Source organism: Flavicella sp. IMCC45668, from assembly GCF_057219105.1.
In genome coordinates this window covers 1902481-1960151 of sequence record NZ_CM170114.1, presented here as the reverse complement: position 1 = coordinate 1960151, position 57671 = coordinate 1902481, and the positions used below count along the sequence as shown (strand labels likewise).

32 protein-coding genes (2 of these 32 only partly in view) are annotated in these 57671 nt (G+C 34.5%); 30 read left to right on the top strand and 2 right to left on the bottom strand.

Going from position 1 to position 57671, the window contains the following annotated elements; all coding sequences use genetic code 11:
* From AC2DZ0_RS08205 to AC2DZ0_RS08185, 5 genes are all read left to right on the top strand, one after another.
* Positions 1-102, top strand: the 3' portion of a protein-coding gene (locus AC2DZ0_RS08205) for a carbon starvation CstA family protein (RefSeq protein WP_484641194.1). 1332 nt of this gene lie to the left of the window's left edge; the window shows 102 of its 1434 coding nt (coding positions 1333-1434); the start codon falls outside the window, past its left edge; its stop codon occupies positions 100-102.
* A gap of 163 nt (positions 103-265) precedes the next feature.
* Positions 266-1753, top strand: a complete 1488-nt coding sequence (locus AC2DZ0_RS08200; protein ID WP_484641193.1) for a sulfatase family protein — start codon at positions 266-268, stop codon at positions 1751-1753.
* 79 nt (positions 1754-1832) lie between these two features.
* Complete coding sequence (galB, locus tag AC2DZ0_RS08195) at positions 1833-4304, top strand: beta-galactosidase GalB (protein WP_484641192.1); 2472 nt, start codon at positions 1833-1835, stop codon at positions 4302-4304.
* Between the two features lie 22 nt (positions 4305-4326).
* Positions 4327-5838 carry a sulfatase gene (locus AC2DZ0_RS08190; protein WP_484641190.1) on the top strand — a complete coding sequence of 504 codons (1512 nt, stop codon included), beginning with the start codon at positions 4327-4329 and terminating at the stop codon, positions 5836-5838.
* 42 nt (positions 5839-5880) lie between these two features.
* Entirely contained in the window at positions 5881-7422 is a 1542-nt protein-coding gene (locus tag AC2DZ0_RS08185) for a sulfatase family protein (RefSeq protein ID WP_484641188.1), read from the top strand.
* A 43-nt stretch (positions 7423-7465) separates the two neighbouring features.
* Here AC2DZ0_RS08185 and AC2DZ0_RS08180 read toward each other — a convergent pair whose 3' ends face one another.
* Positions 7466-9061, bottom strand: coding sequence for a tetratricopeptide repeat protein (locus AC2DZ0_RS08180; RefSeq protein ID WP_484641187.1), 1596 nt, complete (start codon positions 9059-9061; stop codon positions 7466-7468).
* A gap of 472 nt (positions 9062-9533) precedes the next feature.
* On the opposite strand from AC2DZ0_RS08180, the gene AC2DZ0_RS08175 reads away from it, so the two are divergent.
* The 9 genes from AC2DZ0_RS08175 to AC2DZ0_RS08135 all read left to right on the top strand — a co-directional run bounded on the left by AC2DZ0_RS08175 (position 9534) and on the right by AC2DZ0_RS08135 (position 23494).
* Entirely contained in the window at positions 9534-11213 is a 1680-nt protein-coding gene (locus tag AC2DZ0_RS08175; protein ID WP_484641185.1) for an apiosidase-like domain-containing protein, read from the top strand.
* Positions 11214-11327: 114 nt separating this feature from the next.
* Positions 11328-12791, top strand: coding sequence for a sulfatase family protein (locus AC2DZ0_RS08170; protein ID WP_484644832.1), 1464 nt, complete (start codon positions 11328-11330; stop codon positions 12789-12791).
* 5 nt (positions 12792-12796) lie between these two features.
* Positions 12797-15151 (top strand): glycoside hydrolase family 3 N-terminal domain-containing protein, encoded by a 2355-nt coding sequence (locus AC2DZ0_RS08165; protein ID WP_484641183.1) that lies wholly within the window; start codon positions 12797-12799, stop codon positions 15149-15151.
* Positions 15152-15162: 11 nt separating this feature from the next.
* Positions 15163-15342 carry a hypothetical protein gene (locus AC2DZ0_RS08160; RefSeq protein ID WP_484641182.1) on the top strand — a complete coding sequence of 60 codons (180 nt, stop codon included), beginning with the start codon at positions 15163-15165 and terminating at the stop codon, positions 15340-15342.
* An 81-nt stretch (positions 15343-15423) separates the two neighbouring features.
* The gene (locus tag AC2DZ0_RS08155) at positions 15424-15612 is read left to right on the top strand and encodes a hypothetical protein (RefSeq protein WP_484641180.1); all 189 of its coding nucleotides are present in this window, start codon (positions 15424-15426) and stop codon (positions 15610-15612) included.
* 260 nt (positions 15613-15872) lie between these two features.
* Positions 15873-17708: a sulfatase-like hydrolase/transferase gene (locus AC2DZ0_RS08150; RefSeq protein WP_484641178.1), complete on the top strand. Its 1836-nt coding sequence runs from the start codon at positions 15873-15875 to the stop codon at positions 17706-17708.
* A 31-nt stretch (positions 17709-17739) separates the two neighbouring features.
* The gene (locus AC2DZ0_RS08145) at positions 17740-19512 is read left to right on the top strand and encodes a hypothetical protein (RefSeq protein ID WP_484641177.1); all 1773 of its coding nucleotides are present in this window, start codon (positions 17740-17742) and stop codon (positions 19510-19512) included.
* A 269-nt stretch (positions 19513-19781) separates the two neighbouring features.
* Positions 19782-21644: a sulfatase-like hydrolase/transferase gene (locus AC2DZ0_RS08140; RefSeq protein WP_484641175.1), complete on the top strand. Its 1863-nt coding sequence runs from the start codon at positions 19782-19784 to the stop codon at positions 21642-21644.
* A gap of 11 nt (positions 21645-21655) precedes the next feature.
* Positions 21656-23494, top strand: a complete 1839-nt coding sequence (locus tag AC2DZ0_RS08135) for a sulfatase-like hydrolase/transferase (protein ID WP_484641174.1) — start codon at positions 21656-21658, stop codon at positions 23492-23494.
* A gap of 63 nt (positions 23495-23557) precedes the next feature.
* On the opposite strand, the gene AC2DZ0_RS08130 is transcribed toward AC2DZ0_RS08135, so the two are convergent.
* On the bottom strand, positions 23558-24682 hold the full coding sequence (locus tag AC2DZ0_RS08130) for a LamG domain-containing protein (protein WP_484641172.1): 1125 nt from the start codon (positions 24680-24682) through the stop codon (positions 23558-23560).
* A gap of 585 nt (positions 24683-25267) precedes the next feature.
* Between AC2DZ0_RS08130 and AC2DZ0_RS08125 the strand changes: the two genes are divergently transcribed.
* The 16 genes from AC2DZ0_RS08125 to AC2DZ0_RS08050 all read left to right on the top strand — a co-directional run.
* On the top strand, positions 25268-28960 hold the full coding sequence (locus AC2DZ0_RS08125) for a VPS10 domain-containing protein (RefSeq protein ID WP_484641171.1): 3693 nt from the start codon (positions 25268-25270) through the stop codon (positions 28958-28960).
* Positions 28960-30588 carry a sulfatase-like hydrolase/transferase gene (locus AC2DZ0_RS08120; protein WP_484641169.1) on the top strand — a complete coding sequence of 543 codons (1629 nt, stop codon included), beginning with the start codon at positions 28960-28962 and terminating at the stop codon, positions 30586-30588. The genes AC2DZ0_RS08125 and AC2DZ0_RS08120 overlap by 1 nt, the downstream gene beginning before the upstream one ends.
* A gap of 4 nt (positions 30589-30592) precedes the next feature.
* The gene (locus AC2DZ0_RS08115) at positions 30593-31816 is read left to right on the top strand and encodes an SGNH/GDSL hydrolase family protein (protein ID WP_484641168.1); all 1224 of its coding nucleotides are present in this window, start codon (positions 30593-30595) and stop codon (positions 31814-31816) included.
* A gap of 7 nt (positions 31817-31823) precedes the next feature.
* Complete coding sequence (locus AC2DZ0_RS08110; RefSeq protein WP_484641166.1) at positions 31824-34433, top strand: WD40/YVTN/BNR-like repeat-containing protein; 2610 nt, start codon at positions 31824-31826, stop codon at positions 34431-34433.
* Positions 34415-37006 (top strand): VPS10 domain-containing protein, encoded by a 2592-nt coding sequence (locus AC2DZ0_RS08105; protein WP_484641165.1) that lies wholly within the window; start codon positions 34415-34417, stop codon positions 37004-37006. The genes AC2DZ0_RS08110 and AC2DZ0_RS08105 overlap by 19 nt, the downstream gene beginning before the upstream one ends.
* Before the next feature lie 72 nt (positions 37007-37078).
* Positions 37079-38446 carry a sialate O-acetylesterase gene (locus AC2DZ0_RS08100; RefSeq protein WP_484641164.1) on the top strand — a complete coding sequence of 456 codons (1368 nt, stop codon included), beginning with the start codon at positions 37079-37081 and terminating at the stop codon, positions 38444-38446.
* A 272-nt stretch (positions 38447-38718) separates the two neighbouring features.
* Complete coding sequence (locus AC2DZ0_RS08095) at positions 38719-40506, top strand: arylsulfatase (RefSeq protein WP_484641162.1); 1788 nt, start codon at positions 38719-38721, stop codon at positions 40504-40506.
* A gap of 18 nt (positions 40507-40524) precedes the next feature.
* Positions 40525-43038 (top strand): glycoside hydrolase family 2 TIM barrel-domain containing protein, encoded by a 2514-nt coding sequence (locus tag AC2DZ0_RS08090; protein ID WP_484641161.1) that lies wholly within the window; start codon positions 40525-40527, stop codon positions 43036-43038.
* Positions 43039-43439: 401 nt separating this feature from the next.
* On the top strand, positions 43440-47216 hold the full coding sequence (locus AC2DZ0_RS08085; RefSeq protein ID WP_484641160.1) for a T9SS type A sorting domain-containing protein: 3777 nt from the start codon (positions 43440-43442) through the stop codon (positions 47214-47216).
* Positions 47217-47346: 130 nt separating this feature from the next.
* Positions 47347-48198: a T9SS type A sorting domain-containing protein gene (locus tag AC2DZ0_RS08080; protein ID WP_484641159.1), complete on the top strand. Its 852-nt coding sequence runs from the start codon at positions 47347-47349 to the stop codon at positions 48196-48198.
* Between the two features lie 186 nt (positions 48199-48384).
* A complete protein-coding gene (locus tag AC2DZ0_RS08075; protein ID WP_484641157.1) occupies positions 48385-50193 on the top strand; it encodes an alpha-1,3-galactosidase-related protein in 1809 nt (602 codons plus the stop codon).
* Between the two features lie 15 nt (positions 50194-50208).
* Positions 50209-51771, top strand: coding sequence for a sulfatase-like hydrolase/transferase (locus tag AC2DZ0_RS08070; RefSeq protein ID WP_484641156.1), 1563 nt, complete (start codon positions 50209-50211; stop codon positions 51769-51771).
* Positions 51772-51974: 203 nt separating this feature from the next.
* Positions 51975-52688, top strand: coding sequence for a DUF2490 domain-containing protein (locus AC2DZ0_RS08065; RefSeq protein ID WP_484641154.1), 714 nt, complete (start codon positions 51975-51977; stop codon positions 52686-52688).
* 4 nt (positions 52689-52692) lie between these two features.
* Positions 52693-53133, top strand: coding sequence for a cupin domain-containing protein (locus tag AC2DZ0_RS08060; RefSeq protein ID WP_484641153.1), 441 nt, complete (start codon positions 52693-52695; stop codon positions 53131-53133).
* Positions 53134-53533: 400 nt separating this feature from the next.
* A complete protein-coding gene (locus AC2DZ0_RS08055; RefSeq protein WP_484641152.1) occupies positions 53534-55411 on the top strand; it encodes a right-handed parallel beta-helix repeat-containing protein in 1878 nt (625 codons plus the stop codon).
* A 121-nt stretch (positions 55412-55532) separates the two neighbouring features.
* Positions 55533-57671: the 5' portion of a SusC/RagA family TonB-linked outer membrane protein gene (locus tag AC2DZ0_RS08050; protein WP_484641150.1), read on the top strand. Its footprint extends 954 nt past the window's final position; only the first 2139 of its 3093 coding nucleotides appear in the window; its start codon is at positions 55533-55535; its stop codon lies beyond the right edge, outside the window.

The window sequence follows — 57671 nt, the reverse complement described above, 5'->3', positions numbered from 1 at the left end:
TATGGTGTATCTGTGGGTGTTGGAATATTGGTTGCTCTTGGCTTGTCGATGTGGACAATTCTATCCAAGAAAGATCAAAATAGACATAAAAAGGCAGCTTGATTTGCATTTATGAAATTTTTAAATGGTTTTGGTTTTTACTGAAACCATTTTTTTTGTCTTCTAAATAAGAGTTTACGTTTAAGTACATACTTTAGACGTATGAGGACACGTTTCCTTTTGTTTGTGATTATTTTTACGGGAAATAGACTTAAACTAAAGAATAATGAAAAGAATAATTGTTTGTGTTATAATCATGTTTTGTGTTTTAAATATGCAAGCTCAAAAGTTAATGAACAAGCCAAATATTGTTGTGTTGATGGCAGATGATATAGGATTAGGAGATATTAGTTTTTATCATAAACAAAGGTCAAAAACTGCTCCAGCTGTTATGACACCAAATATTGATAAACTTATTTCTGAGGGAATGCGCTTTAGCGATGCCCATTCACCTGCCTCACTTTGTGCACCCACTAGGTTCTCTATGATGACAGGGAATTATTCTTACAGGAATCAAAAACCTTATGGGGTTTGGACGGCAAATGCAGATGCTCTCATTGATGTCAACAATTTTACTACCGGGGCCAGGATAGCCAAAGCAGGTGGTTATAATACGGCCTTTTTTGGGAAATGGGGATTTGGTGGATCATGGGAAAAAGGAAAAAAAGTAGATTATAGAAAGGAAACTGGTGGCGCATTGAGTTATGGGTTTGATTATGCGGTAGAATTACCTGAAGGGATTCAAAATAAGCCTTTTGCTTTTTATGAAAACCGCGAATGGATGAAAATAAAACCAAATTCAGTTTTAAAGGAAGTTAATTCGATTCAAAATGGTTATAAATTTTCAAAAAAACATAATGATAGGTCTGGAATAGGGGATTCCAATTGGGACCCTACAGAAGTTGGTGGGATTTTGGTGAGTAAAACAGTGGATTATATCAATAAACAAAAAGAATCAAAACAGCCATTTTTTTTGTATTACTGTAGTCAAGCTGTACATATTCCGCACACTCCTCCTTCGATGTTAAATGGTCAAAAAGTGGCAGGAACCACACCTGGAGTTCATGGAGATATGATTTACGAATTGGATGTCCAAGTTGGAATGATGATCGAAGCTTTGAAAAAAACTGGAGCTTATGAAAATACGCTTTTCGTTTTTACTTCAGATAATGGAGGTTTGTCTTTTGATAAAAACATGAAAAAAGCGGGACATGATACTAGTAATGGATTAAATGGTAGCAAAGGGTCTATTTATGAGGGAGGTCATAGAGTTCCTTTTATAGCTGTTTGGCCTGGGGTTATCAAACCTAATTCTGTATCAAAAGAGCCTGTCGTTGGGCAAGATATGGTGGCTACTATTGCTGCATTGTCTGCTCAGAAACTGGATAAAACAAAAGTATTTGATTCAGCGAATCTACTGCCTTACTTTAAAGGGGAATCTCCTAAAAACCCTGCTCATATTTATTTGATGCATCAGTCCAAAGGAGGTCCAAGTTACGCGATAAGAGATGGGAAGTGGAAACTTATATTGAAGGGGGATAAACCAGGGATTTTAGAAAATTTAGTTCCTGTTGAGTTATATGATTTGGAAACTAATTTATTTGAAGATTCTTCAAGTAATTTAATTGAAGATCCAAAACAGAAAAACAGAATAGAAAAAATGATGAAAAGCTATATTGAGGTGAGAACCTCTAAGATAGCAACAGTTAATTAATAGCTATCAAAGGAATAAATTAGACTAGATGAAAGATAAGAATATTCAGTAATTTACTGTTTGAAAAGGGATATAGATTATGAAAAGAATACATAGATTATTTTTAGTAGGAGTTTTTTTACTCACTGTTTTTCAGGTGTTCAGTCAAACACGGGAAATCACATCATTTAATGAAAATTGGAAATTTGCTAGATTTGGAAACATGCCAGATGGGTCTAAAATTGAAGAACCTGCAGATATAGATGAGGTTGATTATGATGATGCTACCTGGAGAGAACTGAATTTACCTCATGATTGGGGAATTGAAGGTCCGTTTAGGGCAGATTTACCTAATCAAACGGGGAAATTGCCTTGGGCTGGAATAGGTTGGTACAGAAAAGAATTTTCAGTATCTGATGCAGATTTAAAGAAAAAAGTATTTGTAGAGTTTGACGGTGCCATGTCTAACACTAGCATTTGGGTGAACGGAGGATATGTAGGTGACTGGGCTTATGGATACTCTTCTTTTGGTTTTGAAATATCTAGGTATTTAAAAGCTGGGAAAAATACAATTGCAGTGAGATTAGATAATAAAGAAAATTCTTCTCGTTGGTATCCTGGGGGTGGGATTTATAGAAATGTGCGATTGGTAAAAACGCAGAGCATCCATGTAGCACAATGGGGAACTTTTGTAACAACTCCAAAAGTTTCATCTTCGGAAGCCTTGGTTAGAATTGAAACCGAAATTTCAGGGGATACCGAGGGGGTGGAAATACTGCATGAGATTTTTAGAAAAGGGGAAACATCTGTAAAAATTGGAGAAGCAAAAGTAGCCTATTATCAACCAAGTATAATAAAAGTTGCAAACCCAGCCTTGTGGGAATTAGAGAATCCAAATTTATATTCGGTTAAAACATCACTTCTTAAAAAAGGTAAAGTTGTAGATGTTTATACTACAGTTTTTGGAATTAGGTCTATAGAGTATAACAAAGATGGTTTTTTTCTTAATGGCAAAAAGGTTAGAATGAATGGTGTTTGTCAACATCATGACTTGGGACCTTTAGGGGCTGCGGTAAATGTTAGAGCCATTGAGAGACAAATAGAAATTTTGAAATCTTTTGGAGTAAATGCGATAAGAACTTCACATAATCCACCTGCTCCTGAGTTTTTGGACTTGTGTGATAAAATGGGAGTTTTAGTACAAGTAGAAGCTTTTGATGTATGGGGAAAGAAAAAAGTAGATAATGATTATGCTAGATTATTTGGTGCATGGCATGAAAGAGATTTGGTAACAATGGTAAAGAGAGATAGAAACCATCCTTCTGTTGTTATGTGGAGTACAGGAAATGAAATGATTGAATTAAGAGAGGCGAATGATGCTCCAATCGCATCAAAATTAGCAGATATTATTCGTTCAGTAGATACGACGCGTCCAACTACATTTGGAAATAGTAGACCAGAAGCTGCTACGAATGGTTTTGAAAAAACTGCAGATGTTTTTGGCTTTAATTATAAACCACATATGTATGAGCAGTTTAGAAAAGAAAATCCTAATCTTCCTTTGTATGGAAGTGAAACGGCTTCTACAATTAGCTCAAGAGGTGAGTACTTTTTTCCTGTGAATTTTGATAATAAAAAAAGTGGAAATGGTGGGTTTTTTCAAGTAAGTAGCTATGACTATTCTGCACCTAATTGGGCCTATAGGCCAGATTTGGAATTTGAGGCACAAGATAAATATCCCTGGGTGTTTGGTGAATTTGTTTGGACTGGTTTTGATTATATTGGAGAGCCAACCCCTTACAATAAGGATAAAACTAATTTGTTGAATTTTTCCGATCCTGCTGAAAAGGCAAGGATGAAAGCAGAATTGGCAAAAATGGGAAAACAAATTCCACCACGAAGCTCTTATTTCGGTATTGTTGACTTATGTGGATTCCCAAAAGATAGATATTATTTATATCAAGCTAAATGGAAACCTGAGTTACCCATGGCGCATATTTTGCCACATTGGAACTGGCCAGAGAGAAATGGAGAGGTTACACCAGTTTTTGTTTATACATCAGGAGATGAAGCTGAATTATTTTTAAATGGAAAATCCTTAGGTAGAAAAAAGAAGGGGGCTTTTGAATACAGGCTCATTTGGAAAGATGTTTTGTACGAAAAAGGTGCGTTAAAAGTGGTGGCATATAAAAACGGAAAAAAATGGGCTTCTGATGAGGTTAAAACAACAGGGAAGTCTAGTGAAATATTGTTAGAGGCAGATAGGGATGTGATTAATGCTGACGGACAGGATCTTTCTTTTATAACAGTAAAAATAGCCGATAGAAAAGGAGTCATGGTTCCAAGAACTCATAATTCGGTTAGTTATAGTATTTCGGGCCCAGGTGAAATTGTAGCTGTTGGTAATGGAGATCCAACAAATCACGAGTCTTTTCAAGCTACAAAAAGAAAAGTGTTTAATGGAATGGCTTTGGTGGTGATTAGATCAAAGAAAGGAGAAACGGGGAAAATAAAATTAACAGCAGTTTCTAAAGGTTTAAGATCACAAAAATTAATTATTTCTTCGAATTAATTGATTTGAAAAAAAATAAAAAATGAGAACGAGAAAATTTATAGTATTGTTTATAATGGCGTTTGCGGCGGTTGTAAATGCTCAAAAAAAACCAAATGTTTTATTTATTGCTATTGATGACATCAATGATTGGATTGGTCCTTTGGGAGGGAATCCGCAGGCGATTACCCCAAATATGGATCGGTTTTGCGAAAATGGCGCAATGATTTTTAAAAATGCGGTATGTACGGCTCCTATCTGTGGCCCCTCAAGATCCGCAATTTTATCTGGGTTTTTACCAAGCACGTCGGGAATTTATGGTAATGCTCATAATATGATATATTCTGAGGTGGTTCAAAAAAATGCAACACTTCCTGAATATTTTTCAAAAAATGGATATCATACTTTATCTAATGGAAAGATTTTTCACAAACATGGTACCTCCAATGGAAAAACAGATTTTGGGGCTTGGGCTTACGATGAATTTGCAAGAGGAAGAAGGTATAACAATGATAAAGCAGATCCTAAATTTTTAACGGCATCGAAATCAGGAGTAATAAATGGAGTAAAGAAACCTGAGTTCAAATCAAAACAAAGTAAATTAAGTTGGGGACCAACAAAAGATTCTTTTGATGAAACAGTTGATTACGCGGTTGCGGATTGGGCAGTGAATCAATTACAACGAGAATTTGACAAACCATTTTTTATGTCGGTTGGTTTTATCAAACCTCATTTGCCTTGGTTTGTGCCTCAGGAGTTTTTTGACATGTATGATTTAGATAAAATCAAAGCACCTATTGTGGATGAAACGGATTTGAATGACATTAAAACTCCGAAAGGAAAGCAAGCTTTTCAACCAACCGGTGAATACAAATGGGTGAAAAAAAATGGTTTAGAAAAAGAGGCAACAAGGGCTTATTTGGCAAGTATTTCTTTTGCAGATAGATGTCTTGGTTTGGTGATGGATGCACTTGAGAAAAGTGGCCATGCTGATAATACAATTGTGATGATTTGGGGAGATCATGGATGGCATTTGGGAGAGAAACAAAGGTATCTAAAAAACACACTTTGGGCCGAGGTTGTTCATACTCCTTTACTGGTAAAATTGCCAGGTATGAAAAAACCAATTTTAGCAGATCAAACGGTTTCATTAGTAGATATATATCCTACTTTAGTGAGTTTGTGTAATCTTCCTGAAAAGAAAAATATTGAAGGTCATGATTTTTCAAAAATTCTGAATGATGTTAACTCCAATTGGGAGCACCCAGGGATTACTATATCATCATCTGGTACTTCTGTATTAAGTTCAAAATATCATTATATCAATTATTTATCGGGGACTGAAGAATTGTATGATGTAAAAAAGGATCCATTAGAAAAAAGGAATCTTATTAAAGAAAAAAAGTATCGAAAAGAGGTTGAGAAGTTAAAAGTATATGTTCCTAAAAACAGAAAGTTGGCGTCGAAAAAACATGACCCTAAACCTAAAAATTATGTTGATGCTGACCAAGATGAAACCATCAAGCAAAGTAGAAATTTAAAGGAATTGGACTAGGGTTTGTAGTAATAATAACAATAATAATCAATAAATTATATAATGAATTATACATTTTTTAAATCAAGGTTTTCAATGGCAATGTTTGTTGTTGCTATTATTAATATAGGTTGTTTCTCTTCATCAACTTCTAAAAAGGGAGAAATTAAAAAACCTAATATTTTATGGATTATAGCGGAAGATTTATCGCCTTTTATGGGCTGTTATGGTGATTCTATAAATGCTGGCCATACCCCCGTTATAGATCAGCTAGCGGGAGATGGTGTTTTGTTTAAAAGGGCTTATGCTACGGCTCCTGTTTGTTCAGCTAGTAGGTCAGCAATGATTACAGGTATGATGCAGACTACAACAGGAACACATAATCATCGTTCAAGCAGATACACAAATGGAGAGCTTGTTCCGGAAGCGTTAAGGATTAAATTACCTAAAGGAATGAAGACCATTCCTGAATTGATGAAAGAAGCAGGGTATTTTACATTTAATAGTGGGAAGGATGATTATAATTTTCATTATGATAGAAGAGCTTTGTATAGCACAGGAACGGAAGAGAATTACGTTGCTGGGATGAACGGTTGGCAAGGTAATTTTGCCGTTGATTATATGTCTTATACAGTTGGTAATTGGTCTGATAGACAAGATAAGGATCAGCCTTGGTTTGGTCAAATGCAGTTGATGGGGGGTAAAAAAGATTCTAAATATGTTAGAAAAGGAGAAAGGTTAGCAACTAATGATGTTCCTTTACCACCTTATTTTCCAAATATTGAATCCCAAAGAAAATCTTGGACCGAACACTATAATGCAAATCGTGGTTCCGACGTGAAAGTAGAAGAATTATTAGCTCAATTAAAAGCCGATGGCGAATTAGAGAATACGATTATATTTTTCTTTTCTGATCATGGAAGTAATACTTCTTTAAGACACAAACAATTCTGTTATGAAGGTGGAATGTTAGTTCCATTGATGATCAAAGGGGATTTTCCAGGTTTAAAGGCTGGTCAGGTTAGAGAGGATTTGGTCTCTTTGTTGGATGTTTCTGCAACAACTTTAGCAATGGCTGGAGCTGAAATGCCTGCGTATTTGGATGGTAGAGATTTGTTCGCTGCTGATTTAGAAGAGGAGGATTATATCATTGGGGCAAGAGATAGATGTGATTATACAATTGATAGGATACGAACTGTAGTTTCTAAAGATTTTAGATATATAAAAAACTACTTTCCAGAAAGACCGATGATGCAAGCTGGTTATAGAGATAAAAAAGCAATTGTTAAAGACTTGAAGAAATTGCATGCTGAAGGGAAACTTACCCCTTATCAAGATGCACATTGGTTTGGTGTAAAACCTGTAGAAGAATTGTATGATTTAAAAAATGATGTTCATCAAATGAATAATTTGGCACAAGATCCAACTTATGCTGTAATATTAAAGGAGCACAGAAAGGTGTTAGAGGATTGGGAGCAGAAAACTGATGATCAAGGTCAATACCCTGAAGCATCTGTTCAATTGAAAGCAACTTTTGATTTTTGGAAAGACAGACCGAGATTTAAAAATGCAAAAATAAATCCTGAGTACGATCAGTTTAAATGATTAAAAAAATAAAAAACCTGAATCTTATGATTCAGGTTTTTTTTTAGATCGCTCCAATATATGTTTCTAGACTTGAATTAGAATCCAATCCTATTTTTTTTCGAATTCTATATCTTGATGTATGAACACTTTGGAGTGAAATATTTAAAAACTTAGACATTTCATGACTGTTGAAGTTTAACTTTATTAATGCACAATGTTTTAATTCAGTAGCTGATAAATTTGGATGCATTTTGCATAAGGATTCATAAAAGTGATTGTTCACTTCAGTGAATCTGAGGTTAAACTCTTCCCATGAATTATCAGTGCCCTTTGCATACTTGTTAGAAAGAGACCGATATTCTTTTGGATTTGATTTTTTTATAATATTTAAGAGTGTTTGAACAGCTTCTTCCTTCTCAATCATTTTTAATGCATGAGCCGTCAATTCTTTACTTTTTACTTCTAATACAGCATTCGTTTTGTCTTGATCATGTTGTCTGATAAGGGAAAGGTTTTTGATTTTTTCTTTTTGATAATAAAAAATATAGGCTCCAATCACTAAAAGGATGATAAAGATAAATACAGAAAAAGCCCTAATAAGCTTGGTTTTATTTTTCTTAAGGTTCTCTTCCTGCTTTTCAATTAATTTTTTGTTTTGCGCCAACTCAAGCGCGTATTTGTTTTTTATTTCGAAGAGTCTTTGATTGTTGTTGCTCGTAATGCTAAATAGTTTTTCTGAACTTTCTTTCGAGGCTTGCATGTAGCTTATGGCCTCTTTTAGATTCCCTTTTAAAATATAAATATCTGCCGTTTTCTGAAGAATTTCAGGTCTTTTCTCTTTATGGATGTGCAGCTTTTCTTGAAGTGCTAAACTTTTTTTGTAATAGAAAAGAGCTTTATCATATTCCTTATATAGTTTTTTAAGGTCACCTAAGAACATTAGATTTACGATTCGGTAGGGCGTTTCTTTTTGTTTATGAAGAGCTAGGGCTTTAGAAAGAAGTTCTTGAGCCTTATCTAACTTTCCTTGCTTCATGTAGCAATAACCTTTGTCTGTCATAACATAAGGCAAAGCTCTCTTTTTTTCTGCAACTATTTCACAAGAATCAATATATTTCAAACAAAGGTCATAATTGTCTCTTTGGCGATAAAAAGATGCCAAGCTAAAGTAAGAGGAAATCAATTCGTGTAATTTTCCTTTGTTTTTTTTGTTTACTATTTTAGAAATCTCAAGAGAAGTTTTTAAATGTTTTATCGCTAGAGAATCTTTATTATACAAATCATATAGATGTCCTAAATTTCTATGAACTAATAAAAGAGTAGAGTTGTGTCCAATTTTATCCGTAAGCAACATAGCGTCCCACAAGGCATCATATGCCAAATCGTATTGTCCAGTAAACGTGTACAGGTCACTTTTTTTATGAAGTAATCTTGCAATTAGTAAAGTGTCGTTCTTTTTTTTAGCAATGTTCATTTCCAATTCAACAGAATTCACTGTTGTCAAATGATTAAGATTGCTGTTGCTTGTTAAGTTTTTTCTAAGTCCTATTGTGAGTCCTTGACTAGTACCCTTATGATCGATCTCTGACTGTGAAAAAATCAGCGTTTTAAATAATAATAAAAAATAAAGTAGCGAAGTTTGTCTAAGCAGTGTCATATATTTCATCTTCCAAAGATAAGAAATATCAGATGTATTTAGGGTGGTTTTTAATTATGTAAGCGATTTTATGAGTGCTTAACTGTCAGATATTCTGTGTGTTCTGTTTGTTTCTGTTGAGTTGATTTCTAGGGGGTTTAATTTTTTTGAATAGTATTTGACTATTGCTTTTTGCGTTTTTTTTGATTAGAGAAATATTTTTTTTACGGGTTTTATTTTTTGAACTCGGTTTTTATGGAATTTTTCTTAGGTAGAAAAGTGTAGAAATAAGGCGAAAATTGGTGTTTAAAAATGCATGAAATTAAAAAACCTTAGAAACTGTTTTATTAAGGATGGATTGCGTTCAGTTTTTTATCAGTAGGAATGTGTGAATCATATGGTTTTATTAAGACTACGGAGGATTTATTATAGTTGATATACCAAATTGCTTATGTAACTTGTGACTGCTTATGAATAATTATAGAATTTGGTTATGAAATATCGTGCGATCAGGACAAGATTTACTTTAGTAGCATTTCTTGTTTTTTTTATTAATTATGGCTTTTCTCAAATTCATATTGTTGAGAATCCAAGGAGTTACAAAACTGTAAAAACGGTTCAGTGGGAGGTGAATGATCTTGTATTTCTTTGTAAAGAAGAATTTGAGAATCCTTTTGAGAAAAATGTAATCGCTATTGTTGAAGATGGAGTGAAAACGCAAAAAGTACCGCTGTTTTACAATGGTAAAAAATCATGGGTGTTAAGGTATTCAAGTGGAACAGTAGGTAAAAAAACATTTCGAATAGATTCCGAAATAAAAGAGCTTCATGGTAAACGAGGAAAGTTTGATGTACAGGAAAATATTAAAACTGACAGACATGGTGGTATTGTGAAAAACCATCAAGACCCGAGACATTTTTATTATGAGGATGGAACTCATTATTTTAATCTCGCTTTTGAGTGTGATTGGCTTTTTGCTTTAGATTATGGGAAAAAGGAAATTCCAAAAACCAGACATCTTTTAAACTTGATAAAACAAAATGGATTCAATCAAGTTGTGATGAATGTATATGCCTATGATCCTGATTTGGATTGGGTAAAAGATGAAAATCTTGCAGAACATCCAGAACATAATTATGGTGCAAGAGAAGATATTTTTCCCTTTTTAGGTTCTAATGCATCGCCAGATCATTCTTCTTTAAATGTTGATTTTTTCAAGCATTTTGATAAAGTTATTTCAGAATTACATCATAATGAAATTGTAAGTCATTTAATGATTTATGTTTGGAATAAACAAGTAGCTTGGCCAAAAGCAGGTTCAGACGCTGATAATAGATATTATGATTATGTAATTAAAAGATATCAAGCCTTTCCGAATGTTATCTGGGATGTATCGAAAGAGGCTGCCAATAAAATAGCTATCCAACAGAATAAAAATATTGTAGAACATATTGAAGAGCGTATTGATCGTACTAGAGATTTGGATGGTTTTAATAGACTAGTCTCGGTGCATGATTATGGGTTTTGTAAAAATCATAAGGATAAAGTTGATTTTATTTCTACCCAAGACTGGAAATTATCATTACATGAAAGTATGCTAAAAGTGTATAAGAATTTTCCTTTGAAGCCCGTTTTCAATATTGAACACGGGGGGTATGAGGCATCACCTTACAACGTTTTTCCCGGCGGGTTTTCAAATGCAGAAATTTGTTTACGTAGAAATTATCTGTGTCTGTTTGCGGGGGTATATACTACTTATTATTGGCAGGCAGCGGCATGGAGTGCTGTGATTCATAATCCGTATGAGCAGCCAGAAAATATAGTTAGGCCAAGGTTTGATTATTTTAAAAATATGAGATCTCTTTTTGATACGGTTCATTTTGAAAATTTTGAGCCCATAACAAAATACAATAGCAGGTCTTATGTATTGCTAAACCGAAAGGAAGGTGCAGTAATGCAATATATACCGAAAGAAGTTCACTCTGATGACATCAAGCGCTTGTTAAGTAATGAGTTCAATTACGAAAATGCCACCTGGCAATGGTTCAATACTATAACTGGTGAGTTTACAGAGGTAGTCTCCTTAGAATTTAAACATAAATATGGTTTTTGGGATGAACGTCCTTGGAGAAATGAGGCTGATGCTATCTTAATTATTAGAAATTTAAAATAAACATGAATAAAGTCAATACCCTCTTGGTATTGCATTCTAAATACGAATAAAATGAAATTTAAAATGTCCCTCGCGCTTACGTTTGTTGTAAGTTTATTATGTGTGCAATCTGTCATGTTTGCAAAAAAAACACCAAAACCTAATGTAGTAGTTATTTATTTAGACGATCTAGGTTATGGTGATCTAAGCGCCTATGGAGCAACAGAATTGCATACGCCAAATATGGATGTATTAGCGAATGAGGGTGTTAAATTCAGAAATGGTTATGCAACCTCTGCAACATGCACTCCAAGTAGATATGGATTGTTAACTGGAGTATATCCATGGAGAAACCCTAAAGCAAAAATATTACCAGGTTCTGCACCATTGATTATTACTACAAAACAAGAAACGTTGCCTAAAATGTTTAAAAAAGCTGGGTATCAAACCGCTATTGTAGGAAAATGGCATTTAGGATTAGGTGCTGGTGATGTAAACTGGAATGAACACATTACTCCTGGGCCTAATGAGGTTGGATTTGATGATGCCTATATTTTAGCGGCAACACAAGACAGAACACCAACGGTTTATATAAAAAATGGTAAAGTTGATGGTTTAGATCCAAAGGATCCTATTTCTGTAAGTTATAAGAAAAATTTCGAGGGAGAGCCAACAGGTAAAGACAATCCAGAACTAACCACTATGAAATGGCATCATGGGCATAATAATAGCATTGTAAATGGAATCCCAAGAATTGGATACATGAAAGGTGGTGAAGCGGCAAAATGGAGTGATGTAGATATGGCTGATCATTTCTTAGGTAAAGCTCAACAGTATGTCAGAAATCATAAAGAAAAACCATTCTTTTTATATTATGCATTGCAACAACCTCACGTGCCAAGAACACCGCATCCAAGATTTGTCGGTAAATCAGGAATGGGGCCTAGAGGGGATGTGATTTTAGAAGCCGATTTTATGATTGGTGAATTTATGAAAACATTGAAGGAAGAAGGTGTTCTGGAAAATACCCTCATAATTTTTTCAAGTGATAACGGTCCTGTTTTACAAGATGGATATTATGATGACGCCATTGAGAAATTAGGAAAACATACACCTGCTGGTGTGCTAAGAGGTGGAAAGTATAGTTTATTTGATGCTGGGACTAGAGTTCCGTTTATGGTTTATTGGAAAGGTACGATAAAACCAAAGGTTTCTGATGCATTGGTGTGTCAGATTGATTTATTAGGCTCCTTAGCGCATCTTGTTGAGGTTGAAGTTGAAGCTACAGATAGCCAGGATGTTTTATCCGCATTGGTGGGGAAAAGTAAAAAAGGAAGAAAAGACTTGGTTTTAGAGGCAGGATCCAAAACATCTTATAGAACCGGTGATTGGGTGATGATTCCTCCTTATAAAGGAGCCAAAATGAGTTGGCATTCATTTGTGGAAACGGGAGTGACAACGGAATATCAATTGTATAATTTAAAAAATGATCCAAGTCAGAAACATAATTTAGCGACTGAAAATCCTAAAAAATTAGCAGAGTTATTGAAAAAATTTGAAGCGATTCGAGGTACGGAATATTCTAATATTAAAAAGTAATTAAAATGAGACTGTATTTTTTTCTTTTGATGTTGTTTTCTTTTCAAAGCGTTATTGTTGCCCAGAAAAACACTTATAAACCTTTTAGTAATTCAAAAATAGAGACAGAAGTTGAGGCTTTAATGGCTAAAATGACCTTAGAGGAAAAAATTGCTCAAGTAACAGGTACTAGAATTCGTGAATTGATGGTAGATGGCAAAATTTCCTTAGAAAAATGTCGGGAACATATTCCATATGGAATTGGGCATTTTTGTCAGTTTTCTACAGGACAAGCTTTGGAGCCAGAAGCTTTAAGGGATTTAGTGCGTCAAGTTCAGCAGTATCTAGTCACTGAAACAGCAAATAAAATACCTGCTATTTTTCATGAAGAGGCCATTACGGGATTTGCAACTTTGGGTGCAACCACGTTTCCACAGCAAATAGGAATCGGATGTTCATGGAATCCTGAGTTAGTAGAAAGAAATACAAATTCTACCAGGATTAGTATGCGTGCTGCAGGGGCTACTTTTGCTTTATCTCCAATGTTGGATTTAAGTAGAACAGCTCACTGGAATAGGCATCAAGAGAGTTATGGAGAGGATGCTTATTTGACCGCCAGAATGGGTGTTGCTTTTGTACAGGGATTGCAAGGAGAAGATCTTTCTACAGGGGTAGCTGCAACCGTAAAACATTTTGCTGGATATGGTACCAAAAACAATGATGTTAAAACTTTATATGAAGAATATTTGATGCCACATGAAGCCTGTATAAAAGTGGCAGGTGCAAAAAGTGTAATGCCATCTTATGGAATCTATAAATCATTACCTATTTCGGTAAATCCAACAATGCTAGATCAGATGTTACGAAGGGAAATTGGTTTTGATGGATTGGTGGTGAGTGATTATGGTGCAATTACGATGGTGTATAAAAAATACAAACAAGCTCCAGACTTAATGACAGCTGGCGCAATGGCGATCAACGCCGGAACAGATATTGAATTGTCGTCGCCAACAACTTTCCCATTTTTATCGCAAGCAATAAAGAAAGGTTTGATCACTGAGGAAACCATTGATATAGCGGTTAAAAGATCATTGACTATGAAGTATAGGTTAGGTTTGTTAGAAAGAAATCCAAAAATTGGAACCGATGGCCCTTTAGATTTTGATCCGCCAGAAAACAGGATGCTAGCATATGAAGCGGCGTGTCAATCCATTGTTTTGTTGAAAAATAACGGTGTTTTACCCTTGAAAAAAAATCTTAAAAAAATTGCGTTGGTTGGACCAAATGCAGCAACTGTTCAGGGATTGTTGGGCGATTATACTTATCAAGCCATGCGAGCTTTTTGGAAAGGGGAGCAATTTGATGCCTTGAATCCGAAATTAGTGACCTTAAAAGAAGGTTTGGAGGATAGGATAGGTAACGATGTAGAAATTATGCATGAGCGTGGTTGTGATTGGAGTGCTAGTTTAGAAGCTAAAATTGACAAAGATGGATATGGAGATAGTCGTTTAGGTAAATTGAAATTATTGACAGTTCAAGGGCTTCCACAACCAAATTTAGAGTATGCTTTAAAGATTGCTAAGGAAAGCGATGTTATCATTGCTGCAGTTGGTGAAAATATATCTTTAAACGGTGAAGGAAGGAGTAGAAAGGGAATTGGATTACCAGGGGATCAGGAGGCTTTTGTAGAAAAACTTCTTGCTACAGGAAAACCGGTAATACTGGTTTTATTTGGAGGTAGACAACAAGTAATAGATAAAATAGAAGGAAGATGTGCTGCGATATTGAATGCCTGGTTTCCTGGAGAAGAAGGAGGAAATGCAATTGCTGATATATTGATAGGTGAAGTAAATCCTTCTGCAAAGTTATGTGTTACTTATCCTAATTCTCAAAACAGAGTGGAGGTGAATTACCAAAATGGGTATCAGTCAGGAAATACTCCATTGTATTCATTTGGGTATGGTTTGTCTTACACTAATTATGCATATGCAGACTTTAAAATTGAAGCTAAAGCAAATACAAATAGTGATCGTTTTTCAGTTTCTTTTACAGTTCAGAATACTGGAACCATGGATGGAGAAGAAATAGTTCAATTATATGTGTCACCGAAAGAGAAGAATACAACAATGAAACCAATCCAATTAAAAGGTTTTCAAAGAGTGTATTTAAAAGTAGGTGAAAAGAAAAAAGTAGTTTTTAAAGTTGCGCCACAACAGTTGGCTCAATATAAAAACAATAGATGGATTGTTGAGGAGGGAAGGTATACTTTTAAAGCGGGAGCATCCTCAACGGATTTAAAACTAAAAGGAGATATAAAATTAACAGGAGGTGATTTTGTTCTAGAAAAAGGAAGAGAAGTCTTTTTCTCTAAATCGAATTAATTAATCAAAATATGAGATTATTAAAAAGTATGTTACTTGTTTTTTTCGTAGTATTTGTGTTTTCATGTGTGCAACAGAGAAGGGATAATGATAAAAATAAGGAGCAGCATATACCAATAAAGGTAGAGGTAATTGTTCCAGAACATGGAATGGCAGATCCGCATGCTTGGGTACAAAATGATAGTGTGTAAATTATTTGCGGGCATGATAAGTCATGGAGCCCTAGATCGTCTTTTCCGAGGGATCGATGGGAAGTGTGGTCCACCGGTGATTTGATAAATTGGAAACAGCAAAAATGGATAACCATTGATATATCTGCTAATGATAACGAGTTTAAAACATATGAAATTGAACTTTCTGAATTTGGACAAATTAACAATAGGTTAATGCAAATTGCTCTGGAACCTTTTGTAGGAGTTGCAGAAGGAGAATGGGAGTTAGATGAAATAATTATTAATTAATTTAAAGTTTTAACTAGTGGTCTTTTATTATTGACTTTTTTGTTGATATAAAATCTAGTGAATTTGAAGTTTAGATCTAGAAAGCATAGCTTTTTTAGTTTTACAAATTTTTAAAAAAATAAAGCGTAAGTTTTAATCAAGTATCTTTTGGTGGTATACTCTTAATACGAAGAACATCTAGTCTAAGAAAAAATACATTTGGTTGTTTAAACTTCTTATATTGTATTTAATATTGTGAAATACAATTAAATAAGTTTTAGATGATTTTACAACGCACAACAACTATTGTTTTATTTCTTTTCCTGTTTTTAGGGAAGAAAGTGATTTCTCAAGAAGTTCAACCAAATATTTTATGGATTCTTACCGATGATCAACGTTATGATTCCGTAAAAACCTTTAATCAAGCAATTGACGGAAGAGAAATGAGTGAATTAGGGTATATTGAATCTCCTGAAGTGGATAAATTGGCAGCTAAAGGAACTACATTTGTGAATACCTATTGTCAAGCAACTGGCTGTGCACCTTCAAGAGCAGCTATGCATCAAGGAAGATATCCTTTTAGATCTGGAGTTTATGAATTCGAATATCATAATAATGTAGCCGAGCATATGAAACCTTCATTGCCTGAGCAGATGGTACAGTTAGGATACCAAACTTTTCATGTTGGGAAACTAGGCTATCGTTTAAAAGGTTTGAAAGAGAATGGAAAAACCAAGCCTCATAAAGTTTATCAAACGGATATCGATTTTAGAAATTTAGGAAAACAAGGATTGACAGATTACTGTAGCGGTGGTTGGTGGCCAGAAGTTGCGGGAGAAAAATTCGAAAAGCCTATAACAGATATCAGTTATTTTGTCAATGCAGATGGAGATTTTGAATTTGTATCAAAACAACTTAATGAAAGGTCTAAAAAGCATAGAAAAACGGCAAAAGAGGTTACTAAAAAGTACGATTTACTAAGGCATTACAAAAAAGGACAACAGGAGTCTATATACAAAGGTATGATTATCTCTGGGGTGAGTCCGCAACCAGCTGGTAAAACAAGAGATGGGTATTATGCTTACTTCTTGAATGAATACCTTGTGAATGAAAAAAAGACCTTTGAAGCTGGTGATTTAAAATTCAAAGGAGTAGATCCATCAAAACCAGTATTTGCACATATAGGATTTGATTTTCCTCACACACCAGTATTACCTCCTGCAGAGTTTAGAAAACGTTTTCAGAAACATACTTATAAAGTTCCTGATTTTAGTGAAGCCGAATTTGCTGAAATGGCGCAGCAAATGAAAAAGCAAGTGACGATCAAATCTTCTTACCATTTTACCAAAAAAGAAAAGCAAAAGATGATTCAAGATTATTATGCTTTTTGCGCATATGGAGATCAATTGGTTGGACAAGCGGCAGATGATTTTATTGAGTATAGTGAAAAACATAAACAACCTTGGATGATTATTTATGTTTGTGGTGATCATGGGTGGAAATTGAATGAACATGGTGGGATTTCAAAATTTACTCCTTGGGAATGGGATAGTCATAATCCAATGATTGTGGTCTCATCAGATAAAGAAAAATTTCCAGCAGGGAAAATTGTCAAAAACTTTACTGAATTTGTTGATATTGCTCCAACTGCTTTAAAAGCGGCTGGTGCAGATATTGCTTCGGATAAATTTAAATATTTGGATGGAATTGATCTTGCTGAAACAGCTGCTGAAACGGCTCCTATTAGAGATTATATTATTGGAGAAAGCCATGCTGTAACGGGTCCAAGAGCATACATAAGAACCAAGGATTATGTATTGTCTTTAAAAACGAGACCCTCTAAAAAAGAAGGAGTAAATATGAAATGGGCGCTATCAGCATCTTGGGAGGATTTAGATCCTGCCTTATATAGTTCTAAAGAAGATCCTAAAGAACTACATAATTTAGCTTTTGATAAAGAATACACAGCGGTAGCAGAAAAGATGAAAAATAAATTGTTAAATATTGTACTTGGTGATAATCGAGTTGAGATTAACTGGGAAAAATGGGGAACGGGTACCAAGGTGTTTCATAGTAATTTTGCCCCAGGAGCGCATGATTATAAACTAAAATTATAAGTCTTAAAAAAAATTAGATAAATTAAGTAATATGAAGAATTTCTTAAAAGTATTTTTGCTGATATGTGTTGTTTTTCCCATAAATGGACAAAATAAAAAGACTAATAAAAATGGGGTGTGTTTTGCTATGTATACGGTACATGAAAAAACACTAAAACTTACAGCGCAATTTTATCCGGTTAAATATTACAATCCATTTAGAGCATCCTTACAAATAAAACAAAATGGAAAATGGGAAACAGTTCAAGAGTCTGAAATTAACTATCCGGGCTATACCGCTCATTTTAGAATTGATGATTGGAATGATAAGAGGGAACACGCTTATCGAATTTTTTATAACAAACAGGCAAACTATCAAGGGATGATTCGTAAGAATCCTACGGATAAGCAAGAGATTGTGATGGCTGCATTTTCTTGTTGGTCAACCTACCAAAAACATGGGGGAGCTGGAGCTAAGGATATTACGGATAATTTAAAAAAGTTGAATCCAGATGTTTTGTTTTTTGCAGGTGATCAAGTTTATGATCATAGTAATCATTATGGGAATTGGTTGAAATTTGGAGAAGTATTTGGAGATATAATAAAAAATACACCAACCATTACAATTCCCGATGATCATGATGTTGGACAAGGAAACTTATGGGGAAATGGCGGAAAAAAAATCGACAGTAGAGACGGAGATCAAGGTGGATATTATATGCCGGTAGCTTACATAAAAGAAGTAGAAAGAGCACAGACAAGTCATTTGCCAGACCCCTATGATCCAACACCAATAGAACGTGGAATTGGAGTTTACTATACAGATTTTAACTGGGGAGGAGTTAGTTTTGCTATTTTGGAGGATAGAAAGTTTAAATCGGGTCCCAAACGAGTTTTAGAAAAAAAGAGATATAGTAATACACTGGAGATGGATGTAGATGGGGCAACTCTTTTGGGTGATAGACAGTTGAAATTTCTTGAAGATTGGACTACAGATTGGGAAAGTGCAGAAATGAAAGCGGTACTATCTCAAACAATTTTCACCAATTTAGCAACACATACACCTACAATTGATAAAAAGATGAAGTATAGCGTTGATTCTAATGGATGGCCACAGTCAGGAAGAAATAAGGCGCTCCAAGTAATAAGAAAAAGTTTTTCTTGTATGATTGCAGGAGACCAGCATCTTGGTTCTGTAGTACATCACGGGGTGGAAGAATGGAATAATGCAGGGTATTCTTTTGCTGTTCCGGCTGCCGCAAATTTTTGGATGAGATGGTGGAATCCGGAGAAACCTGGGAAAAATAAAAAAGCAAAGGCGCCAAATTATACGGGTGAGTATGAAGATGCATTTCATAATAAAATAACCGTTCATGCAGTAGCGAATCCTACACATAAAGATAATCAACCTCGTGAGGACCTCTTGGATGGTAGAGCAGCTGGTTATGGAATTATAAAATTTAATAAGGCTGAAAGAGAAGTTACATTTGAATGTTGGAAGAGAAATGTGGATATTACAAATCCAAATAGTAAACAGTATGACGGTTGGCCAGTTGTTTTTAATCAGCAGGATAATTTTCAGATTAAAGATGGATTTCAACTCCCTGTACTTAAAATTTCTAAAAAGAATCAAGTAGTTACCGTTAGGGATGCTTTTACAAAAGAAGTAATATTGTCTTTAAGAATAAAAGGTTCAGAATTTCAGCCTAAAGTGATGAGAAAAGGAAATTTTATGATCGAGGTTGGAGAAGGTGACGAGTTAAAGAAATTCTATAATATTCCTTCCGTTGAAAAAAACAAGAAAAGTATAAAGGTGAATTTTTGATATGCTGTAATCTGAAAATAGGTGAGAAGTTAAAATTTTAGAGTATACAAAGACTATACTTCGTGAATTTAAATATCATGTTTAGCCCCTTTCAAATATTGTGTTTACACAGTGTTTAAAAGGGGTTTCTTTTGTTTGATGATTTCTAGACTGTTGTGTTTTTTTGTATATTGAAGCAAAACATATCCTATAGCTTAAAAAACATTTGAGAAATGCAAGGCGTTTGAATAATCGTACTATTGAGTATTGAAATTTAAAATAAATTCACAATGTTATTAAATAGATTTTTCATTTGCTCATTAGTTCTAATGTTTTCGGTAAACAAATTTATAAGTGCCCAAAAGCAAAAACCAAATGTACTTTGGATTTTAACAGATGACCAACGATGGGACTCCATTGAAGTTTTTAATGAAATTATCAGTGGTACGAAGGAAAGTCAACTAGGATATGTAGAATCTCCGCAAGTGGATAAATTAGCTAAAAAAGGAACCACATTTATCAATACGTATTGCCAAGCACAGGGCTGTGCTCCTTCAAGGGCTTCAATGCACACCGGACGTTATCCATTTAGATCTGGAGTATACCAGTTTGAATATTTTAATAACAATACAGAGAATTCATATCCTTTGTTACCAAACTCAATGGAGCAATTAGGGTATCAAACAATGCATGTTGGTAAGTTGGGAGTTCGAATGAGAACTTTGAAAAATGGGAAAGCAGTGAAGACAGATATTTACCAGACGGATGTAGATTCTAAAACTTTTGAAAATGAGGGTTTGCCTGAGTGGGGAAAGCAAAGCATTTTAAAAGAGATAGATGGAGTGAAATTGAAAAAAAAAGTTCGTAATGTGGTTTATTTTAAAGATGCTGATGGTTCTATTTTATACAAGTCAGAACAACTAGAAAAAGAAAATCCACAGTTTGCGGGAATGGCGAAACAGGCAGTTGAAAAATATGATTTATTTTTTAAGTACAATAACAAAGAAAATCATCCCCAAAGTGAGTTTAATAGTGGAGTATTGTATGGGGTAAGTCCTAAGCCAGCAGGTAAAACACGTGATGGTAATTATACAAGTGCATTTATTGATTTTTTGCAAAACGAAAACGGTTCTTTTAAGGTTGGAAATACTAATTTTGAAGGCGTAAATACCTCAAAACCTTTGTTTGCACATATTGGTTATGATTTTCCACATACTCCTGTGTTACCACCTGCGGATTATCGAAAACGCTTCCAAGAACATGACTATAAAATTCCAAAACTGACAAAAAAAGAATTCAACAAAATGGCGAAAGCTTTTCAGAAAAGAGTTAGAAAGAGCTATTCTGATGATTTTACGGATTTAGAAAAACAAAAAATGGTACAAGATTATTATGCTTTTTGTGCCTATGGGGATGCATTGATTGGAGAGGCTGTGGAAGAATTTATCAATTACAGCAAAAAACAGAAGCAGCCATGGATGATTGTTTATGTATGTGGAGATCATGGTTGGAAGTTAAATGAGCATGGTTCAATTGCTAAAAATACACCTTGGGAAATAGACAGTCATAATCCGATAATTGTGGTTTCTTCTGATAAAAAGAAGTTTCCCGCAGGAAAGGTTGTTAAAGATTTTACCGAGTTCGTTGATATTGCACCAACCATTTTAACCGCTGCAGGTGCAAATTTAAAAGCTAGCAGTTTTGAATATTTGGATGGAGTTAATTTAGAAAAAGTAAGTTCAAAAGAAATCCCTGCACGTGATTACGTGATCGGAGAAAGTCATCATAGTATTGGGCCAAGAGCTTATATTAGAACCAAGGATTTTATGTTTTCGGTTAAAACAAGACCGAACTCTAAACGCGGAGTAAATATGAATTGGGCAATGACGGCTTCTTATAAAGAGTTAGATCCTGCATTGTATCATACTTCGAAGGATCCAAATGAACTAAATAACCTGGCTTTTGATTCAAATTATACCAAAGTTGCCATGCAAATGAAAAAGAAGTTATTGTCGATTGTTATTGGCGATGGTAGAGCTGAAGTGAATTGGGGTGGAGATAACTTTGGTAAAACTACAAAGGCTATTGGAACCGAGGTATATAAAAGTAATTTCGCTCCAGGTGCACATGATAATAAACTAAAATTAAACTAATACATAGTAACATGAGAATACATAATATAATTACAGTTGCTCTCTTTGCAATATTGAGTGTGGTGTCAAAAAATGTTTTGGCACAAAAGCAAAAGCCTAATGTACTTTGGATTTTAACAGATGATCAACGCTATGATGCTATTAGAGCTTTTAATAAAATGCTACATGGTAGGGAAATGAGTGAATTGGGCTATGTAGAGTCGCCTAACGTGGATAGATTAACTAAGATGGGAACTACTTTTATCAATACCTATTGTCAGGCATCTGGTTGCGCTCCTTCAAGAGCATCTATGCATTATGGACGATATCCATTTAGATCTGGGGTGTACGAATTTGAGTATCATAATAATTTAGCACCACATATGAGACCTAGTTTGCCTGAACAAATGGAGGCTTTGGGTTATGAAACAATTCATATAGGAAAACTTGGGGTTCGATTAAAAACTAAAAAAAATGGAAGAATGCAAGGAGCTGAAATGTATCAGCAGGATATTAGCTTTAAGCAATTAAGGAAAGATGGTTTAACAGATTGGGGTAAAGATTGGTTTTATACACTTGATGGTCAAAAATTAAGTACACCTATCAAAAGCATGGAGTTTTTTGTAACAGAGGAAGGGAAATTTGAGTATCGCTCTAAAGATTACGAAAAACAGTTTCCGGAAAGAGAAGGAGAAGCAAAAAAAATAATGGAGAAATACGATCTTTTTATGGAGTACAATAAAAAGAAAGGGCCCATGACTCCGTTTTCAGCTCCAATAATTAGTGGGGTTAGTCCAAGAAAAGCAGGTAAAACTAGAGATGGGTATTATGCTTCTATTTTTGATGATTATTTGAGAAATCAGAATAAAGAATTCAAAGCGGGTTCAAGAACTTTTAATGGAGTTGATACAGAGAAACCATTCTTTTGTCACATAGGTTTTGATTTTCCACATACACCAGTTTTACCACCGGCGAGTTATAGAGATCGATTTCAAAAGCATAGTTATAAAGTTCCTGCTTTTGATAAAAAAGAACTAGAGCGTATGCCAAAACAGTTTCAAAAGCAGGTAAAAGCATCGTATTCTGATCACTTTACTAAAGAACAAAAACAAAAAATGATTCAAGATTACTATGCGTTTTGTGCCTATGGTGATGCTTTGGTAGGACAAGCTACAGATGATTTTATTGAATATAGTGAGTCAAAAAATCAACCTTGGATGATTGTATATGTGTGTGGTGATCATGGTTGGAAATTGAATGATCATGGTTCAGTTTCTAAGTTTACGCCATGGGAAGTGGATAGTCATAATCCTATAGTCGTTGTTTCTTCTGATAAAAAAGCTTTCCCAGAGGGTAAAGTAGTTGAAGATTTTACAGAGTTTGTGGATATTGCTCCAACGATTTTAGCGGCCGCTGGTGCTTCTTTGAAAGAGAACAAGTATGATTATTTAGATGGATTTGATATGGCTGAAATTGTATCTGGTTCTGTTGAGTCAAGAGATTATGTTGTAGGTGAAAACCATGCTGTGACTGGTCCAAGAGCATTTATAAGAACCAAGGATTTTATGTTTTCGATTCAGTCTAGACCGTCTAAAAAAAGAGGAGAAAATATGGAATGGGCAAGAACAGCTACTTATAAAGAATTAGACCCTTGTTTATATCAAACTTCAAAAGACCCTCATGAATTAAATAATTTAGCATTTAATAAGAAATATAAAAATGTAGTTGAGGTTTTAAAAAAGAAATTGATTGATGTAGTTTTAGGTGATGGTAGAATAGAAGTAGGTTGGGGTAAAAAAGCAGATGGAACGACTGTTTATAAGAGTGAATTTGCTTTAGGTGCTCATGACCATAAATTAAAAATGAAATAAAATTTACAGAATTAAATAGATAAAAAAAGGAACAGATGACTGTTCCTTTTTTTGTGGTTTTTATTAATTACAACTCCTTTTGTTGAGGTTCCCAGAAGGGGAGTAAACACGAATCCAATCGATTCTCATTTTGGTGTCGTTACCTGTTTTTGTATCCGAACTATTCCAAAACCCATCGAATCCACCATATCTCCAAGCTTGTGAAGCTTGACTAATAATCATGTGCATTTCTCTAGTTAACCCATCTCCACAAGTAGTGTAGTTTTCAGGATCAATTCCTTCATCAGCTCTTAGTCCTTGAATAATTTTAACTCGTTTTCCATCAATAAAATAAATTAATTTTGAAGGACTTTCCCATTTTACACCAAAATAGTGATAGTTTTCACTCCAGACTACTTCGTTATCTCTACTGCATGAACTATTATCTTTTTTACGTGACATCCAAGTGTCTTTATGGGGCTGGTAATCTAAACGAACACCGTTTTCTTGTTTAAAAGTGTGGTGACTCAAGTGAATTCTATCTCCAAAATATGGGAAGTCACATTGGGTTCCATTTGCTCTTATTCTTGGTCCGTATGCTTCTAGGTTGTCTATTTCTTCCGTTGTCCCTGGATCGTCACTTAACATCCAAACCGCATTGGCTAATTGTGAATTACTTATTTTAACTCTAGCTTCTTGAAATAATGGGTAACTGCTTTTGGCTTTGGTGGAAAGCATTCCACATTTTAATCTTCTAGCTGTTCCGGTACCTGTTTGAATTGCTTTTAGAACTAAGTCTCTGTTAGTTCCATTGGTTGTTTCAAAAGTAACTTGATCCCCAGACCATACTGTTGGACTCGGACCTGTATAGTTGTTTACAAAGCCTAGTTTCCATTTATTAGTAAAATCAGGAGATGATTTTCCACCAGGGTAATTAAATTCATCTGATAGTTCATCAATCAACTTCCAGTTTCCCATTCCGTAATTGGATCTATTGACTTGTGATAAGTTATTGTTGACCGGGCTATCAAAAAGGACTAAATCTGTAAGGGGGCAATTATACATTTTTGCCAAAACATCTTCTTTGTTTTCGTGTAAAACAGAATTTTCTGCTTCTAGATTCATGTTTTCAATGGTTTCTGCTTCTTGACAACTTATCAAAACAGCGCAAAATGAAGCTGTTAAAAATAATGGTGCTAGTTTTCTCATAATATTGGTTAGTTTAATTGGTTTATGTTGTCATAAAGTTATTTTCTTTCTTCTAGAAATCGAGTAAAACTACAGGTGTGTTGAGTTTATGTACTGTTTTTTTTATTTGTGATTTTTTTAATAATTTTTATTATTTTATAGAATTACATAGACTAAAGCTTACGGTTTTCCAGTTGTTCTAATTGTTTGTTCTGATGTTGTTTTGAAAATTTAATCGGTTTTTTATCTGAGATTCAATAAAAACGTGCTTTTGTGCTTTCCGTAAATAGTCTATTTTTTTTCTAGTAAATCTTGTTTTTTTTAAAATGAGTGCAGTTTAAGAATAGTCTCTATTTTATAAAATAAACGATTATAGTAAGATTCGTTCATGGTAACAGCAGGCTCTTTATTTATTGTTGTTTAAGACTAGACTTAAAATAGTTAAAGGGTTTAAGTTGTTGTTTTAAAGTAAGTTATGTTCTTTGTGGTGCTTTGGTTGAATTTATTGATTTAAACATAACGAGCTAATAATTAACCATACATGATATTCAATTTCCTATAATTAATCTAATATAGCTTATTGAATATAAGTTAGATCTAAGTTTTATGAAGAGATTAAAAAACGTAATAAAGTTTTCAGTTCGAATTCTATTTCTATTGTTGATCAATTTTTATGGATTTGCTCAATATGCAGGAGGAGAAGGTACAGAAGTAGATCCGTATCAAATATCAGAAGGCAGTCAACTTGTTAATTTAAGTAATACAAGTGATGATTGGGATAAACATTTCATAATTACAACGGATATTGATATGTCTGGACTTGCTTTTACACCTATTGGAACCGCGGCTATTTCTTTTAGCGGTAGTTTGTTAGGTGGTAAACATACTATTTCTAATTTAACAATAACCCCACCGGTTGATTTACTTGATGGTACAGGCCTTTTTGGGTCTGTTAGTGGACGAGTGTCTGAATTGGCAATGAATAATATTTCCATTTCAGCGAATGGTTACAGTAGAGTAGCAGCCTTTATTGGTGTGCTTGAAGATGGAGGAAGTATTTCAAAATGTAGCACAACGAATGGAGATATTGATGTTGGTAACGGTGGTTGGGCCGGAGGAATTGTGGGAGTCATGTTTAATGGAGGAACTAAAACTGTTGAAGATTGTTACAGTACTTCTAATATTGATGGTAGTTGGGGTTGTGGTGGAATCGTGGGTGTAATCAGAGGAGAACACACCATTAATAGAGTTGCTTTTTATGGTACAGTATCGGGTGGAAATGCCATTGTTACTATACAGAATGATCCTGATAATTCTCAGAAAAATGGAATTCCCCCAACAAATTCATTTTATGCAATTAGTTCAGGAGCAAGTGATGAAAATGCTATTGGATTGAGTACAGGTGATCTTTTGATATCCTCAAACTACACAACTTTTGATTTTGAAGAAATTTGGAGAATAGAAGAAGATTTAGGCTATGCAGTTTTAGATTTTCCACTTCCAGAATTGCCGTTTTTTGAAAAAATTAGAACCCAAAAAGTACTTTCTGAAGAAGATGTTGAGTGGAAAATATTTGGTCCTGGTACTTCTGGTTATTGTGAGGAGTTTTGGTGCCACCCAACAGATCCGAATGTGATGTTTAGTGGTCCTGATATGCATGCTGCTTTTGGAACATGGGATAATGGAAAAACATGGCAAACTTTAAAGGATTGGGATGGTGTTGGTGTAGATTTGAGACGCGTAATTGATATTGAGTTCTCTTTGGTAGATCCTGATTATGGAATGTTATTCGATAATAATCAGACGGGACTGAATGATAGTGGAAAAATTTTCGAGACTACAGATAGAGGTAGGACTTGGACATATTTAGCTACTATGGGGAAGGCACATTCTAAGTTAGCTGTGCATCCAACAAATGACAATATTTGGTTTTTGGGGGCTGGTGATTTTTGGAACGTGAAAGAAAACCATAGAAGTGCTGCAAATCCGGAAGGACAAATAATCTCAAGAGCCGATTATGGTTATGTATGGAAAACGGTTGATAAAGGGAAAACATGGAAAAAAGTTGCAACAGATATCTCTGCTAATTTAGATGTTGGGAAAATTGTGTTCAACCCAAAAGATCCTAATATAATGATTATGGCAACAAGCCAAGGAATGTTTCGTAGCACAGATATAGGTGAAACCTGGATATCGAGCGGAACAGGACTACCACATGATATTCCAAGAGATTTAACATCTTATTATAATGAAAACACTGAAGAATTTGTTTTATATACGATGGAGCAAACTCAATACGAGCCTAATGGAACGGAAATCGTTACTTCCGGTGGGATTTATAAAAGTACTGATATAGGTTTGACCTGGCAGAATATAACAGGTAATTTAGGATTGGATTTACAGGAAATATCGGATTATAATGTTAGGGATCGATACCATCGTTCTGTAGCATATTGGTTGGGGATTAGCAAATCAGAATCTAAGGAACTATATACAACTTATCCTACATGGACCATTCCTGTTTATAATAGAATTCAAGTGAATCCTTTAGACAAGAACGAAATTTATTTGGTTCATAATAAAAAGCATGATAAAGGTTTTGGACCTGGAGATTTATGGAAAACAGAGGATGGTGGAATTACTTGGTTTGCCTGTGCTAGAAATGGAAGTTATTGGATCAATGAAACGGATAAAAGCTATTGGGAATCAAAAAACAATCCATTAGGTGCGAATGTAGATTTTGCACATTTACAGGTTGCCATGGATAATAAAACGGAAAGTTCAGGGAATAGAATGTTGGCAATAAATTCTGAAGGACATGTTTTTACTGGGATTGACCAACAGTTATTGAGATCCGAAGATCATGGTGATACATGGTCACAAATTGACGATGATGAAACAGCCGAAGGGAGTAATAAATGGATTGGTAGAGGGAATACGAATCTGCCAGGAAGATTTTTATTGTTAGAAACAGGTATTGAAGGAAGAAAGTTGCTATGCAGTGGAGAGCATGGTTTATGGCAAACTACAGATTTAGGGGATTGGCCTGATAAAGACGCGGTAGCGGTTGAGCAAATAGAAGGACAAGTACACGATCATAGTGGAAATCATGGAGCACATTCCATTTCTACAGTGGCTGTGCATCCAAATGATCCGAATATTATCTACTTCTTAAGTTGGAGGCAGGAACATCGTGGTAAGGTTAGAAAATCTACAGATGGAGGAGCAACATGGACAAATATTGCGACCCTATTTGATGCCGATAATGGTTCATGGGAGTCTGTAGCGACGCAGTATTCTTTATTGATAGATCCGGTGAATCCGGATAATATGTATTTCACTTCTATATATAAGCCGTTAACAGAAGTAGGTGGAGGTGCTGGAGTAGATTTAACTTTAGGAGAGTATGGTGTTTATAGATCTAATGATGGTGGTTATAATTGGTCTGTGAGTAATGGCGATTTTCCGGAAGGATCTAGTATCCACAGAATAGCAATGCACCCAGATAATCCTCAGGTAATTTTTGCTGCAATGAATCAATGGGGGACCAATGATTCAGGGGGATTATATAAATCAATAGATGGAGCCGTGAATTTTTCCGAAATGACGCTTCCAAGTGCAATCAAATCAGTAAACAATATTTTTATTGATAGAAACACAAAAGATATGTTTATCTGTACAGGGTCACGCTCAGGAACAATTGAAGGTGGAGGTGTTTGGAAAAGTACTGATGAGGGAGAAAATTGGGAACGAATATTTGAAGCACCTTATGTTTGGCAGGCAGAGGTATCCCCTGTAAATTCCGATATTATTACAATTTCTGTTGCAGCTCAAATACCTACGATGACTGGTGAGTTTTTAAATCCAGGAGTGTATTTGTCACAGGACGCCGGTGTTACATGGAAAAAAATAAATAGAGGTTTAGCTCATTCTGATCGAGTTGTAGATTTGAAACCAGATCCAGTTGATGAAAATATTCTTTGGTGTGCAGGTTGGGGAAGTGCTTGGTATAAAGCAATATTACCTTCTGATAATTTGTCTATAAATGAGGTTTATTCCGCAGATACTACCAAAACATATGTTTATCCAAATCCCATAAGAAATGGTAAGTTATACTTGCATAATCTAGATGCTAAAGATGCGGAGTATAGTATTGTAAACACAACCGGTAAGATTTTTAGAAGAGGGGTTTTAAACCAAAAATTTATCGATGTATCCTCTCTAGATAAGGGAACTTATATAATAACGTTACGCAGTAATTCGAAACTAGTATTAAGACAAATAATTATAATGAACTGATGAAAAATAGAAACAAAATAGTTGGACTTTTTGTCCTTGCTTTGATTTTAACTGTCGTAATTGGAAAGGCGCAAAAGAAACCGAATATAATTTTGTTGTTTGCTGATGATATTAGTGCGAGAGAATTGCCAATTTATGGTAGTGATACTTGGAGTTTACCTAAAGGAGAGGAGTTAAAAGGAGGAGATACGCAAGATGAAAAGTATCGGGCAAAAACACCAAATTTAAACCGATTAGCAAAAGAGGGTGTTTATATTGAAACGGCCTGGGCAGCAACAGTTTGTGGTCCAAGTAGAGCTATGATGATGACGGGAAGATATGCACACAAGCATAAATGGTGGCATAATAAGGACAAAGGTAAGTCGCCTAGTGGAAAAGGAACATGGGATTTGTTTGATAGTTCACCTCATACCATTGCACATGTAGCAAAAAAAGGTGGATATGTTACCTTTTGGGGAGGTAAAACTCAGATGAATATCTCCGGTTTTCCTTTTGATGAAGGTTGTTTTACTCCTGGAGAGGGCTCTTACAACAAAGCCATCCATACAACCGATTTTAGATTAGAAACAAGAAAAGTAAATGGAAAGAAGAAAATATATAATGCAGACACAAACAAACCTTTGACTCAAAAAAGTTATGTTCAATCTGGCTGGTATTGGAAGCCTCATGTGCAGTTAATGAATCATCCTGACGCTAAAAAAGAATTAGAATGGTGGCCAAATGACAAAAAATCTAAAAAGAATTTTGGCTTGAGTACGTTTGGTCCAGATATAGAACTGGAATATATTTTTGATTTTATGGAAAGAAAAGAAAAGTCAAAAGAGCCTTTCTTTGTATATCATACGAGTCATTTAGGGCATGATGCATTTGATTTTTTGCACCCAGAATCTGGCAACAAATGGCCTGGTACCCCAAAAATTTCTTGGGATGGTAAAAAGTATACTAGAGTAACACCTCATGTTACAGGTGATGATGGTAGGTATAATACTCATGGAACTATCACCGAAGATGGTATTCATACCCATATTAATTATTTAGATTATCAAGTATGGTTATATATGAATAAATTGAAAGAGCTAGGGATAGAGAATAATACCATATTTATATTCTGTGCTGATAATGGTACTAGTGGCTATGGAAAATCTACGCAAGTATCGCAGAAAGGAACGCATGTTCCTTTGATTATTTATGCTCCCGGGATGAATATGACTAAAAAGGGAAAACAAGATGTTTTGGTAAATATTTCTGATATGTTATCAACCATAGCAGATTTGGGAGGAGTTGAAATTCCTGAAAGTTATGAGATCAATGGAGAAAGTTTGATTCCTTTTTTAACAACCACTCAAAAAAAACATAGAGAATGGATCTATGGTTATCATAAAGGTACTCAAATTGTGAGAGGAGATTTAGTGATGAAAGATGGTAATAATGTATGGTATGATGTAAGTGTAAATCCTTCTGATTTGATAAGTTTTCCTGTCATTAAAGACTGGTCAAAAGTTTCAAAGGAACACAGAGATCAAAGGGATAAATTAAAGAAAGTTATTGTGGATTTTGATTTACATGAAACTGAACATGATGCTCCTAAGAATGGTTATGGTAAAGTAGATAAGTTGGTTTTAAAATAAGGGAATGAGATATTCTATTGTATGGATCATTACTTGCTTTTTTTGCATTCAAACGAATTCCTATAGTCAAGAAAACTCAAACAGAACAGAAGAGTTACGGATTAGAGGAGGTTTGCCCAACTTTTTTTCTAAATTGAAAAAGGGAAAAACAGTTAAAATAGCTTACTTGGGTGGAAGTATCACCCATCAAGAAGGTTGGAGACCAAAATCTTTTTCTTGGTTTCAGAAGCAATATCCTAAAACCTCTTTTGAAATGATCAATGCCGCGGTTCCTGGCACGGGAGCTGATTTTGCAAATTGTAGGTTAAAGGAAGATCTGTTGAACTTAAATCCAGATTTGGTGTTTATCGAGTTTCGTGTCAACGGTTCTTCGGGGTTTGGGCTAAGAGCCCATGAAGGGTTGGTAAGACAAATTTGGGAATTTGATCCAAAAATAGATATCTGTTTTGTGTATACTGTTGGAAAAAATATGATTACCAATCTTAGAGAAGGATTACAACATGGTGAAGGTAAAAAGATTGAAAAAACGGCTATTCATTATAATATCCCATCTATTGATTTTGGTATTGAGGTGGTAAAGCAGTTAGATAATGGAAACTTTGTTTTTAATAAAAACTCGGTAAAGAAGGGACAAAAAGTGTTTTGTAGGGACAATGTGCACCCAACTCAAGATGGCTATGAAATTTATAAAGATGTAATTGCTAAATCTATTATTGAATTAGAGGAGGAAGGAAGTGTTGCTGAACACAAATTACCAAAGCCTTTAGTAGAAAATTATTTTAGAAATGCTGAATTAGTATCTGTTGAAAATGCAAATAGAAGCACGGGGTGGAGTTTGGTTCAGTTAAAAAAAGATCCCGTCTATAGAGATGATAAATATAGAACTTCAAAAATATTAGGCACTGCAATTAAATGTGATAAAGTTGGAGAAAAAATAACTATAAAGTGGACGGGGACAAATATTGCTTTTACAACTATTCCGATAGGGGAAGGTTTTGAAGTTGAGGTTCAGATAGACGGTGGAACTTCTAAAAAATACAGTTTTAGTCAAAAGAAATCAAAAAATAAGAATCGTCCGTCTCCCAAGTTTTCACGGTATTTCTATGGTGAGGAACAAGAATACGCTGCGCATACAGCTACATTAACTGTCATAAAATTAGCAAAAGGAACTTCCTTTTATTGTGGTCAATTTTGGGTTGTTGGTGCGTCCGATAAAATAATAAAATAATATCATTATGAATAAAATAAAAATAACACTAGTAGCTGTACTTTTCTGTTTCATTGGAAATGCTCAGAAGTCTAAAAATTCAAATAGTTTTTTTAAAAAAATAAAAAATGAAAGAGTTGTTTCGGATCAAAATATTATTTGGAAACAATTTGGACCTGGAATGGCAGGTTATAATGAAGAATTTTGGTGTCATCCTACAGATTCTAATACCATGTTTATGGGACCAGATATGCATGTGAGCTATGGAAGTTGGGATAATGGAAAATCTTGGCAAACTCTTAAAGATACAGATGGAGATGGTAGGGATATGGAGCGTGTTCTGGATATTGTGTTTTCTAAGCAAAATCCAGATTTTGGCGTAGCTTTGGAAAGAGCTGGAGGTGTTTATACTTCTTATAATAGGGGAAGGAATTGGAAAGAAATTTATAAAATTAAAAGAGAGAAAAAAGGAAGTAAATACACCAATGCTCATACTAAAATGGCAATCAACCCAAAGAATGATGATGAATGGATGATTGGAGCTGGTGATTTTTGGAATGTGAAAAATAATCACAGGAGTTTGAAAAATATCCATGGAAAATATAGCAGTCGATCGAGTTATGGATATATTCTAAAAACGACTAACGGAGGGAAATCTTTTACAAAAATTGCAACTAATATCTCTGAAAATTTAGATGTAGCAAGAATTGTTTATCATCCTAAAGACACAAAGGTCGTTTTTATAGCTACTAATTATGGTGTTTATAAAACAACGGATGGCGGTAAAAAATGGAAGTCTATAAATAAAGGGTTACCGAATGATTTACCACGAGATTTTACTTCTTTTTATAATGAGAAAACAGGTGCTTTTGAGCTGTATTTGGTAGAGCAAACGGTTTATCAAAAATCAGGGAATACTACTACGGCAAAGGGTGGTGTTTACAAAAGTACAAATGAAGGGAAATCTTGGGAGGATATTACAGGGAACTTATATTTTGATATGAATAAAATTTCCTTCTCTCCAGAAAAGGATAGGTATTATAATACTATTGCCAATTGGTTTGGGATTTCTAAAAAGGAAATAAAAAAGAGTTTGAGAAAACTGCCTACTAAAACACTGTCTGTTTATAATAGAATGGTAATCAATCCTACAAATAGTAATGAGATATATTTAGCTTTTAATAAAAAACATGATAAAACATTTGGTCCTGGAGATTTAGTGAAAACTGAGGATGGAGGGAAAACATGGACGATTTGCGCTAGACAAGGGATGTATTGGCGTGGAGGAAAAGATGATGCTTATTGGAAAAGTAGAGGGAATTCGGTAGGTACAAATGTTGAGTTTGCACATTTACAAACCTATATGAACAATCAGCCTGCAAGATCAGGAAATAGAATGTTAGCGATTAATTCCAAAGGAGACGTTTTTATAGGCATTGATCAGCAAACGTTAAGATCAGATAATAATGGAAAGTCATGGAGTCAAATAGATGATTATGAAACTTCTCCTGGGAGTAATAAATGGATTGGTAGAGGTGCCAGTGATTTACCAGGAAGATTTATGTTGCATGAGACAGGAATTAAGTCTAGAAGGCTGTTGTGTAGTGGAGAACATGGATTATGGCAAACAACTGATTTAGATGGTTGGCCAGACCAACAAGCGGTTGCAGTTGAGCAAATAGAAGGTCAGGTACATGATCATCATAAAAATCATGGTTTACACTCGGCATCAACAGTTGCAGTACATCCAAATGATCCAAATACATTGTACTTATTGGCTTGGAGACAAGAACATAGAGGGAAACTAAGAAGAAGTACAGATGGAGGGAAAACTTGGGAGAATATTTCCACAATCTTAGAAGGGAGTAATCCATCTTATCAAGGGTTGGTACCACAATATTCCTTGACTATTGATCCAAAGAATCCTAAAAATATGTATTTCTGTACTATTAAAAAGCCAATTGCGGAAGTAGGAAATGGTATCGCAAAATTAACAAAAGGAGGTCTTGGGTTTTATCGTTCGTTTGATGGTGGATACTCTTGGGAAATGAGTAATGAAGGTTTCCATAGTGGGGCGAGTGTGAGAAGAATAAAATTGGACCCAAAGAATCCAAATGTTATTTACGCGGCAACCAATGACAATAAAGGTGGGTTATATAAATCTACCAACAAAGGAGATTCTTGGAAGAAAGTTAAAATTCCTTCTATGATAAAAGCTGTAAATAATGTTTTTATTGATAGAAATAATAAAAATATTTTTATCGCCACAGGAAGAAAAAACGGGACTTATGAAGAAGGTGGAGTTTGGAGGAGTAAAAACAATGGAAAAAAATGGGAACAAATTTTTAAAGCCCCTTTTGTATGGCAAGTGGAATCATCTCCAGTAGATGAGGATTTAATTGTAATCAGCGTAGCGGGGCATTATGCTACTAAATTTAAGAATCCTGGGGTATACCTTACAACAGATGGAGCAAAAAGTTGGTCTAAAATAAATAATGGATTGGGACAACCAAATAAAATAGTAGATGTAAAACCAGATCCATATAATAAAAATGTTTTGTGGTGTGCATCTTGGGGTAGCGCTTGGTCTATTGCTTATTTAAACGGAAGTAAAGAAGGATGGTTACAAGAAAAATAAGGAATCAATTGATAAAGCAAGCAGTAACGCTATTTGTGTTTTTTTTGCTGGGTTCATTTATGAGTCATGCGCAATTAGATAAAAAATATTTTAAAAAACTGCACTCAAAAGAAGTAGACTCTGAAGATTTGGTGCAATGGAGGCAAGTTGGTCCAGGGATGTCGGGTTATTGTGAAGAATTTTGGTGTCATCCAACGGATAAAAATGTAATTATGATGTCTCCGGATATGTATAATACCTATGGTTCTTGGGATGGAGGAAAAAGTTGGAAAACGGTTAAAGATCCAAATGGCACGGGAAAAGACTTGGCAAGGATGCGTAATTTTGCCTTTTCTTATCAGGATGCTGATTTTGGATTGTCAATTTCCGGCGGAGGAAAACTTTATAAAACCTTAGATAGAGGTAGAAGTTGGAAGGAAATAGAAACTTTTAAAGGTCGTCATTCAGTGGTTGTTGTTGACCCTTCTAATGATAGAAATTGGTATGTCGGTCCTGGTGATTTTTGGAATGTGAAAAAGAATTGGCGTCATCAAAATGGCCAAGCTGGAAAAACGAATAAAAATTCAATTTATCGCAGTAGAGACAAGGGACGTACTTGGGAGAAGTTTAAGGTAGGCAATTCACCTAAAATTGATGTTGGAAGAATTGTAGTAGATCCTAACGATTCTGATGTTCTTATAGCAGCAACAAATGAAGGCTTGTTTAGGAGTATTGATCAAGGAGTTACTTGGGAGATGAGCGCAAAAGGATTGCCTGTAAATAGACCTAGGGATTTGGATTTTTATTATGATAAAAAATCAAAGGAATTCGTTTTGTATTTGGTTGAACAAACGGCTTTTATTGGAAGTGGAAGTACTGTGAAAACTCAAGGAGGAGTTTTTAAAAGTTTAGATAGCGGAAAATCATGGCAGAATATTACCGGAGATTTGGCAGTAGATATGAGTCAAATATCAAGTAAAACTTTGCAGAATAAATATTGGAATTCTGTTGCATATTGGTTTCAAACGAATACAAAGTCTATTCGATCAAAACATCCTAAGTATCCAACAAAGGTTTTGGATGTTTGGCATCGGATTCAGGTAAACCCAAAAGATAAAAATGAAATCTATCTTTCTCACAATAGCAAACACGATAAGGCCTTTTTGCCTGGTGGTGTTTGGAAATCTGAAGATGGTGGGCGTACATGGAAAGCTGCTGTACGAGAAGGAAAATATTGGATTGACGGAAAAGATAAAGCTTATTGGAAATCTAGAGGCAATGATGTGAATATGAATACAACTTTTGCTCATATGCAACCTGAAATGGATAGGAAAGAAGAATCGTGGGGTAATAGGTTTTTAGAATTAAGTGTAGATGGAACTCCGTATATATGTTTAGACCAACAAATATTGGCATCAAACGATGGCGGGAATACTTGGAAACAGATTGATGATGATGAAAGCAAACCAGGTAGTAAAAACTGGATTGGTAGAGGTGGTAGTAATTTACCCGGGAGAACTATGTTGTTAGAGACAGGAATAAAAGATAGATATTTATTTTGTAGTGGAGAGCATGGTCTTTGGCAAACGGCACCTTTGGGGGATCATGCTGATAAAATGGATGTTGCTGTGACACAAATAGAAGGCCAAATTCATCATGGAGGTTCTCACTCTGCAGGTACGGTAGCAGTGCATCCTCAGGATCCAAATATTATCTTTTTTATCTCATATCGACAAAATAATAGAGGGAAGGTTAGAAAGTCTACTGATGGTGGTAAAACTTGGGAAAATATTGCCACTATTTTTGATGCAGATGTACCGACTCATATGAGGTTGGTTTTTGTTAACTCTTTAACAATAGACCCGGTAAACCCAAATAACATGTATTTTTGCGCAACCAGAAAACCAATTTCTCAGGTGTCTGGACCTTATGCAACGGAATTGACTAAAGGGGATTATGGGTTTTATCGATCTTCTGATGGTGGTTATCATTGGGAATTAATCAATAACGGATTTCCTGAAGCTTATAGTGTTAGAAGATTAGTACTTGATCCAGATAATTCTGAAACCCTATATACCGCTGTAAATAGTGAGAATGGAGGATTGTTTAAATCTACCAATAAAGGTGGTTTATGGATTGAAGTTTCGATACCCGATGAAATTGAATTTGTGAATAATGTGTTTATCGATAGAAATACGAAATATCTATTTATTTCATGTGGAAATGAAGCTGCAACCGACAAAGGCGGCGGTGTATGGAGAAGTAAAAATCATGGAAAGTCATGGGAAAAAATATTTGACATGCCTTATGTTTGGCAATGTGAAACATCACCCGTAAATTCTAAAATTATGACTGTTTCGGCTCCTCTGCCACCAAAAACGAAAAACTCAAAATCTAAATTAAATCCAGGCGCTTACCTATCTTTAGATGGAGGTGTCTCTTGGACCAAAGTAAATAATGGTTTGGGGCAACATGATAGAATTGTGGATATAAAGCCGGATCCCTATAGAGAGGATGTTTTTTGGTGTTCTCAAAAAGGTAGTGGTTGGGCAATTGGTTATTTAAAAGGGACAGATAAAGGCTGGTCTGAATAGTCGTTTCTTAATTAGTTTATGATGATAAAAAACGTGTTGAGTTATGTGTTGGTGTTTGTTGGGTGTCTAAACATGTCATCACAAACAAAGATTGCTTCGGTATTTCAAGATCACATGGTGTTGCAGCGGAATACCGAAGTGAATATTTGGGGAGTTGATAAACCTAATAAATTAATTTCCATTTCTAGTAGTTGGGGAGAAGCCGCTAAGACCAAAACTGATTCTAAAGGAGTTTGGAATACAATCATAAAAACAGGAAAAGCAGGTGGTCCATATACACTGCTGGTAGAAGGATCTAAGAAAATTCTATTAGATGATATTCTTTTGGGTGAGGTTTGGCTATGCGGAGGGCAGTCTAATATGGCAATGAAGCTTAAAGGAGGACCAGGTCAACATATTGAAGGAAGCAACGAAGCAATATTAAAAAGTACAAATGCTCAATTGCGATTTTTTAATGTTAAAAAAGCAGTGAGCAATATACCTTTAAATGAATGTGGAGGTCAATGGGATGTTGCTAACCCTAAAACTGCAGCTGAATTTAGTGCTGTAGCTTATTTTTTCGGAAATATGATTCAAGAATCTTTAGGTGTACCTGTAGGATTAATTTCTAGTAATGTTGGGGGAACTCCTGTACAAGCTTGGACTTCAAAAGATATTTTAGATAGTGAATTTCCAGAGTTTAAAAATGCTTCTACTCAAAAAGTAAATACTAAATCCCCGGCCGTTTTATTTAATGGAATGATCAATCCTTTAATACCTTTTACCATAAAAGGTTCAATTTGGTATCAAGGAGAAGGAAATAGATGGAATCCGGAACAATATTCAAGATTATTTCCTGCAATGATTAAAAATTGGAGAACTCAATGGAAACAAGGAGATTATCCTTTTTATTTTGTGCAATTAGCCCCCTATGGTTCTGGTGGTAATGGATGGGTCGGAATTCAACAGGCACAACTAAAAACAAGGTCAACAGTTCCAAAAACAGGAATGGCTGTGATTAACGATGTTGGATATAAAACGAGAATTCATCCTCCTAAAAAAAAGGAAGTAGGAGAACGCTTGGCTCTTTTAGCATTATATAACGATTATGGAATTAAGGGAATTACTTGTAATGGACCTGTTTACAAATCAAAAATGATAAAAGGAAATAAGGTGACCGTATTTTTTGATGAAACCGGAAACGGACTTACAAGTCTGGGCAAACCTTTGAAAGATTTTGAATTAGCTGGCGTGGACGGTATATTTTATCCGGCAACGGCTAAAATAACTAAGAAGGGAGCTTGCTTAGAAGTGGTTTCAGAGCAGGTACCAAAACCATTACATGTACGTTATGCTTGGAGTTCTTATGTTGAAGGTTCTTTATTTAATACTGCTGGATTGCCTGCATCCTGTTTTAGTAGTCAATCATGGAAGGATATTTTTACTGGCATCGACTATTAAAATAGTATACGACTTTTATGCAGTGATGGTTGTAAAGACAAAAAACAGTCACTTTTTCATCTAGTTTTTTAGAAACATTGAAATTAAAATTTTCATAGAACTCTGGACGTTTTGAACGTTCAGAGTTTCTTGTTTTTGGGGAGATATATAAATGTTTAGTTTTTGTCTAGGGAAAACTGTGTTGTATAAAGAAAATCTTCTGTTTTTTGAGTGATTTGTTCTAATGCTAATAGATTGAATTAAGTAGTTTTATCCAACTAAACTCTAATCCTATGAAAGTGTCTAAAATTATTCTTTGTTGCTTGATGATTTCATTTATGTATCACGCAATAAATGCAACCACAAAAAATAATCCTCCCAATGTAATCTTGATTTTAACAGACGATCTTGGAATTGGAGATTTAGGATGTATGGGGAATCCTTGGTTAAAGACACCAAATATTGATGCTTTTTACGAAGAGGCAATTAGACTTACAGATTTTCACGTTAGCCCATTATGTACACCAACACGTGCTGCAATAGTTACCGGTAAGTATCCAATTAATAATGGGGCTTGGGCTACCTTTAAAGGAAGAGATATGTTAACTGAAAATACCTTTAACATAGCAGAGGCATTTAAAAGTAATGGGTATAAAACGGGGTTGTTTGGTAAATGGCATCTAGGAGATAATTATCCGTTAAGACCCACAGATATGGGGTTCGATACGGCCGTACATCATCTGGCTGGTGGTGTAGGTGAATTATCTGATTATTGGGGCAACAGTTATTTCAATGATGTGTATTATAGAAATAATAAACCGGAACAGTTTGAAGGATATTGTACAGATGTGTGGTTTAAGGAAACCATAGATTTTATTGAAGAAAATAAAGAAAGCCCGTTTTTTGTTTATTTACCAACAAATGCACCGCATGATCCTCTGATTGTTGATGAAAAATATGCGAAACCTTATAGAGCGTTAGAAGGTGAAAAAATTATTAGTGCCAATCTGTATGGAATGATTGCGAACATTGATGAGAATTTTGGAAAGTTTTATCAATATTTGGCGGATAAAAAATTGTTAGATAATACCATCTTGATATTCATGAGTGATAACGGAACTAGGTTCGGTTACAGTAATGATGGTACTTTAGGATATAATAAAGGGTATAGAGGAATTAAAGGAAGCAAACAAGAAGGTGGACATCGTGTTCCTTTTTTTATACGTTGGCCTGGGGGAGGCATTTCTGGAGGTAAAGATGTAGAGACATTGACTGCACATGTTGATTTGATTCCAACCTTAGCTAATTTATGCGATTTAGAAGTTCCAAGTGAGGTCTCGTTTGACGGTATAGATTTTTCGAATGTATTAACAAACCAAAAGGATAAAGATGCATCAAGAATTGCTTTTGTTCATCACCGTCAGGATTGGCGACAGCCCAAGGATGTTGATCAGACATGTATCATGAAAAACGAATGGAGATTGATAAGTGGAGAAAAGTTATACAATATTGAAAAGGATCCGAAACAAACTAATAACCTAGCGGACAATTATCCAGAACTGATGGATGAGATGTTGACAGAAAATGTCCGTTTTCTTAATAAAACGAAACAGAATTCTGAGTACAGCGAATTACCAACTCAAGTAATAGGCAATGACAAACAAGCGCAAATTAAATTAACAATTCAGCATGCAATTGGTGAAGATGGAGGAATTTGGAAATGTGAGCAAGTTGCGGCAGGAGTTAAAAATAAGAACAATACTCATGCATTAAGGGTAGAAAGAGAAGGTTTGTATGAGATTCAGTTAAGAAGATGGCCTCTAGAATGTAGGGGACCAATTTGGGGGATTCCAAACGTGAATCCAAAAGGCTTGTTTGAATATGAAACAATACACCCAGAAAAGGCAATCCTTAAGATTCAGAATCAAATACATGAAAAGAAGATTCACAATACTGATGAAGCTGTCACTTTTAAAGTGCGCTTGTCAATAGGAAAAACATTTCTTGTGAATGATTTTATTGAAGAAAAAAATAAGTATGGTGTTTACTATACGTATGTCAAATATTTAGGAAAAAAGTAATTAATTAAAATAAAAAAAATGAGAATTAAATTATGCTTGTCGTTATTGTGTTTCACAATCTTCACGTTACAGGTTTCGAAAGGTCAAGAAAGAGAAAGTGATTTTAACTTTGATTGGAAGTTTAATCTGGTAGAAGAAACAAAACTACCTACAGAGCTACCTTTAAATGATGAAAAATGGAGAGCTATAAGACTCCCTCATGACTGGAGTGTAGAGGCTTCTTTTAGTGAAAAACTTGAAGGGTGTACAGGGTATTTACCCGGAGGAGTTGGTTTGTACCAAAAACATTTTAAAACTCCTGGAGATGTAAAAAAACAATCGTTTTATGTTTTATTTGATGGTGTTTATAACAATGCTACTTTTTGGTTGAATGGAAAGTTGTTAGGAGAGAATCCTTATGGTTATTCTCCTTCTTATTTTGAGTTGACTAAATATTTAAAGACAGACGGATCCGACAATGTTTTAACGGTACATGTAGATCATTCTAGATACGCTGACAGCCGTTGGTATTCTGGAAGTGGTATTTATAGAAATGTAAAATTAGTTTCTGTAGATAAATTGCATATCCCAATATGGGGTGGTTTCGTAACAACACCTGTTGTGAACCAAAACAGAGCGGAGGTTCATATTGCTTTAGAAGTTGAAAATCAAAATAAGGCATCCAAGTCTTTTGTGCTAAAAACTAAAATACTGAACCCTGAAGGGAAAGTTGTAGGTGTAGTTTCAAAAAAACAACGAGTAAGAGGAAGAAATAAGTCTGAGTTTAGTCAAGTAATAAATGTTGAAAGTCCTCAGTTGTGGAATACAGTTTCTCCTCATTTATATAAAGCGGAAACGTCAATATTATTGAATGGAGAAGAGGTTGATACGTTTACAACTACTTTTGGGATTAGAAAATTTATTCATAATAAGGAAAAAGGGTTAACCTTAAATGGTGAGAATATTTTTGTGAAAGGAGTTTGTATTCATCATGATGGTGGATTGGTTGGAGCAGCTGTTCCAAAGGGAGTGTGGAGAAGACGTTTAGAAAAATTGCAAGCGGCTGGTGTCAATGCGATTAGAACTTCTCACAATCCTTTTTCTCAAGAGTTTTTAGATTTATGTGATGAAATGGGAATGTTAGTCCAAGCTGAAATTTTTGACGAATTTGATAATCCAAAGGATAAACGTTGGAATATGATTGAAAGAGAAAGTGATTATATTACAACAGGTTACACGGAGCATTTTCAGAAATGGGGAGAAAGTGATTTGAAAAGAGCTATGTTGAGGGACAGAAACCACCCTGCAATTTTTGAGTGGAGTATAGGAAATGAAATAGAATGGACTTATAAAGATTACAAACATGTTAGTGGTTTATGGGATCCAGGTACTGGTGGTTATTGGAATAGAATACCTCAATTAACAGCCAAAGAAATGAAGGATAGATATAATGCGCTACCTGATAGAAAATATAAATTGGCTGAGACAGCAAAACGTTTGTCTACTTGGGCAAAAGAAGTAGATACTACAAGACCGATTACAGCGAATTTAATTATACCTGTGGCTAGTTTAGCAAGTGGGTATGCAGCAGCATTAGATATTGTTGGATTTAGTTATCAAATAAACCAATACGACTGGAGTAAGAAAAATTATCCAGAAATGCATTTTACAGGAAATGAAAATTCAGGTACTTGGGAGGAATGGAATTCAATTATTGAGGACCCAATGGTTTACAGTATGTATATGTGGACAGGGATAGATTATATGGGAGAAGCTCATGAAAAATGGCCGCAAAAAGGTTGGGATGGAGATATCCTTGATTTTGCAGGCTTTGAAAAAATAGGTTGGGATCATTTTAAAAGTATTTGGGTTGATGAACCACATGTTGCCATCGGAACCTATACATTGACGGATTCTACATTTTATGATGCGTTAAGTGGAAAATTAAATATTCCAACAAAAAAATTAAAGTGGAATAACCATAAAGCTCAGAAAAAATGGAATTATAAAGAAGGAGAACTTGTGGTGGTTGAAGTTCCTTGCAATATGCCAAAAGCAGAGTTGTTTTTAAATGGAAAATCTTTAGGATTTAGGTCATTAAGCGGAAGCCCCGATAGAATTTTACGTTGGGTAGTGCCTTTTCAACCAGGTGTGTTGTCTGTGAAAGCCGTAAACAATGGTGAAGGGGTTTCTTCTACTTTAAAAACAACATCTAAACCCGTTAGAATTAAACTAACTATCGATAATCCAACCTTGAAAAGTGATGGGTATGATGTTGCGCATGTTGTAGCGCAATTAATTGATAAAGACGGAAATGAGGTTTCTGCAGAAGAAGCTAAAATTACTTTTACGGTAGATGGTAAATTGACCTCGTTAGGAGTAGATAATGGTTCTGTGAAAAATATCCAGGATTTTAAATCTAAATCTTTGGAGACTTCCAATGGGAAAGCTTTATTGTTAGTTCAGTCTAAACGAAATGTTAGTGGGGTTAATTTAATATCTGCGAAGGCAGATGGTTTGAAAAGTAACACCTTGTTAATAGAAGTAAAATAGACATTCGAAATTGTCCTAGACTAAAGCATCTTTTAATTTTAAAAGATGCTTTTTTTGTGCAATAGTATATCTTTGGGTAATTTGAATTCTGTAATAATGAAATGAAAAGAAGAATAATTCCTGTGCTGGAGTGTTTAGGGAAAAAGTATTTAACGTTAAAAAAAATATGGAGTGCGAGTATTCCTGAAAGTTCTTTTGAATGATATAAACTAAGCGCCTTTAAAAGCTGATAAAAAACAACATTGACTATAGTTTAAATTACCTCACTGTATATATCTTAACTATATAGTGGTTTCGTTTTTTATTCTTTTCACAAAACATTTGTTAGGGCCTATCAAACATATGAAATAATAAATCTAGAAATTTAAGCTCATCTTTGTAGGTAACGAAAATAAATTTTTATGAATTTGAAATGTACGTTTAAAATATTTTTGCTGATTCCTTTTTTTACATTTTCTCAAGAGGTGCTTTTCTTTAGTGGCTTTGAAAATAATTTATTAGAAGATTGGCAAGAATTCAATGCAAGTCTTCCGATTTATGAAATCAATACGGTTTCGAAACATACTGATTTGTATGGGTTTCAAATGAAGTTTAATGGAGCTGATCAGAAAGGTAACCTTACAACAAAGCCTGTTATTACTTGGGAGCAAGGTGAAGTCTATAAAATTTCGTTCAAGTATAAAGCGATATCTCCTAGTGATAATAATGAGTCGAATATAAAAATATTTAGTTCTGATGGTACAAAAATAGGACATATAAATTTTTCATTGACTAATTCTGATTGGTCGGATTATAGTACTGAATTTTCCCCTACTGTCAGCGATTCAAATGGTTACGTTTTATTTTCATTAAGACCAAATGACAATGTTGCTAGTGGTGGCGAATATTATTTTGATGATTTTAAAATAGAAAAGGTAATACCAGGTTTTTTTGATAAAATAAAAACGACTGATTTAGAATCAGATGAAACAGTCCAATGGGTTCAGTTTGGACCTGGTATGAGTGGTAATAACCGTTGTTTTTATACACATCCAACAGATCCGGATATACATTTTACAAGTCCAAATATGGGGAATTCTTATCGATCTACTGATAGAGGATTTACTTATGAAACCATAATGAATGAAGATGCAAGGTCTTTTAGTTCAGGTTATAGAGGTCCGTTAGAAATGTATTCTTTGGACTTTTCTAGACAAGATGCGGATTATGGAATCTCTACAGGAAAAGCAAAAGGAGATATATATCGATCCACTGATAGAGGGAAAACTTGGGAGTTGATAGAAACAGCACAGACTGCCGTAGGTGCTAATTATTTATCAGTAGCAGCAGTAGATCCAACAGATGATAATATTTGGTATTTAGGAGCAGGTAGAATGAGAGATTATGGTCGTATTTTATATCCAGAATCGGATCCTAAAGGAACACATGTTGACCCTAATGCAAATGGAAGACTTTGGAAAAGTATAGATAAAGGAGAAACTTGGACGTTATCGAATACAGGGATAGATACACAGGCAGAATTTGAAACTATTTTGGTAGATCCCGTAGATAATTCTATTGTATATGCAGGTTCAAATTATGGGTTTTATAAAAGTACCGATGCTGGCGCAACTTGGACTTTAAAATCTGATGGTATAGATCATGATATGATTAGGTCAATGTCGATGCATCATGATAAAAATACGGACCAAATTACTATTTACGCCTTAAGTAATGTTACTTGGAAAGAAAAAAGCACTGCTTCTGGGCTTTCAGTAGAAAATGATCAAGGTGGAATTTTTAAAAGTACAGATAGGGGGGAGACCTGGTCAAATGTGACTAGCAATTTACCTATTGATCTTAATGTGTTTAGTGGAAATGCAGATGTTGTTAAAGATTATTATCAATCTATAGCTCACTATTTTGGATTAGAATCATGGGAAGTAGCACAAACCACCTATCCTGTATTACCTGCAAGTATCACCACAAGGTATAATATGATTACAGTGGATCCGAATGATGTAAACAATGTATATCTAATAAATGATTATTCTAATGCATCGGAAAACAATTTTAGACCAGGACAGATATGGAGAACTTCAAATGGCGGAACGGATTGGTTTGTAACTTTTAGAAATGGAAAAAAATGGAGTAATGGAGATGATGATCATTATTGGGTAGATATCAGAAACAACCCAATGTCTTCCAATGTAACTTTTAAATACAAAAGTGATTGGTTTGAACGTGATGATTACGAAAGAAAAGGGTGTAATTTTGCTAGGTTTAATGCAGATGGAACGGTGTTATACACGCAATTGGCAAAAATAGGTTTTGTATCATATGATAAAGGAAATACCTGGCTGGATATTGATGATGAAGAGGCAAAAGAATCAGAATTTGATTTAGAGGGATGGGTTGGAGCCGGAAATAGTAATGTTCCCGGGCATGGCTTTTATCAATCTGAATTATGGCCTAATAGGGTGTTTTGTCCTTCCGGAGAAAATAGTTTATGGATTACAAATGAAGAAGGTCCAACAGTTAGAAGTAACGCCCAAGGAGGCTCTGTGATGCAGTTGGTCTTTAATAGTAGTGGCGTAAAACAAGAACATTCAGTAAGTTCCGTTGCGGTGCATCCTACAGAAAAAAATACTTGGTTTGCTACATTTTTCAGACAATCAGGAAGAGGTAAAATTTATAAAACGACAGATGCTGGTGCAAATTGGGCCCCGATAGGAACTCCTATTCCTGAGCCTTGGGCTCCCGCACCTCCGGGAAGTGGTGATCAAGCAGTGCATCAAATTGGATTAATGATAGATAAAAATAATCCGGATTATATGTACTTCTGTGTTCCTAAGTCTAGTTTGAAGCTAGAGTGGGTTGGTGATAGTTCTCAAAGCTGGGGAGTTCATCGGTCTTCTGATGGAGGAGTAACATGGTCTGAAGTTAATACAGGTTTGCCTGCATCAAGAGATGTTGCGAGAATAGCTTTTGATCCTAATGATACCAATATTCTTTACGCGGCTGTTATAAATGATGATGGAGGTTTGTATAAAAGTTTAGACAGAGGGGATTCATGGCAAGAAGTAGCAAGTACGAATTCTTTGAGAGCTGGATCCGGAGTTAACGATATTCATTTTGCTTCTGACGGGAAGGCATATATTACCACTGGTTTTAAGAATGAGGAGACGGGTGGAATGTTTGTAAGTGATGACGATATGGAAACTTGGGTGAAAAAATTTGATTATCCTTGGGTTAATAGAATTGAAGTGGCAAAATACAATCCGAATATTATCTTATTATCTACCTTACCAAACTCTAAGGTTGATTTAAGAAATGGAGGTGCTTATGTATCTAAAGATGGAGGGGATACATGGAGAAAAATAAATAAAGGCAATGGTCAAGCTGACAGAATTAATGATATTGCTATAGATTTTAATGTGCCTGGAAAATTTTATACCTCCACAAGAGGAAGTGGTTGGTATACAGCAAAGGATCCATCCATTACAGAAGACGATGTTCTTAGTGTAGTAACAGTTGGAGCAACCTGTTTTGGAGAAAAAAATGGCTCTGTTAATGTTGTAAGTAAGCAGTCAAAGAGCTATAGTGCAACGATTATAGGATCAGGTATAAATGAGACGGTTGAGTTTTCTGGGAATGTGGTTTTTGAAAATTTAGGTAAAGGAGATTATCAATTGACTATAGTTGAACCTGGGAATGACGCAACAACAAAACAATATGACTTAGTGATAAGAGAGCCTGAAGTATTGCAAGTTGCTTCAAAGGTGGATGAAAATTCGAAAAAAATAGAACTACATATGGAAGGTGGTAGTTTGTATTCAGTTACTTTAAATGATGAGAAATTTGTAACCCAAAAAGATGATATTCGACTTCAATTGAAACAGGGGATTAATACATTAGAAGTTAAAACTAATAAGGACTGTCAAGGGGTATATTCAGAAGATGTTGTTTTGAAATATTCCGTTTTTACTTATCCAAATCCTGTACAAAATGTTTTATATGTTAGTAATTTAGAGGGTAGTTCTAGTATCGAGGTCGTATCTGTTCAAGGTAAAGTTATGTTATCTGTTGCCGAAGTAACAGATTCAGGAATCAATGTAGCTCATCTTAGTCCAGGAGTCTATTTTTATAAAATCAGTAGTGATAAAGCAGTAATATCAGGAACGTTTGTAAAAGACTAATTGCTCAATTATAAAGCTTATTTTATTTTTTCGGATGTTTTTACCTGTAAAGACATCCTTTTTATTCCTTGATACAATTTGATTTTGTGATTTAAGTTGTTTTGTACTATAAAATAATAAAATTTAAATTATGATTACAAAATTACTTAAAATGAGTCTTGCGACTCTAATGATTACAGGAATGGGCTTAAATGCACAAGTTACAGGTTATGATTTCGATGCCTTTGGTTTTGAATCTCAAAATGTAGTTTGGACTACGGCTACAAATATTTATGATTCTCCTGGAAATATTGTTGAAGCTTGGTCTCAAGTTATCGGATTCGAGCAATCAAACGAACAAGCATACGGAGGAAGTAGTTATAGCCTGAAGGTTGATTTTACAACGCCGATAGATACTCCTAAACTTCAAACTTATAGATCAAATACAAATAAAGAAGGGAATTTTGAGATTGGGTCAACAGGTAATTATATTGTCTCCGTTTGGGTATATTTAACAAACTTGTCAAGTGGAACATTAAAGTCTACAGTGCAAGAATCTTCAGCTGGTACCTATAATGCTAATTTTGACTTGTCTGAGGTAACCCAAGCTGGAACTTGGACTCAGTTGCAGGATGAGATAAATATTACCTCTATTGGTACTAATTCAACAAAGTTTTGGTCTACGGTGAATTTTACATCAATTCCAAGTGCTACTATTGTTTACGTAGATGATTTATTGGTAACCAAAGGGTCTTTATCAGAAAAAGGAGAAGTGCTAGAAAATGTTTCAGTATACCCAAACCCCGTAAATGATATTTTAAATATTTCTGCACCTTTAAACAGCGAAATTACGATTACAAATATTGCTGGTGTGGCGGTTAAATCATTTACAACTAATTCTGAAAAGACAGGAGTATCAGTGAAAGGTTTAATTTCTGGAATTTATATTGTAAAAGTGATTTCTGAAGGGAAAAATTTTGTTACAAAAGTAGTGATTCAGTAGTTATTAAGTTCAATTATTTATAAAGGCTTCATGGAAACATGAGGCCTTTTTCTTTTCTATAAAAGACGGTTTTGGATGTATGCATACATAAATTAAACGCTTAAAGACATGAAAAGTATGTTGTCAGGGTATTTTTGATATGAATACTGAATCAATCTCTCTAAAAGGGGAGTTAAATATGAATGAATGAAGAAAATTATTTTAACAGGGTTACTTTTAATATCGAGTGTTACTTCCTTTGCGCAAATGATCAATGTAGCGGACCATGGAATAAAACCAGGAAAGGATGTAACTTTTGAGGTAAACCAATTGATAGATAGTTTAAATGGTAAGGAGGGAGTCACATTGTTTTTTCCAAAAGGACAATATGAGTTTTATCCTGAAAACGCCATAGAACAATATAGAGCTGTAACGAATCATGACAATAGTTTGAAAAGATTGGCTTTTCCTCTTTTTGATTTTAACAATTTTACTTTAGATGGAAATGGATCTACATTTATGTTTCATGGGAAAATTTGCCCCATAACGGTAGAGGGGTGTACCAATACAGTTCTTAAAAATTTTACGATTGATTGGGAACATTCTTTTGTAAATGAATTAATTGTACTAGAAAATAATACCAATGATAATTCATTCATTGCAGAAGTAAATAAAGGGCAATTTGAGTTTGATGTAAAAGAGAATCAAATTCTTTTCCATCATTATGACTGGTGGGATGTAATTGGTCAAAATATTGCCTATGATGGAGAGAAAAAGGCGGCCATGTGGCATACTAAGGATTATTTTTTAAAATATAATTCCAAAACGAAAGTTTCAAAACTAACCAATAAGACAGTTAAGTTTACAAATATTACTAAGAAAACTCCACCCGTAGGAACTGTTTTTGCTACCTATGGACCTAGTCCAGGTGGAAATAGATTTGCCCAGGCGATTCATTTATCTAGTTCTAAAGATAATTTTATAAACAATGTTACTGTCTATGCTGCAGGTGGAATGGGTTTGATTGCAGAAAGATGTGAAAACATTAGCTTGGATACCTTTAAAGTGACTCCAAGGTCTGATAGATATATGTCTACGAGAGCAGATGCAACTCATTTTCTAGGTTGTAAGGGATTGATAAAGATTGAAAATTGTTTGTTAGAGAAAATGATGGATGATGGGATCAATGTGCATGGAGCATATATAAAAGTAGTTGAATATCAAGGGGAGAATACTTTTTTATGTGAAATTAGCCATAAACAGCAATGGGGACTCGTTTTTGCGGAGCCAGGAGATAAAATTATGCTAACATCACGAGAAACGGTTTTGCCAATTCAAGAAATGACCGTTACAAAAACTAAAATTTTAAATGACAAACGTGTTTTGATTACTGTTGCTGAGTTACCTAGTAAAACCAAAGGACTTCTTTCTTTTGAAAATATTACATGGAATCCTGATTTATATGTCAATAATAATATAATTCGTAAGAATCGTGCAAGGTCTGCTTTGATTACTACAAAGGGGAATGTGTTGGTAGAGAATAATTATTTTTCATCTCAGATGCATGGCATTTTAATAGAAGGAGATAATAAATCCTGGTATGAATCGGGAGGTGTAAGGAATGTTGTAATTAAGAATAATGTATTTGAAAATATAGGCTATGGAAATGGCGAGTCTTACCCATTATTTGCTTCTCCTATGTTGACTTCGGAGCAATACTTAGGAGATGAAAAATATCATTTTAATATAACTTTTTCTAACAATATAATTAAAAGTTTTAATGGTCATTTGGTGTATGCGAAATCTGTCAAAGGTTTGAAAATAGAAGGAAATTCTATTGAATTATCAACGTATTATCCAGTTGGAAGTGAATTGCCTGCATTTGACTTTAATTATTGTGAAGAAACGGTGCTATCGAAAAATAAATTTAAGGGTTTTAAATGGCCTATATCCATTAAGAAAATCAATAGTGATCTTAATTTTAAGCTAAGTAAGAATAAAGGGATTTCTAAATAAATTATATACAGAGAAATGAATAGATATAATTTTATACTAGTGGCTTGTTTGTTTTTATCCTTGTCTAAAATACAAGGACAGCATCAACCTAAAACAAATGTAATTTGGATCATTACAGACGAGCATAATTTTAGAACACTTGGTTGTTATAGAGACCAGTTGACTTCGGATCAGGCTTTTGTTTGGGGAAAAGAAGCCGTTGTTGAAACTCCTAACATAGATTCATTGGCGGAGTATGGAACTATTTTTAATAGGATGTATTGTAGTGCAGCAGTCTGTACCGCTTCAAGAGCATCTATGTTTACCGGAATGTACCCAATGACTTTAGGGATTCCCAACAATTCTAATAAAAAAGGGGATGGAAAATACCTAAAACCTGAAGTAGTAACTATTGCAGATGTTTTATCAGATGCGGGATATGTAACTGGATATGCTGGAAAATGGCATTTGGCCGAAAGCAATGGTGTCAATGGAAATAAAGATAAAGATGAATGGTGGTCTCCTTATCCTGTTGGACATCCTGAAGATACTTATGGTTTTCAGGATAAACGTTACATGTTTAATGGAGGGCATGATAAATATAAAGGGATTGATTCTGAGGGGAATCCTTACAGAGCAGCTAAAAAACCAAAGTTGATAGGAACGGATGCATATGGTCAACCGTTGTTTGCTGATAAGAGATCAAAAAATGTAAAACATACTACGGATTGGTTGGCAGATAGGGCGATTGAATTTATTGAAGACAATCGAAGTAAGCCTTTTTATTATGTGGTTAGTATACCAGATCCACATACGCCAAATGAAGTACGGGCACCTTATGACACTTTATTGGATAATGTTGAGGTGAAATTACCTGAAACCTACCATATAGCACAGAAAAATAAAAAACATTTGCAGTCTTGGCAAAAACCTGATGGTAAGTCAGATGACCAAGAAAAAATGAAACATGACATTCGCCAATATTTAGGAATGGTCAAATTGATTGATGATAATATCGGTAGGATTATGCAAAAATTAAAAGAGGAGGGGATCTTTGAAAATACGATTATCATGTTTTCTTCTGATCATGGTGATTTGCTAGGAGAACATGCCAGGTCAAATAAGGGAACGATCCATGAAGCTTCTGCAAAAATACCGTTTGTACTAGCACATGGGCAAAATAATAATAGCCCTTTAATTCCAAGAAAAAATGTTGTGAATTTAGCTGCTAATAATACAGATTGGATGCCTACTTTTTTGAGTCTTTTAGGAGTTGAATGTCCACCGGTTGCAGGAAGGGATATAACACCGATCTTACAAGGTAACGCTCCCTCTGATTGGAATGATGTTACTTTTACGAGACTGGGACATTATGCCGCAATAACGCAACGGTATAAACTGCATATAATAGCCAACAAGAAACCATGGTTGTTTGATATAGAAAAAGATCCAAATGAAGTAATAAACTTTGTCGATGATTCAAAATATAAGTCGGTGGTAAAAAAACTTTGCTTGGAGTTGAGGAATTATATGGAATTGTCAGGTGATAAAAACCCTAAAATTGAAAAGGAGATAAAGTCGCTTTTATCAAGTATGTAATTTTTTTTTGAGCTGATTATTAGAAACACTTATAGATATTTTTATGAGTGTTTTTTTTATATAAAAAATTAAAAATAGTGGATTTTAATATTTAGAAATTGAATAACTTGCGGACCAATAAAATAAAGGGAAGCCATTGGGTTTCTGGGGAAATAATGAGTGTTTTGAATATACGATCTAATTTTAAAAAAGAATTTTTTCTTTTGGCAAGTGTTTTTTTATCTGTTATAAATGGTTTCTCTCAGGAATCAAGGCCTGCCGTAGAAGAAGTTTGGTTTCAATATTATAATAATTCTAAAATATCTAATTCATGGGGTGTTTCTTCTGATGTAGGATATCGATTAAAAGAAGGTAGGTTTGTAGATCTTTCGCAATATTTTATTCGTTCAGGAGTTTCCTATACGTTTAATCCAAATTTTAAATTAATTCTTGGAGGGGCTTTTTTTAAAACTCATTTTCATGGAGAAGGAAAAGTAACAGAATTCAGACCGCATCAACAATTAAATTCAAGTCATAAATTAGGGAAAATAGGTTTTGGAAATAGGGTACGTATAGAGCAACGTTTTATAAATATTGCTGCCGATGGTGGTGTTCCTTCGGAAAGCACGTTCAACTTTAGATTTAGGTATAGATTTATGTTCGATTTTCCTTTGCTAAATTTATCTCATTCCAATAAAGAAAGAAAGTTGTCTTTTGTGGTGGGAGATGAAATTTTATTTAGTGCTGGTAAGGGAGACTTTTTTGATTTCTCAGTTCAAAATAGATTTTTGGTCGGACCGGTTGTGAAGTTTAACAAAAAAAATAAATTGTTTGTTTTTTACAACTTTACATCCGTTTCAAAAGATATTCCTGATATTTCCGATGAGTTCGGGATTTTGTGGTTAGGATATAAACAAACGATGGATTTTAGAAAATAATATTATGAAGAAGGTTTTAATTGTTTTGTGTGTAGCGTCATTGTATTTAATTTCTTGTTCAAAAGAATATGACAAGGAGATTGTGGTAGAAAAACTTGCCGAAACTACAACGAGCTGGAATGGGGATCAATTACCAAGTTATGGAAAAGGACAGCCAAAGGTAACCGTCTTAAAAATTACGATACCACCTAATACCAAATTAAAATGGCATAAACATCTTGTGATCAATTCTGGAATTCTTTTAGAAGGGGCTCTAAAGGTTGTTGATGAAGAGGGAGAAGAACTTTTTTTAAATAAAGGAGATGTTATTGTAGAATTGGTAAATAAATACCACTACGGTATAAATGAACAAGATGTGCCTGCTCAGATTGTGGTGTTTTATTCAGGTAATGTAGATGTACCTATAACTGTTTTAAAAGATACAAGTGCGGATTCTGAACATTAAAATGTGAGCAATATTTTTTTTATAAGGATGTGTTTTGGATATTAAGCATTCATTCTAATGATAACTTGGGCTAATCAATTTTGTCCTGTTTTGAAAAAAATCTTAAAGAATTCCTTTGAGGATGATCCTGTCCTTTAGTGTGGTGTGTCTTTTTCGGCGGTTTTAGGCATTCTGATTGAGTCGAATTGTGATTTTTTCGTTTGTAGAAATCTTGTTTTTGTTAAGTCGTAGTAAAACAGTAGGTTGTGTGCGATTAAAGCACTGTTAAACACACTTGTTTTACCCTAGAGTACAACATATTTACCCCTAAATACCTTTACTTTTTTAATAAATTTCAATTTTACAGTGCTTGAATAGGCAATTTGCTTATTTGATAAACCTATTAATCAACACTGGAATTATGAAAATTAACAAAATCAAATTTTTATTTGGAATTTGTTTCATTGCCGTCTCAACACTTGTTGGGCAAACGAATAATGTAATAAAGTTTTCAACCACTATAAAGGAAGATGCAACACCACATGTTCTTCAAAAAATATTGAGATTAGAATCTCGTGCTAACGTTGAAATTTCTTTTGAAAAAGGAACTTATCATTTTTATCCAGATAAAGGTTTAGAATCGTTCGAACATATTTCTAATCATGGAGATTTGATGGTTAGGACAGCATTTCCCTTAAGAGATTTTAAGAATGTGACCGTAGATGGAAATGGAGCAACGTTCATTTTCCATGGAATCATGATTCCTTTCCTTATTGATGGGAGTTCTAACGTAAAAGTTAAAAATATTAGTATTGATTGGGCACAAGCCTTTCATAGTGAAGGTTTGATAATTGGTCACAACGAAGAAGAACATTCTTTTGATATGAAAATATCAGATGAATATCCTTATGAAATCAGAAATGAACAATTAATTTTTGTTAAGGAATATTACGAGCATGGAATCGGACAATCTATTTTATATGATCCCGCAAGAAAAGCTATCGCTTTTGATACCGAATCTTACACAAATATTAGTCTAGCGTCTAAAGTGAAATCAAGTCATAACATTGAAAATATAGCGTACAAGTACGAAGTTGATCATAGAGCTCCCAACCTTAAAAAAATTGGTACAGAAAATAGATTAAAAGTTGTTCAGTTAGAACCTGGAGTGGTTAGGTTATTTGGACACAAAAAGAAATTACCACCTGTAGGAATGATTTTAGTGATGAAAGGTCAGCAAGGTTATAATAGAGTTGCTCCAGCTTTTAGAGTGACGAATACCACGGGGTTTGTAGGAGAACATGTTGAAATTCATCATGCAGGAGGTATGGGGATAATAGCAGAAAATTCATCAGATTTATTATTGGATCATTTTAATATTACGCCATCACATGGTAGAATGGTTTCTACTACAGCAGATGCTACGCATTTCGTAGGATGCAGTGGTAAGGTAATCTTAAAAAATTCAACTTTTAACAATCAATTAGACGATGCTACGAATGTACATGGAACCTATCAAAAAGTTGTTGAGATATTAGATGATTATTCTATTGGAGTAAGAATGGGCCATCATCAACAACAAGGTTTTCAAATTGGTAAAAATGGTGAGACCATTGGATTGGTACGATTGACTAATTCGTTTTTTGCTTATGATAGGTTGACCTTAAAGAGTGTAGATAAATTAAATAGTAGGTATCATATTGTTAGATTTAATGAAAAGATACCAGCTGATTTAAAGCCGGGAGATTTGATAGAGAATTTAGATGGCTATCCAGAATTATTAGTGAAAAACTGTGTGATTAGTAATAATAGAGCAAGAGGACTTTTGATTTCAAATCCGGTGAAAACGGTTATTGAAAATAATTTCTTTAGTACAGAAATGGAAGCAATCCTAGTTCCGGTTGAAAGTGGACATTGGTATGAGTCCGGAAATGCTGCAAATGTAATTATTCGTAATAATATATTTCAAGACTGTAATCACTCTGGATATAATAGAGGGGTGATTCGTTTTGTGACGGATGATGATAATCAAAATATTGCTTTTAAAAATATAGAGATTTCAAATAATACTTTCAATCATTTTGATAATTTAATACTAGAAATCGCTAATACTGATGGTCTGTTGTTTACAAAAAATACCATTACCAACTCAGGTACTTTCCCTCAACTATTTCCAGAAAATCCTATAGTAAGATTGAAATCTTCTAAAAATATAGTTTTCAAAAAAAATAAATACAAAGGGAAAGCCAAGCAGAAAATCTCAAATGATTCAAAATCAGAAAAAGTAAAATTTAAATAATTCTTAACTTAACACGACCATATGAAAAGAAACCAAACTTAAAACGAAACTAATTACCTCTTAAATGAATTTTATAAATAGTTCTAAGAGCTAGAAAAATCAATTAACCAAACAAATACTTATGAAAATTAATAAAACTAAAAATAGCAAAGTAGTATTCAGGATTCTGTTTGCCGCTTTCATAACCATCTTTTCTAGTTTGTCCGCACAAGCACAAGAAAATTCTGTTAGTGGTGTTGTAACAGGGGCTGAGGATAGTATGCCTATCCCAGGAGTTTCTGTTACAGTTACTCGAAATGGAAAAACATCTGGAACCACTACAGATTTTGATGGGAACTTTACCATCAATGCATCTAATGGTGATGTGTTACGATTTAGCTATATGGGAATGGATGAAAAAAAAGTCACTGTTTCTGGAACTACCGTGAATGTCTCTTTAACGTCCTTGGTAGATGAGCTTGAAGAGGTTGTCGTTATTGGATATGGAGCACAAAAGAAAAAAGAAGTTACAGGAGCAGTTGCTCAAGTAAAGGCAGAAGCCATTGAAGATTTTGTAGCTGCAGATGTTGCGAACTCTTTGCAAGGTATGGTAGCGGGTGTAAACGTTACGGCTGCAAGTGGAGAACCAGGGGAAGCTTCCAGTATTCAAATTAGAGGTATTACTTCTTTGTCTGGGAGTAACACACCACTTTTTGTTGTTGATGGTATTCCTCAGGAGGGAGATCCTCAATTGAGTCCAAACGAAATTGAAACAATAGATATATTAAAAGATGCGGCATCGGCTGCTGTTTATGGAACAAGAGGTGCAGCTGGGGTGATTTTAATTACGACCAAGCGAGGTACAGCAGGAAATGCTAAAGTAACTTTTTCAACATCTTATGGAATCCAGTCTTTAGGAACAGGTACTCCTTTAATGAATGCAGATGAAAAACTGAGGTTTGAAGTACAAAAATACAATTTAGTCTCGAATCAATTTGAGCCAGGACCTCATAGAAATCCGGAATGGTTGAATAATGATAATGAATTTAGAGATTATGTTTTAGTAGATTATGCAGGAACAACACAGCATAATTTGAATATTACTGGAGGAACCGATAAGTTTACTTACAATGCTGTTGTAGGTTATTTTGATCAAGAGGGTACGATTATCAATTCTGGTTATAAAAAATTAAATGGGCGTGCTACAACTACCTATAAATCGGATAAATGGAAGATTAATACAAGTATAGCATTTACGTTAGATGATAAAGATATTGTAAGTTCAGGTTTATTAATTACAACCATGAAATATCCACCATATTATCCAGAAATTGAGCCTGCTCAAGATGTGATTTATACCAATGGTAGTGGGGGGGTTACGACACCTGCCAATAATTTAGCTCAAGCTTTAAAGAGAAAAAATAAGAGAAGACAAGATAAAATTAATGCAAGTTTAAGTTTGAGTTACAATTTTACACCTGATTTTTATTTTATTACAAGAACAGGGGTAAATGTAAACAATGTATTGAATACTACTTTTGTTCCTAAGTATGCTGTTGTTGATATCACTGATGACACTTTTGAGGTAGATCCAACAAAGAGTTGGGTGCAACACCAACACACTAGGTTTAATTCTTTCTCATGGGATGGAAGTTTCAATTACAAAAAGAAAGTAGGAGGCCATACCTTTAATGGATTAGCATCTTTGACGTATTTTAGAGAGGAATCGGAAGATTTTACAGCAAGAAAAGATGGAGTAGCTAACAATAGTATAGAAGTAATAAATGGAGCAACAATCAATCCTAATGCAACTTCTGGGTTTAACTATACAAATCAAATAATTGGATTCTTAGCTAGATTACAATACAATTATAAAGGGAAATATTTAATTTCTGGATTGATTAGAAGAGATGGTTCGTCAAAATTTGGAGCGGCTAAAAGATGGGGAGCTTTTCCATCGGTTTCTGCTGGTTGGAATGTGTCTAGTGAGAAATTTTGGTCTAATGTAAAGCCAATTGTAAATAATTTTAAGGTTAGGGCAAGTATTGGTACTGTGGGGAATGACAGCTTTCCTGCTTATGAATATTCCGGAGCAATAGACCCTGGAGCTGATTATATTTTTGATCCCGCTGACCAATATGTAGATTTTGGAACTGCAATGTATTCTTATCCTAATGAAGATGTAAAATGGGAAACATCTGTGCAAACTAACTTTGGTATCGATATGTCATTTCTAAAAAACAAATTTATCTTAAATGTAGATCTTTACAATACTGACAAA

Excerpts from the sequence above, each read along its gene's own strand:
- AC2DZ0_RS08135 (WP_484641174.1), top strand. The coding sequence starts at position 21,656 with ATGAGAATACATAATATAATTACAGTTGCTCTCTTTGCAATATTGAGT.
- AC2DZ0_RS08095 (WP_484641162.1), top strand. The coding sequence starts at position 38,719 with ATGAAAGTGTCTAAAATTATTCTTTGTTGCTTGATGATTTCATTTATG.
- AC2DZ0_RS08140 (WP_484641175.1), top strand. The coding sequence starts at position 19,782 with ATGTTATTAAATAGATTTTTCATTTGCTCATTAGTTCTAATGTTTTCG.
- AC2DZ0_RS08185 (WP_484641188.1), top strand. The coding sequence starts at position 5,881 with ATGAATTATACATTTTTTAAATCAAGGTTTTCAATGGCAATGTTTGTT.
- AC2DZ0_RS08120 (WP_484641169.1), top strand. The coding sequence starts at position 28,960 with ATGAAAAATAGAAACAAAATAGTTGGACTTTTTGTCCTTGCTTTGATT.
- AC2DZ0_RS08115 (WP_484641168.1), top strand. The coding sequence starts at position 30,593 with ATGAGATATTCTATTGTATGGATCATTACTTGCTTTTTTTGCATTCAA.
- AC2DZ0_RS08070 (WP_484641156.1), top strand. The coding sequence starts at position 50,209 with ATGAATAGATATAATTTTATACTAGTGGCTTGTTTGTTTTTATCCTTG.
- AC2DZ0_RS08125 (WP_484641171.1), top strand. The coding sequence starts at position 25,268 with ATGAAGAGATTAAAAAACGTAATAAAGTTTTCAGTTCGAATTCTATTT.
- AC2DZ0_RS08105 (WP_484641165.1), top strand. The coding sequence starts at position 34,415 with ATGGTTACAAGAAAAATAAGGAATCAATTGATAAAGCAAGCAGTAACG.
- AC2DZ0_RS08130 (WP_484641172.1), bottom strand. The coding sequence starts at position 24,682 with ATGAGAAAACTAGCACCATTATTTTTAACAGCTTCATTTTGCGCTGTT.
- AC2DZ0_RS08180 (WP_484641187.1), bottom strand. The coding sequence starts at position 9,061 with ATGACACTGCTTAGACAAACTTCGCTACTTTATTTTTTATTATTATTT.
- galB (WP_484641192.1), top strand. The coding sequence starts at position 1,833 with ATGAAAAGAATACATAGATTATTTTTAGTAGGAGTTTTTTTACTCACT.
- AC2DZ0_RS08080 (WP_484641159.1), top strand. The coding sequence starts at position 47,347 with ATGATTACAAAATTACTTAAAATGAGTCTTGCGACTCTAATGATTACA.
- AC2DZ0_RS08170 (WP_484644832.1), top strand. The coding sequence starts at position 11,328 with ATGTTTGCAAAAAAAACACCAAAACCTAATGTAGTAGTTATTTATTTA.
- AC2DZ0_RS08060 (WP_484641153.1), top strand. The coding sequence starts at position 52,693 with ATGAAGAAGGTTTTAATTGTTTTGTGTGTAGCGTCATTGTATTTAATT.
- AC2DZ0_RS08165 (WP_484641183.1), top strand. The coding sequence starts at position 12,797 with ATGAGACTGTATTTTTTTCTTTTGATGTTGTTTTCTTTTCAAAGCGTT.
- AC2DZ0_RS08055 (WP_484641152.1), top strand. The coding sequence starts at position 53,534 with ATGAAAATTAACAAAATCAAATTTTTATTTGGAATTTGTTTCATTGCC.
- AC2DZ0_RS08150 (WP_484641178.1), top strand. The coding sequence starts at position 15,873 with ATGATTTTACAACGCACAACAACTATTGTTTTATTTCTTTTCCTGTTT.
- AC2DZ0_RS08100 (WP_484641164.1), top strand. The coding sequence starts at position 37,079 with ATGTCATCACAAACAAAGATTGCTTCGGTATTTCAAGATCACATGGTG.
- AC2DZ0_RS08145 (WP_484641177.1), top strand. The coding sequence starts at position 17,740 with ATGAAGAATTTCTTAAAAGTATTTTTGCTGATATGTGTTGTTTTTCCC.
- AC2DZ0_RS08175 (WP_484641185.1), top strand. The coding sequence starts at position 9,534 with ATGAAATATCGTGCGATCAGGACAAGATTTACTTTAGTAGCATTTCTT.
- AC2DZ0_RS08160 (WP_484641182.1), top strand. The coding sequence starts at position 15,163 with ATGAGATTATTAAAAAGTATGTTACTTGTTTTTTTCGTAGTATTTGTG.
- AC2DZ0_RS08110 (WP_484641166.1), top strand. The coding sequence starts at position 31,824 with ATGAATAAAATAAAAATAACACTAGTAGCTGTACTTTTCTGTTTCATT.
- AC2DZ0_RS08085 (WP_484641160.1), top strand. The coding sequence starts at position 43,440 with ATGAATTTGAAATGTACGTTTAAAATATTTTTGCTGATTCCTTTTTTT.
- AC2DZ0_RS08190 (WP_484641190.1), top strand. The coding sequence starts at position 4,327 with ATGAGAACGAGAAAATTTATAGTATTGTTTATAATGGCGTTTGCGGCG.
- AC2DZ0_RS08075 (WP_484641157.1), top strand. The coding sequence starts at position 48,385 with ATGAAGAAAATTATTTTAACAGGGTTACTTTTAATATCGAGTGTTACT.
- AC2DZ0_RS08200 (WP_484641193.1), top strand. The coding sequence starts at position 266 with ATGAAAAGAATAATTGTTTGTGTTATAATCATGTTTTGTGTTTTAAAT.
- AC2DZ0_RS08090 (WP_484641161.1), top strand. The coding sequence starts at position 40,525 with ATGAGAATTAAATTATGCTTGTCGTTATTGTGTTTCACAATCTTCACG.